Source organism: Saccharothrix xinjiangensis (genome assembly GCF_039527585.1).
GTDB classification, from domain to species: Bacteria; Actinomycetota; Actinomycetes; order Mycobacteriales; family Pseudonocardiaceae; genus Actinosynnema; species Actinosynnema xinjiangensis.
Genome location: NZ_BAAAKE010000020.1, coordinates 115344 through 173014, shown reverse-complemented (window position 1 = coordinate 173014; position 57671 = coordinate 115344). Strand labels below are relative to the sequence as shown.

The 57671-nt window shown below is 75.2% G+C and carries 33 protein-coding genes (2 of these 33 cut by a window edge); 17 read left to right on the top strand and 16 right to left on the bottom strand.

The window, feature by feature from the left end; all coding sequences use genetic code 11:
• The 13 genes from ABD223_RS30700 to ABD223_RS30640 form a co-directional block, all read right to left on the bottom strand.
• A protein-coding gene (locus ABD223_RS30700) for a glycoside hydrolase family 43 protein (protein WP_344040107.1) crosses the window boundary here: on the bottom strand, window positions 1-157 show its 5' portion. It extends 962 nt beyond the left edge of the window; the window shows 157 of its 1119 coding nt (coding positions 1-157); it begins with the start codon at window positions 155-157; its stop codon lies beyond the left edge, outside the window.
• Between the two features lie 140 nt (window positions 158-297).
• A complete protein-coding gene (locus ABD223_RS30695; RefSeq protein ID WP_344040106.1) occupies window positions 298-789 on the bottom strand; it encodes a TIR domain-containing protein in 492 nt (163 codons plus the stop codon).
• A gap of 181 nt (window positions 790-970) precedes the next feature.
• Window positions 971-1897 carry an OmpA family protein gene (locus ABD223_RS30690; protein ID WP_344040105.1) on the bottom strand — a complete coding sequence of 309 codons (927 nt, stop codon included), beginning with the start codon at window positions 1895-1897 and terminating at the stop codon, window positions 971-973.
• Window positions 1894-4425: an Hsp70 family protein gene (locus ABD223_RS30685; protein ID WP_344040104.1), complete on the bottom strand. Its 2532-nt coding sequence runs from the start codon at window positions 4423-4425 to the stop codon at window positions 1894-1896. The genes ABD223_RS30690 and ABD223_RS30685 overlap by 4 nt, the downstream gene beginning before the upstream one ends.
• A complete protein-coding gene (locus tag ABD223_RS30680; protein WP_344040102.1) occupies window positions 4406-4978 on the bottom strand; it encodes a hypothetical protein in 573 nt (190 codons plus the stop codon). The genes ABD223_RS30685 and ABD223_RS30680 overlap by 20 nt, the downstream gene beginning before the upstream one ends.
• Window positions 4979-6559, bottom strand: a complete 1581-nt coding sequence (locus ABD223_RS30675; RefSeq protein WP_344040101.1) for a hypothetical protein — start codon at window positions 6557-6559, stop codon at window positions 4979-4981.
• Window positions 6559-7656 carry a serine/threonine-protein kinase gene (locus ABD223_RS30670; RefSeq protein WP_344040100.1) on the bottom strand — a complete coding sequence of 366 codons (1098 nt, stop codon included), beginning with the start codon at window positions 7654-7656 and terminating at the stop codon, window positions 6559-6561. The genes ABD223_RS30675 and ABD223_RS30670 overlap by 1 nt, the downstream gene beginning before the upstream one ends.
• Window positions 7653-8426, bottom strand: coding sequence for an FHA domain-containing protein (locus ABD223_RS30665; protein ID WP_344040099.1), 774 nt, complete (start codon window positions 8424-8426; stop codon window positions 7653-7655). Before ABD223_RS30665 ends, ABD223_RS30670 begins: the two co-directional genes overlap by 4 nt.
• Before the next feature lie 745 nt (window positions 8427-9171).
• Complete coding sequence (locus tag ABD223_RS30660) at window positions 9172-10422, bottom strand: cation:proton antiporter domain-containing protein (RefSeq protein ID WP_344040098.1); 1251 nt, start codon at window positions 10420-10422, stop codon at window positions 9172-9174.
• A gap of 97 nt (window positions 10423-10519) precedes the next feature.
• Window positions 10520-10756, bottom strand: a complete 237-nt coding sequence (locus ABD223_RS30655) for a hypothetical protein (RefSeq protein ID WP_344040097.1) — start codon at window positions 10754-10756, stop codon at window positions 10520-10522.
• Window positions 10757-10834: 78 nt separating this feature from the next.
• Window positions 10835-11356, bottom strand: a complete 522-nt coding sequence (locus tag ABD223_RS30650; protein ID WP_344040096.1) for a flavin reductase family protein — start codon at window positions 11354-11356, stop codon at window positions 10835-10837.
• A 36-nt stretch (window positions 11357-11392) separates the two neighbouring features.
• Window positions 11393-12943 carry a tryptophan halogenase family protein gene (locus tag ABD223_RS30645; protein ID WP_344040094.1) on the bottom strand — a complete coding sequence of 517 codons (1551 nt, stop codon included), beginning with the start codon at window positions 12941-12943 and terminating at the stop codon, window positions 11393-11395.
• A 165-nt stretch (window positions 12944-13108) separates the two neighbouring features.
• A complete protein-coding gene (locus ABD223_RS30640; RefSeq protein ID WP_344040093.1) occupies window positions 13109-13630 on the bottom strand; it encodes a hypothetical protein in 522 nt (173 codons plus the stop codon).
• Between the two features lie 289 nt (window positions 13631-13919).
• Between ABD223_RS30640 and ABD223_RS30635 the strand changes: the two genes are divergently transcribed.
• From ABD223_RS30635 to ABD223_RS30580, 12 genes are all read left to right on the top strand, one after another.
• Window positions 13920-20978, top strand: a complete 7059-nt coding sequence (locus ABD223_RS30635) for an amino acid adenylation domain-containing protein (RefSeq protein WP_344040092.1) — start codon at window positions 13920-13922, stop codon at window positions 20976-20978.
• Between the two features lie 5 nt (window positions 20979-20983).
• Entirely contained in the window at window positions 20984-21205 is a 222-nt protein-coding gene (locus ABD223_RS30630) for an MbtH family protein (RefSeq protein ID WP_344040091.1), read from the top strand.
• A 177-nt stretch (window positions 21206-21382) separates the two neighbouring features.
• Entirely contained in the window at window positions 21383-22327 is a 945-nt protein-coding gene (locus tag ABD223_RS30625) for an ABC transporter ATP-binding protein (protein ID WP_344040090.1), read from the top strand.
• Window positions 22328-22329: 2 nt separating this feature from the next.
• Window positions 22330-23163, top strand: coding sequence for a hypothetical protein (locus tag ABD223_RS30620; protein WP_344040089.1), 834 nt, complete (start codon window positions 22330-22332; stop codon window positions 23161-23163).
• Window positions 23164-25754: 2591 nt separating this feature from the next.
• Window positions 25755-27218 carry an FAD-dependent oxidoreductase gene (locus ABD223_RS30615; RefSeq protein WP_344040088.1) on the top strand — a complete coding sequence of 488 codons (1464 nt, stop codon included), beginning with the start codon at window positions 25755-25757 and terminating at the stop codon, window positions 27216-27218.
• Between the two features lie 73 nt (window positions 27219-27291).
• Window positions 27292-28212 carry an ArsR/SmtB family transcription factor gene (locus tag ABD223_RS30610; protein WP_344040087.1) on the top strand — a complete coding sequence of 307 codons (921 nt, stop codon included), beginning with the start codon at window positions 27292-27294 and terminating at the stop codon, window positions 28210-28212.
• 100 nt (window positions 28213-28312) lie between these two features.
• On the top strand, window positions 28313-29497 hold the full coding sequence (locus ABD223_RS30605; protein WP_344040086.1) for a LeuA family protein: 1185 nt from the start codon (window positions 28313-28315) through the stop codon (window positions 29495-29497).
• 11 nt (window positions 29498-29508) lie between these two features.
• Complete coding sequence (leuC, locus tag ABD223_RS30600) at window positions 29509-30906, top strand: 3-isopropylmalate dehydratase large subunit (protein WP_344040114.1); 1398 nt, start codon at window positions 29509-29511, stop codon at window positions 30904-30906.
• The gene (gene leuD, locus ABD223_RS30595) at window positions 30894-31493 is read left to right on the top strand and encodes a 3-isopropylmalate dehydratase small subunit (protein WP_344040085.1); all 600 of its coding nucleotides are present in this window, start codon (window positions 30894-30896) and stop codon (window positions 31491-31493) included. Before leuC ends, leuD begins: the two co-directional genes overlap by 13 nt.
• Complete coding sequence (locus tag ABD223_RS30590; RefSeq protein WP_344040084.1) at window positions 31490-32518, top strand: isocitrate/isopropylmalate dehydrogenase family protein; 1029 nt, start codon at window positions 31490-31492, stop codon at window positions 32516-32518. Before leuD ends, ABD223_RS30590 begins: the two co-directional genes overlap by 4 nt.
• A gap of 108 nt (window positions 32519-32626) precedes the next feature.
• The gene (locus ABD223_RS30585) at window positions 32627-33724 is read left to right on the top strand and encodes an SAM-dependent methyltransferase (protein ID WP_344040083.1); all 1098 of its coding nucleotides are present in this window, start codon (window positions 32627-32629) and stop codon (window positions 33722-33724) included.
• Window positions 33721-34866 carry a pyridoxal phosphate-dependent aminotransferase gene (locus ABD223_RS30580; RefSeq protein WP_344040082.1) on the top strand — a complete coding sequence of 382 codons (1146 nt, stop codon included), beginning with the start codon at window positions 33721-33723 and terminating at the stop codon, window positions 34864-34866. The genes ABD223_RS30585 and ABD223_RS30580 overlap by 4 nt, the downstream gene beginning before the upstream one ends.
• Window positions 34867-34874: 8 nt before the next feature.
• Here ABD223_RS30580 and ABD223_RS30575 read toward each other — a convergent pair whose 3' ends face one another.
• A complete protein-coding gene (locus ABD223_RS30575; RefSeq protein WP_344040081.1) occupies window positions 34875-35534 on the bottom strand; it encodes a response regulator in 660 nt (219 codons plus the stop codon).
• Between the two features lie 93 nt (window positions 35535-35627).
• Here ABD223_RS30575 and ABD223_RS30570 point away from each other — a divergent pair, with 93 nt between their 5' ends.
• Window positions 35628-37160: a sensor histidine kinase gene (locus ABD223_RS30570; RefSeq protein WP_344040080.1), complete on the top strand. Its 1533-nt coding sequence runs from the start codon at window positions 35628-35630 to the stop codon at window positions 37158-37160.
• 28 nt (window positions 37161-37188) lie between these two features.
• The gene (locus ABD223_RS30565; protein ID WP_344040079.1) at window positions 37189-37884 is read left to right on the top strand and encodes a tryptophan 2,3-dioxygenase family protein; all 696 of its coding nucleotides are present in this window, start codon (window positions 37189-37191) and stop codon (window positions 37882-37884) included.
• 77 nt (window positions 37885-37961) lie between these two features.
• On the opposite strand, the gene gntA is transcribed toward ABD223_RS30565, so the two are convergent.
• Together gntA and ABD223_RS30555 are read right to left on the bottom strand one after the other, a co-directional pair.
• A complete protein-coding gene (gene gntA / locus ABD223_RS30560; RefSeq protein ID WP_344040078.1) occupies window positions 37962-38630 on the bottom strand; it encodes a guanitoxin biosynthesis heme-dependent pre-guanitoxin N-hydroxylase GntA in 669 nt (222 codons plus the stop codon).
• Window positions 38608-39861: a cytochrome P450 gene (locus ABD223_RS30555; RefSeq protein WP_344040077.1), complete on the bottom strand. Its 1254-nt coding sequence runs from the start codon at window positions 39859-39861 to the stop codon at window positions 38608-38610. The genes gntA and ABD223_RS30555 overlap by 23 nt, the downstream gene beginning before the upstream one ends.
• Before the next feature lie 237 nt (window positions 39862-40098).
• Between ABD223_RS30555 and ABD223_RS30550 the strand changes: the two genes are divergently transcribed.
• The 3 genes in view from ABD223_RS30550 to ABD223_RS30540 are tightly spaced (at most 14 nt apart) and all read left to right on the top strand, a layout consistent with a single transcriptional unit that may run on beyond the window.
• Complete coding sequence (locus ABD223_RS30550) at window positions 40099-41832, top strand: fatty acyl-AMP ligase (protein ID WP_344040076.1); 1734 nt, start codon at window positions 40099-40101, stop codon at window positions 41830-41832.
• The gene (locus ABD223_RS30545) at window positions 41829-42119 is read left to right on the top strand and encodes an acyl carrier protein (protein ID WP_344040075.1); all 291 of its coding nucleotides are present in this window, start codon (window positions 41829-41831) and stop codon (window positions 42117-42119) included. Before ABD223_RS30550 ends, ABD223_RS30545 begins: the two co-directional genes overlap by 4 nt.
• A gap of 14 nt (window positions 42120-42133) precedes the next feature.
• Window positions 42134-57671, top strand: partial view of a non-ribosomal peptide synthase/polyketide synthase gene (locus tag ABD223_RS30540; protein WP_344040074.1) — the 5' portion only. 5894 nt of this gene lie beyond the right edge of the window; only the first 15538 of its 21432 coding nucleotides appear in the window; the start codon lies at window positions 42134-42136; its stop codon lies off the right edge, out of view.

Below are 57671 nucleotides of genomic sequence, written 5' to 3'. Positions count from 1 at the left end.
TGGTCCGACCCAGCGCCGAGAGCCCGCAGGCGTCGGGTCCGGCGGGTTCGGCGGGTTCGGCGAACGCCTGCTGCCCGGAGAGGAGGAACGCGACCACGGCCACGATCGCGGTGAGCCGTTCGGGTAAGACGCGTGTGGTGCCGGAGGAGGGGTTCACGTGACTCCTTAGCGGTGCAGGGGATCACTCGCGCGATCACACGCCCTCCGGCGGCTGTGGATCGTGTCGACGCACGCAGTGTGAAAATAACACGCAGAACCGGCTTCGGCAGTGGAGTTCCCCCTGCGGCACCACCCGGGTCACAGGGCCCGGTAGCGGTTGAGGTTCAGCGCGCGGCGGCGGATGGAGGCGGCCAGTTCGATGCCGAAGCGCGTGCGCCGCGGGCCGGTGGTCTCGGTGTAGGCGCGGCCGTCGAGGGAGAACATGGTCAGCTCCGACAGACCGCCGAGGTCGATCTCCGACCCGAACGGCGGCAGCGGGGCGAGCCTGACCGGCAACGCGTCCCGGTCCGCGCCCGGTCCGGCGAACCGCGACAGCTCGTGCTCGCGGATGAACGGGCTGACCAGGTAGTCGGTGGTCACCAGCAGCAACCCGAAGTCGGCCTCGGCCACGCGGTCGAGGATCGCCGGGGCGAACTTCTCACCACAGGTCAGGTGGCTGTCCTCCCACCACTCCACCCGCAGGTCCGTGAACAGCCCCAACGCGGGCAGCAACCGGGTCAGCAGCGCGGTCTTGGCGTCGGCGTCGCGGTGGCACCAGCTCAGAAAGACCCGGACCGTGGTGGCTGCCATCCCTGCTCCCTGAATCATCCCGGACCCACTGTGCGCTCCGGATCGTCAACCGTGTTCGAACTGCGCGCGCCCGGCGCGATCACCGCGTCGTGCGTGGCAGGCGGCGCCATCTGCGCAGGGCGACCCCGCCGGCTGCCTGCCCGAGGTGGCAGCCGGGCGAGGAACCCCTCAGGGAAACCCCTCAGCGGGGGCTCACCACCACCGTCACGGTCCGGTTCCGCGCCCGGCCCTCCGTCGTCGCGTTGCTGAACGGCGGGTTCGCCGCGCCCGAGCTGGACAGCGAGAAGGTCGTCAGCGGCAGCCCGCTCGCCTCCGACATCCGCTCGGCGGCGAGCGTCGCACGAGCCGTGCCGAGTTCCGCGTTGGTCGTGTAGCCGGTGCTGCCGGACACCTGCGCGTCCTCGGTGTGGCCCACCACGGTGATCGACACGTCCGCGGCGAAGGGGCGAAGTCGCCGGGCGAGGTCGGACAGCGCCACGCCGCCGTCGTCGGCGAACCGGACGCCCGCGCTGAACACGCCGGTCGGGAACGCGACGACCACCGCGCCCGACTCCACTCCCGTGGTCAGCGCGGGGTTGCCCGCGAGGGCGGTGAGGAGGTCGTCGAGCACCCGCTGCTGCCGCAACGCGGTCTGTCCGAGGCGATCGTCGATGCCGTCGAGGCGTTCCGCCTGCGCGCGCTGGTCGTCCTGGACCTCGTCCAGCTCCGCGAGCACGACCGGGTCGGGGCCGGGCGGTTCCGCGGACCGCGAACCGACGGCCACGCCGGCGCCGGCGACCGCCACCGCGACCCAGGCCACGGCGAGCAGGACCCGGCCGGTGCGCGGGCGCAGCCGACGGGCCAGCAGCGCCGCGATCCGCCGGCGGCCCGCACGGGCCGGGGCGAAGCCGGCGTCGAGCCGCAGTGCCAGCGCCCAGCACTCGTCCGCGTCGAACAGCTCACCGCGCTGGGCGTGGATGCGCGCGAGCAGGTCCAGGACCGCGGGATCGGCGCTGTCGCGGCCGCCCAACTCCCGCAGCACCTCTTCCGCCTCGCCGAACTCGCCGCTCCTGGCCAGGTCCGCGGCGCGGGCGACGGACGGGGACGTGGTCACCAGTTCCCCGCTCACAGGTCACCCGCCCGGACCGTGCTGCCGAGCCCGCCCGAGGCGTCGGCGTGCCCGACGGCGTCCGGCGCGGCCCTCTCCAGCTGGGCGTTGACCGCGGTGAGCCGGGCGACGTCACCTTCGTCCAGTGCGCGCCTGCCGTTCTGGAGCAGCTCCTGCACGTGGGGGTCCGGGTTGTCGCGCAGGCGCGGCTCGCGCCCGGCGAAGATCACCGCGGCGAGTTGCCCGCTGTCCCGCAGCACCTCCCGGATGATGTCGCGCACGACGTCGATCTGGCGTTTCAGCACCGTGCGGTCCTGGGAGGCGATGGCGGCCTCCATGGCCCGCTCGGCGTTGTGGAGAGCGGTCCGGTGCCGGGAGGCGCCGAAGTCCGCGATGAGCTCCTGGGTCTGCGCCACGGCCGTCCGCCCGCTCGTGACCAGCTCCGGGAACACCAGCGCCGCCTCGACGTCGTCCAGCGCCGCCTGCGCGTCCCGCAACCGGTTCTCGCACGTCGACGCGGCATCCGGGTCGACGGCGGCCGCGTCCGCCAGGCGCCGGACGTCGGCCAGGACGTCGTCGGCGCGGAACCGGTCGACCAACTCGGCCGCCTCGCCCGGGTGGACGTCGCCGAACCGCAGTGCGTCGAGCCGGTCGGCCAGCTCGGTGAACCGGTCGGCGAGGTCTTCGACGGCTCCGCCGAAGTCGGTGCCCGCACCGGTCCGGCCCAGCTCCACCTGGATCTGGAACTCCTCGTCGACCAGCGGCACGTACGCGTCGGCGCGCGGGGTGAAGCTGGTGTCGATCTTGAGCGTGACCTCGACCTCGCTGCCGGCGGGCACGTCGCGGTCGACCTGGTTCGGCACGATGTCCAGCCGGCCGATCAGCATGTTGCGATCGGCCTTCGACCGCTCGCCTTCCACGATGGGCACCCGGATCAGCCCCGTGCGCTCGTTGCGCCGCACGGTCAGCGTCGAGTACAGGATGGCCCTGGCCGTGGCGGGGAGCTCGGCCCCCTTGCGGACCAGCCACAGCACCTCGTTGTTGTCCAGCGCGACGCCGATGGAGTGGCTGAGCGTCGGCGCGGTGCCCATCTTCGACGTGTGCCGGTAGGAGATGCGTTCCGGGTCCGTCGGCGTCACGGTGCCCTGCGCGTCGCGCAGCTCGATGTCGTAGGTGTTGACGGTGTGCTCGTCGGCGCGCAGCCGGGTGGAGAACGTGCCCTCCGGCGTGAGCGGGATCTGCCCGCTGCGCCACGGCGGCGTGCCGTCCGGGTGCGCGAACTCGATGGTCGAGCCGGTCCAGTCCCGCTGCTGGGCGGTGCGCGGCGGCAGGCCGCCGACCAGCGGCTCGGTGTCCGAACCCGCGGCCGGGTACTTGAGGTTCAGCACCACCTTGCCCTCGCCCAGCGCCTGCTCGGCGCGTTCCGGTCGACTCGGCATCCGCTGGGTGCCCGCGAAGATCGCCGCGCCCCTGGCGACCACCGTGACGGGGTCGAGGCTGTAGTCGAGCGGGATGCCGAGGCCCTCCGCGGGGTCGGCCAGCAGCTCGCGCAGCGCCGGCGCGATCGTGGTGCCGCCGACGAGGAGCACCCGCTCGATGTCGCCGCCGCCCAGGCCGGCGTCGGCGACCGCCTTGCGGCACAACGTCACCGACCGCTGGTAGAGCGGCATCGCGACCCGCTCGACGTCCGCCCTGGTCAGCTCGAAGTCGAAGTCGAACACCGGTGTGCCGTCGGCGTCGTTGAGCCGCAGGTTGATCTCGGCGCTGTCCGCGCGCGACAGCTCGATCTTGGCGTACTCCGCCGCCGCCTTGAGCTTCGCGATGTTGCCGGCCGACTTCCGGTGGCCACGGGCCAGGTCCGGCAGGGGGAACTCCTTGCGCGCCGCGGGGATCAGGAGCCCTTCCACCAACGCCCAGTCGATCAGCTTGCCGCCGAGGAAGTTGTCGCCGGCGTGGTTGATGGTGCTGAACTCGCCGTCGGCCACCTTCACGATGGCGGCGTCGAAGGTGCCGCCGCCGAAGTCGTACACGAGCCAGAACCCGCGGTCGGTCGCGAGGTGCGTGCTGTAGGCCCACGCGGCCGCGCTCGGCTCCTGGATCAGCGGCGCGAAGTCGAGCCCGGCCAGCTCGGCGGCCTTGCGGGTGGCGTCGCACTGGTCGAGCTCGAAGGCGGCCGGCACGGTGATGACCGCGGCGCCGATGCTCTCGCGCACCGCCTGCTGGACGTCACCGCGCAGGGACTTGAGCACCTCGGCCGACAGTTCCTCCGGGGACATGGACCGGCCGGACGCCTTGAAGTGCTTGTGCGCGTCCCGCTTGCCCATCTGGAGCTTGAACTCCGCGGTGGCGTTGTCGTGGTCCTCGACCAGCCTGCCCTTCGCGGACTCGCCGACGAGGACCTTGTTCGAGCCGCTGACGTACACCGCGGAAGGCGTGTACTCCGCTTGCCGGTTGTTGCGGACCACGGTCGCGTCGTCGGCGGTGGCCACGGCGATGATGCTGGTCGTGGTACCGAGGTCGATACCGAAGTCAATGTTCTCCCGTGCCACTGTCCTGTCCCTTCTCCGGTACTCCGACGATCACGTGGCCGAACTGGATGCACCGCCCACCGCGGTAGACGGTCGGCCGCACGGTCTCCACCACGGTTTCCCGCTCGACGTTCGGCCGGGGCTCGTAGGCGATGGCCTTCAGCGACATGCCGGGGTCCCACGGGGCGCCGTCGTGGTCCTGCACGCGGATCCCGGCCTCGCGCAGCCGTTCCGACATGGCGGTGAGGTTCCTCGTGGCCATGCGTTGCGCCTTCGGCACCTCGCCGTCGCCGTCGTCGCCGAACCTCTTCAGCACGCGCCACATGTTGGTGGCGACGTCCGCGACGGTCCGGTCGTCCAGGTCGGCGCGCGCCGGTCCGGGTGGCGGCTCCGGCGACGGGTCCGGTCCGGGTGGCGGCTCCGGCAGCGGATCCGGTTCGGGTGGTGGCTTCGGCAAGGGATCCGGTTCGGGTGGTGGCTCGTGCGCGGCTGCGGCAGGCGGGGCCTGCGGCGCCGGGATGCGGAACTCCGGCGGAAAACGCCGCTGCCTGACCCGCTGGCGGAAGCTGGACAACTACTCGTTCCTTTCCGGGCCGGAGTGCGCCTGCGCGGCTGCCCACTTGTCCAGCCGGTACCGGCGCAACCCGAGGGCGACGGCCAACCCGGCCGCGATGGTGAGGAAGGTGATCAACTGGTTCGAGCCCTGGAACGGGTTCGCGACGAACGCGACGGCCAGCAGGAGCACGACCAGCCGCCATCGCCTGGCCGCCACGCTCAACGGCACCTTCCCGTAGATGTACTCCTGATCCCGGAGGTAGTTGGCCATCGGGATGACGGGGATGAAGAACGCGGTGAAGTAGTGGGTCGCGACGAACTTCTGCGGGTCGCCGGTCGCCCTCCAGCCCCACAGGTAGGCGCCCCAGCCGAAGAACGAACTCCTGGTCGGCACGCCGTTCGGCGGGGTGATCAACGCCGTCGGGTCGTTCAGCACCACCTCGATCGCCGCGCGCACCCGCTCGTCGTCGGTGTGCCGGTGCCACGCGAGGAGCCGGTCGGACGCCTTGTTCACCCTCCCGGCCTTGCGGAGGTCCTCGACCCGGCTCAGCACCGACTGCCTGGTGATGGCCACCGTGTTCCGGCTGATCAGGTCGATCGTCGTGGACTCCCTCGCGAGCCGCCGCGCCGCGGGGAGCAGCCCCAGCGCCGGACCGCCGGCTTCGGTCTCGTTGTCGTGGGCCACCGCGCACAGGTTCACCGACCTGGCCACCTCGTCGTGGATGGCGGCGGTGACCGGGTCGGACGCGCCGAGCATCCCCGCGATCACCCGCAGCGGCGCCGCGGTCTGCTCCACCAGCGCGTGGCCGGCGTCGATCGCGTCCAGCGGCGCGGTCGCCGCCACCCGGTCGGCCGCCTCGCAGGCGACGTGCACCCGGTCCTCCGCGGGGCGCACCGCGTCCCGCAGCGCCGCGTCGACCAGGTCGTCGTCGAACGACGACTCGTCCAGCACCCACAGGTGTCGGTCCGCGGCCTCCGGGCCGAGTTCCTCGGCCGCCTTCGCCGCGAGCGCGAGGTGCACGTCGACGATGTGCCTCGGCAGCCGGTCCTGGAGGCGCCGGACGGTGCCGGTGGTCAGGCGCGGGTCGGCCACCTCCTTCACCCGCCGCCGCGCCCAGTCCCAGATCCGGTCGCCGGACAGCACCTCCGCCCACGCCTGGACCGCCGCGCACCACTGCTGCCCGAGCGGGTCGTCCGCGATGGCCGGCCGGTTCGGCGCGGTGAGCGACGAGCCCTCGATGACGCCGCAGTGCTGCCGCACGGCGCGGTCGTGGTCGTCGTCCTGACCGGCGCCCCACAGCCACAACAGCTCGTGCACCAGCCGCAGCACGGGGTTGCGCATCGCCTCGAAGGCGGCGTTGACCACGTCCCAGTCGGGCGCGGGGGTGAGCGGCAGTTCGCCCGCAGTCGGCGGCGGCGTGCCCAGTTGCGCCATCAGCGCGGCCTCCTCCCGGCGTCGGCGGACCTGCGTCACGGACGCGGTGACCGGCAGCCCGGTCAGCCGGAACACGTTGTTGCGGTACAACCGGGCGCCGGTCAGGTCGCGCAGGACCCCCTCCAGCTCCTCGTCCCTCGGCCGCACCGGGCTTCGGCTCTCCATCAGGTCACCACCCCCTTGCGCCACAACCGAAGCCGGTGCTCGTGCGCGGCGCGCAGCTTCGGTGACTTGTTGAACGCCTCCTCCATCAGGTCGGCGGCCTCCGGGAGCGTGACGGCCTGCTTCGCCAGCGCCCTCGCCTGCTCGACCAGCCGCGCCGCTTCCTTCTCGTCGGCGGAGGAGGCGTTGCCCAGCACGCGCTTCGACGTCTGCGGCAGGTTGACCGCCTGCTTGGCGCGCTGCCGGCGCCGTTGCGCCCGCCACCGCCCCAGCTCGGCGGCGAGCGCCCCGGCGTCCGGCGTCCTGGTGACGGGGTCCGGGTCCAGCGCGCGCAGCACGATCCGCTCCAGTTCCTCGTCGACCTCGGCGTTGAACTCGTGCGGCGGGCGCGGCGGCGTCCGGCGGTCCGTGCCGAAGTACGACGTCGGCCCGCCCTCCTCGTAGGGCAGCGTGTCCGTTAGCAGCAGGTAGGCGATGGTCCCGAGCGCCCACACGTCACTCGCCCGCGAGTCGCCCTGCTGGTTGAGCAGCGACTCCGGCGCCTTGAACGCCAGCGTCCCCTTCGTGCTGGCCAGCATGGTCATCGGGTTGACGCTCTTGGCCAGGCCGAAGTCGGAGAGCTTCGCCCGCAGCCCGTCGGTGTCGTAGCCGATCAGGATGTTCTGCGGCGTGATGTCCCGGTGGATGATGGCGGGCTGGGCCCAGTGGGCGACCGTGAGGCCTTCGGAGACCTGGTGCAGGATGCGCGCGGAGTCCTCGACCGGGACGAACCGCTCGCGGTGCGAGGCCCAGAACCTCTGGAGGTTGCCGCCCGCGACGTACTCCATCGTGAAGTAGCCGCTCATGCCGTGCGGGGTGGACACCGTGGCCGCGTGGAACACCCGGATGATGTTCGGGTGGCCGATGCGCGACAACATGATGGCCTCGCCGAGCATGGTCTTGGTCTCCTCGGCGGTGCCGGTGCGCTTGAACACCTTCATCGCCTGGCGCCCGAAGATGTCGTGGCGGACGCGGTAGACCTCCGCGAACGCGCCCTCGCCGAGGTAGCGCTCGACCTCGTAGGTGTCGCCGACGCGTCGGCCTTCCTCCAGCAGCTTCATCGGCCGGCCGCCGGGTCCACCCGGATCAGCAGCCGGTAGCCGATGTTGCGCTCGGTCTGCAACAACACCGGGTTCGCCGGGTCGCGCTCGATCCGCTTGCGGACCGCCGTGACGACGTTGCGCAGGTTGGTCTCGTCGTAGCTCCGGCTCGGCGGCCACTCCTCCGGCCGTCCCCACAGCATGTGGATCAACTCCGCGTGCGTGCAGGCCACCGGCGAGCCGTTGTTGACGCGGCTCAGCTCGGCGAGGTACCGGATCAGGCGGTGGGACTGCGGCGAGAGCCCGGTGATCTCCGACCGGGCGCCGCCCTCGACCCTGAACACCTTCATCTGGAGCCAGTCGTAGGTCAGGTGCGCCCTCGCGTCGTCGGTCGCGGGCGGGGGCGCCACCGGCGCCACCTCGGTGCGGAACGGGTCGTCGAAGGTCAACTTCCAGTACCGCGGGTCGCCGGCGGGGGTGATGTCGCCGATGACGAGGAGGGCGTCGCCGTGGCGCAGCCCGGTCATGCCCAGGACCCGGGTCAGCTCGCCACCGCGCCGCAGGACGGTCCCGTTGTCCGAGCCGTTGTCGGTGACCGTCCACACCCCGTCGGCGTGCTCGACGATGCAGTGCACCCGGCTGACCAGGCGGTGCGGGTCGGGATCGAGCACGAGCTCCGGCGCCCCGTCGAGCGTCGCCCGACCGATCCTGGTCCGTCCGGGGCCCAGTTCGTGCGTCGACCGGTACCCGTCTGGTGAGGTGACGCGGAAGCAGGTGACCCGTGATTTCACCGTTGCGCCTCGCTCTCCGAAACCGGCCTTCGTCGTCATACCCAGATCATCGGGGTCGACAGCGCGCGGTTCCATCATGGATGCATATCGTTCGCGTACTCTAGGAGACCGCCGTCGGGACCGTTCCCGGATTGAACTTCTTACCAGCTCCGGTTCTGCTCGCCCGGGTCCGCGAAGTCCAAGCGACGTGGCATCACCGGCCGTTGTCGAATGGCGGAATCTCGGGCGAATCCACGGACTCGCCGCGCCCGACCTGGTGGAACGGGCCCGACGGCCCATCGGTTCCGAAGTGAACCAGCCCCGTCGATATGCACCGCAAAAATGCGGCCGCACGGCAAGCAAAAGTGAGCACAACTCGACACCGGTCGCCTCGGTTCCACCGAGCACCCCCGACTCGGTGGCGCGCGGTGGCACGGGCACAGGGCGAAAACCCGGTCGGTGGGAAATCGAGTGCCACCGCTCGACCGGCCACGTCCGATCCTCGCGGGCCGCGCCCCAACCTGTCGCGGATTCCGTCGGATCGGTCTGTTCCGAGAGCGGCAGTTGGGCGACGACGGGTCGCCTCGACCCTCCGGCAGATCGGAAGACCATCCGCCCACCGTAGAGCCGGGAGGCGCACCGGCGGCTCCGGTGACCTGATGCTGCCAGGTCCGGCCGGCGGAACGACCGGCACAACCGTCACCACGGGCCGTGGAGCCGGGGTGTTCCAACCGGGCGGTGAGCGCGCGCCGGCGTCGGGCGGTCGCTACCGCGCACCCTTCGCCGCCGGCGAGTCGGGGCGGAGCAGGAAGTTCCGCAGCTCCTCGTCCCTGGCGCGTTGCGGGTACAGCAGGGACAGCAGGGGCGCGGCCATGGCGGTGGTGACCAGGGCCATGATCACCATCAGGGTGTAGACCTGCTGGTTCAGCAGTCCCAGCTGGAGGCCGATGCTCAGCACGACCAGTTCGGTCAGGCCCCTGGTGTTCATCAGCGTGCCGAGCACCGCCGCTTGGCGCGGAGGGGCGCCGCAGCAGCGGGCGGCGGTGTAGGCGCCGATGAACTTGCCCGCGATGGCGGCGGCGAGGATCAGGGCGAGTGCGCCGAGCCCGCCCGCGCCGAGCGTGGAGAGGTCGATGTCCAAGCCCGCGACGATGAAGAAGACGGGCAGCAGCAGGACCGAGTTCAGCTCGGCGACCCGGTCGTGCACGAGCTCGCGGACGCCGTTGCGCGGCATCACCGCGCCGAGGAGGAACGCGCCGAAGACGAGGTGCAGGCCGATCCACTCGGTCGCCGCGGCGGACAGCAGCAGGCTCGCCATGACGACGGCCAGCCGGCCGGGGCTCAGCGCGCGGTCGTGGGGCATGATCCTGGCCAGCAGCGGCCGGACCACCCACCACATGACCGCCAGGTAGGGGATCGACAGCGCGAGCAGCCACGGTGACTGGCCGCCCCGGTCGCTGAGCGCCACCGCCACGGCGAGCAGCACCCAGGCCAGCACGTCGTTGATCGCGGCGGAGACGAGCGCCAGCGACCCCACCGGGGTCCGGTGCATGTCCCGGTCGGTCAGGATGCGCGCCAGCACCGGGAACGCCGTGATCGCCATGGCGACGGCCAGGAACACCAGGAACCCGGCCCGCATCCCGGGTGGCGCGTGCCGGTCCGCCAGGGCGGTCGCGACCAGCAGGCCGAGGCCGAAGGGCAGGGCGACCGACGCCAGCGCCACCCACGTCGCCATGCGGCCGCCTCGGCGCGCGGTGCCGGTGTCCAACTCCATGCCGACCAGGAACATGAACAGCGCCACGCCGATGTTGGCCAGCACCGACAGGTCGGCGCGGACGGCGGACGGGAACAGCGCCGCGCCCGGGGCCGTGGTGATGATCAGCGGCAGGACCAGCACGCCCGCGACGACCTCGCCGATGACGGGGGGTTGCCCGAGGCGCAGCGCGGCCGCGCCGAGCAACCTCGCGAGTGCGATGATCAGCGACAGGTCGACGAGCAGGGTCACGATGTGCGTCATCTGCGGTCCTTCCGCTCGCTTCCTGGTCCGCCTGCCGCCGTGGGCGGCGCCGGCGCGGGAGGGTGGTCCGGAGGAGCCGCGCCGGTGGTCGCCGCGCTCAGCAGTAGACCGTCTTCAGCTGGCCCGACGGCAGTCGCCACACCTCGTAGGGCAGGCCCAGCGGTGGTTGCACCCGCTTGACGAACACGGCGCCCTCGGGCGCCTTCTCCGGGCACTGCGAACCGCCCGGCGCGGAACCGGACGCCGCCCGGCCCTCGGACGGCGCGGCCAACGCCACCGGGGCGGCCAACGCCAGCGCCGAGCCCAGTGCCGCGGCGACGAGCGACTTCACCATGTGCAACGTCCCTCCGCCTTTTTCGGTGAGGTTTCACGAGGTCGGGGATCCCGCGTCCCGGAGGGGGCGCGGACCCGGCTACTCCGCGCCGCGCCCGGCGCCGCTCCCCGACGCGAGCTGCGGCCACGGGTGGTAGTCCCGCAGGCCGTAGAGCAGCGGGGGCGCGGTGGAGCGCCGGACGATGGCCAGCGGGCGCCCGAGGACGATGAGGTGCCCGCCGGTCGGGATGGTCCGCGAGACGGCGCAGTCGGCCACCGTGTGCGCGTGGTCGACCAGGTGCGGGCCCGCCTCCGACGCCGGGCGGTCCCAGGGCACCCGGCTGAACCGCTGGGGGAAGCCCGAGGCGAACAGCTCCGCCGCGGCACGACCCCGGGAGTGCAGGAGGTTGACCGCGAACATGCCGCTCCCCGACACCGCCGCCGCCGTCGGGCTGCCGGTCCGCAGGCAGACGAGCAGCGTCGGGGGGTCGAGCGTGGCGCTGCACAGCGAGGAGCACGTCATGCCGCGCGGCGTGCCGTCCGGGTCGAAGGCGGTGATCACGGCGACCCCGCTCGGGAAGCGGGACATCATCTCCCGCAGCTCCACGTCCGGCCCTGTCATCCGACCTCCGTCTCCGGTTCCCGGCGGGACCGGGCCTCAGCGGAACTGGGCGAAGTACTCGTACTGGTTCGGCAGCGTGCGGGCGAGTTCGTCGGCGCGGTCGCGGATCTGCTCGAACTGCTTGCGCGCGGCCGTGTCGTCGATGAGGTCCAGGGCGGGGGAGTGCCGCAGCGGCAGGCCGCCCATGCCGAGCAGGACGCACGCGTACGAGTACGGCGGCAGCCCGTGGTAGTACGGGTAGATCGTCTCCGAGTCCGGCAGGTGCGTGAGCCACCGCTCCAGGCGCTCCTCCATGCCGTCCGGCAGCGCCCGCACCTTGGCGTCGCGCCAGTACTGGGTGTCGTTCCGCGCGGCGGCCCGGTAGTGCAGCGCCAGGAACTCGCGCACCCCGTCCATGACGTGCCCGACCGCTTCGTTGTAGAGGTCGCGCAGCGAGAGGTCCCAGTCGTCGCCGGGGAAGAACTTGACCAGCTGCTCGATGGCGTGGTGGATGAAGAAGATCCCGGTGGATTCGAGCGGTTCGACGAAGCCGCTCGACAGGCCGACCGCGACGCAGTTGTTCACCCAGGACCGCCTGCTGCGGCCGATGCGCATCCTGATGTGGTTCGCCTCGACGTGCTCGGCCTCGAGGCCGACGAACTCGCGCAGCGCCCGTTCGGCGTCCTCGGGCGACAGGTAGTCCCTGGCGTAGACGTACCCCGTGCCGATCCGGCCGAACAGCGGGATCGTCCAGATCCAGCCCGCCTCGCGCGCGGTCGCCGTGGTGCACGGCCGGATGCCGCGGGCCTCCATGTCCAGCGGCACCTGGAGGGCGACGGCGCTGTCGTTGGGCAGGGTGTCCTGGAAGGACTGGAACGGCTCGCCCAGCGCCTGGTTGATCAGCACCCCGCGGAAGCCGGTGCAGTCGACGAACAGGTCGCCGTGCAGCTCGCCGTGCTCCTTCGTCACCACGTGGTCGACCCAGCCCCGGGAGTCGAGCGCCACGTGGACGACGTCGTCGACGACGTGGCGCACGCCGCGGTCGACCGCGTACCCGCAGAGGTACTGGGCCAGCTTGGCGGCCTCGAAGTGGTAGGCGTAGGGGAACTGCGTCTTGCCCTGGTGCTCGGACATCGTGAGCGCGTTCGACTCCGCCACGCCCTCCGGCACGTCCCGGCCGAGCAGGCTGCCGTCGAGCCGGCGCGGGCTGCGCTCGGCGTCGCACAGGGAGGCCATGAGGAAGCAGTCGCGGTCGAACCGGTCCGTCGGTCCGCCGCGCAGCCACCAGTCCGTGAGCGGGAAGCCCTCGACCGAGCGCATCTGCTCGAACGGGTGGTAGAAGTGGTGGCCCGGCTCGCGCCAGTCCTGGAACCGCACGGCGAGCTTGTAGGTGGCGTTGCACGCCGGCATCCAGTCCGACTCCTCAAGGCCCAGGTAGGCGAAGAAGTGCCGGATGTCGCTGAACGTCGCCTCCCCGACGCCGATGGTGCCGATGCGGTCGGACTCGACGACCGTGACCTGCACGCGATCGTCGAAGGCGGCCTTGAGGTAGGAGGCAGTCATCCACCCCGCGGTGCCGCCGCCGACGATGACGATCCTGTCTGGCATGGGCGCTCCATCACGTGTCCGTCGCGGGGGGAGCGGCGTGCGCCGGAAGGCGCGGGACGTCCTGCGCGTACGCCGCGGCGGGCCGCTTTCCCTGTCGTGGTCCCGATACTAGGAACGGCGCGACAGCGCGTGCCAGGTGCTTAAGCACAGCGCGAAAGACCGCTCCTAGCCCAACCACCCCGGGAGGAGACCGGGAGCGGTGGCCAGCACGGCGAAGCGCGCCAACCGCAGCGGCAGGCAGATCGCGAGGTAGGTGACCAGCCGCACGCCGGCCAACCCCGCCAGCACGGTGGTCAGCATGATCGGCGGCAGCCCGGCCAGCGCGCTCACCGCGAGCGTCGCGAGCAGCACGCGGCGGTTGTCCTCGCACCGGGTCCGCAGCCGCTGCCACCGGCCCGCGAGCGCGGTCCTGGGCGTGGCCCCGGGTTCGGTCGGCCCGAGCGCGCCGCCGATCCGCTCGCGCAGCGCCCGCGGCAGCCGGATCCTCGAACCGGCGGCGAGGAGGTACAGGGACTTGCCGGCGACCTGGCCCACGGCGGCGGCGGCGACCGCGGCCCACACGTGGTCGGGCAGCTTCGCCGACACGGCGACGACCACCAGCTCGATGCTCACCAGCGGCACCACGGCAGAGCCGAACGCGATCCCCGCGACCGCCAGCAGCGTCCCCAGCACGAGTCCTCCGACCACCGGGGCGCCCCGCGGCCCCGGTCCTCCCAGCCTGCTCGGGGTCGGGTGGTCCACGCCTCTGCGGAACGTCGTCCTCCGACCACGTCGGAAGTCGTCCACCACCCGGGCCGGACCCTGACCTTCGACAGAGGCCATTCGGCGAACGGGCAGGTGGCGGTGTGAACGGGCGGACGTTCAGCCGCAGCTTAAACGCCGGGGGAAGCGTTGACCCCCCGATGCGCCCGCTTGTTTCATCGCTGCACCGGGGGCGGTCCGGACCCCGGGTCCTGAACGACTGGAGGACGTCACGGTGACCGTGGTCGGGCTTGCTGATGTGCTGCCGCTGACACCGCTGCAGGAAGGCCTCCTGTTCCACAACCTCTACGCCCCCGAGGCCGAGGACGTCTACCTGTCGCAGCTCGTGCTGGAGGGCGAGGGGCCGCTGTCACCGGACGCGCTGCGCGCCGCGCTCGACGCGTTGCTGGCCCGGCACGGCACGCTGCGCATCGGCATCCGGCACGAGGGGCTGAGCCGGCCGGTCCAGGTCGTGCCCGCCGAGGCCGCGGGCCGGTTGCGCGAGGTCGACCTCGCCGGCGAGCCGGACGCGGACGGCGCGCTGGACCGCCTGCTGGACGAGGACCGGGCCGAGGGCGTCGACCTGGCCGACCCCCCCTTGCTGCGGCTCCTCGTCGTGCGCATGCCCGGGTCGGGGTGGCGCCTGGTGCTGACCTACCACCACCTGCTGCTGGACGGCTGGTCGGTGCCCGTGCTGCTCAACGAGCTGTTCACCCTCTACACCCGCGGACCCCGCCACCCGCTGCCGCCGGTCACCCCGTACCGCGCCTACCTGGGCTGGTTGGCGGGGCGCGACCAGGAGGCGGCGCGCGCGGCGTGGCGGACCGCGCTCGGGGACGTCACCCGCCCGACGCTGCTCGCCGCGCCGGGCGTGACGAGGGTCCCGGTGCGCCCCCGGCGCGTGGAGTTCGCCCTCGACGAGGACCGGACCGAGGCGTTGCGCGGCTTGGCGCGGGCGCGGGGGCTGACCGCGGCCACCGTCGTGCGGGCCGCGTGGGCCGTGGTGCTGGGAGGCCTGCTGGACCGCGACGACGTCGTGTTCGGCACGACGGTGTCCGGCCGCCCGCCCGAGGTGCCCGGCGTGGACCGGATGATCGGGCTGTTCATCAACTCGGTGCCGGTGCGCGTGCGCCTCGACCCCGCCGAGCCGGTGGGCGCGCTGCTCGACCGCGTGCACCGGGAGCACGGCGCGCTGATCCCGCACGAGCACCTCGGGCTCGCCGAGGTGCAGCGGGTCGTCGGCGCGGGCGAGCTGTTCGACACCATGACCGTCTTCGAGAACTACCCGCACGACGGCGGCGGCGCGGTCGTGCCGGGCGGCTCGGGGACGCGGGTCCTCGGGATCAGCGGGCGCGACAGCACCCACTACCCGCTCGGGCTCGTCGCCGTGCCCGGCCCGCGCCTGCGCCTGCGGCTCGACCACCGCCCCGACGTCGTCGACGAGGCCACCGCGGACTCCGTGGCCAGGCGGCTGGCGCGGGTCCTGGAGGGGCTGCTCGACGACCCGGGGCGGCCGGTCGGCGACCTCGACCTGGCCGACCGCGAGGTGGTCGCCCACGACGCGGCGGGCGCGCCCGCCGCGAGCGTGCCCGCGGTGTTCGCCCGGGTCGCCGCCACCGCGCCGGACGCGATCGCGCTGCGCGCCGACGGCCTCGACCTGACCTACGCCGAGCTCGACGCCAGGGCGGACCGGCTGGCGCGCAGGCTGGTCGCGGCGGGTGTGGGGCCGGAGGACCCGGTGGCGCTGCTCATGCGGCGCGGGCCGGACGTCGTCGTGGCCGAACTCGCCGTGCTCAAGGCCGGCGGCGCGTACCTGCCGCTGCACCAGGCCCACCCCGACGACCGGCTCCGCCACGTGCTCGCCGGGGCCGGCGTGCGCCTGGTCCTGTCCGACGACGCCTCCGCCGGGCGCGCGGGCGCGCTCGGCGTCGCCGTCCTGGGCCCCGACGACGGCGCGCCGCTGCCCGAGCCGGACGCCCGTCCGCTGCCCGACCAGCTCGCCTGCCTCATGCAGACCTCCGGATCGTCCGGCGGACCCAAGGGCGTGGCCGTCACCCACCGCGCCGTCGTCGACCTGGCGCGCGACCACTCGTGGGTCGACGGCGCCCGCGAGCGCGTCCTGGCGCAGTCGCCGCACGCCTTCGACGCCGCCACCAACGAGGTGTGGCCCACCCTGCTCACCGGCGGCGCCGTCGTGTTCGCGCCGCCCGACGAGCTGTCGCCGGCCGCGCTGGTGCGCCTCCTGGAGACCGAGCGCGTCACCGGCGCGTGCCTGACCGCGGCCATGCTGCCGGTGCTGGTCGAGGCGGGCCCGGCCCTGCCGCGCTCCCTGCGGCAGCTGTGGGTCGGAGGGGAGCAGGTGGCGCGCCCGGCGGTGCTGGCCGTGCTCGACGCGTGCCCCGGCCTGGTGCTCACCAACGCTTACGGCCCCACCGAGGCCACGTCGTACGCCACGACCTACACCGCGCGCGCCGGCACGGCCGTGCCCGAGGTCGTGCCGATCGGCAAGCCCGCGGCGCACGCCCGCGCGTACACGCTCGACTCGGCGCTGCGCCCGGTGCCGCCCGGCGGGACCGGGCACCTGTACCTCGCGGGCACCGGGCTCGCGCGCGGGTACCCGGGCCGACCGGGGCTGAGCGCCGAGCGGTTCGTCGCCGACCCGTTCGGCCCGCCCGGTGGGCGGATGTACCGCACCGGGGACGTGGTGCGGGTGGCCGGCGACGGCGAGCTGACCTGGGTCGGCCGGGCCGACGACCAGGTCAAGGTGCGGGGGTTCCGGGTGGAGCCGGGCGAGGTCGAGGCCGCGCTGGCCGCGCGGCCCGGTGTCGCCGCGGCCGTGGTGGTCGCCGTCCGGGACACCGGCGGCGTGCGCCTGGTCGGCCACGTGCTGCCCGCCCCGGGCGCGGCGCCCGCGCCGCGGGAGCTGCGGGACGCGCTGGCCGCCGTGCTGCCGGACTACATGATCCCCGCGACGATCGAGCTCGTCGACGCGTTCCCGCTGACCCCGAACGGGAAGGTCGACCGCCGCGCCCTGGCGGAGGCCCGGCCCGGCGGACACGCGCCGGTGACGGGCCGGTCGCCCCGCGGGCCTCGCGAGGAGGTCCTGTGCGGGCTGTTCGCCGACCTGCTCAACCTGCCCGCGGTCGGCGTGGACGACAGCTTCTTCGACCTCGGCGGGCACTCCCTGTCCGCCACCAGGCTGATCAGCCGGATCCGGTCGGTGCTCGGCGTCGAGGTCGAGCTCCGCCGCCTCTTCGACTCGCCGACGCCCGCCGGCCTGGCGGCGGCCCTGGACACCGCGGCCGGGCACAGGCCGGAGGTCCGGCCGCGGGGCCACGACCGGCCCGTCCCGCTGTCGTCGACGCAGCGCAGGCTGTGGTTCCTCGACCGGATGGAAGGACCCTCGTCCACCTACAACATCCCGGTCGCCCTGCGCCTGCGCGGCGAACCGGACCTCGCGGCGCTCCGCTCCGCGCTGGCGGACCTGGTCGAGCGGCACGAGTCGCTGCGCACCACCCTGGTCGGCGACGGCGGCGAACCGCGGCAGGTGGTCCTGGCGCCCCACGAGGCCGTGCCGCGGCTGCCCGTCACCGCCACGTCGGCCGAGCGGCTGGCCGAGGACCTCGCCACCGCCGCGGCCGTCCCCTTCGACCTGGCCGCCGAACCACCGCTGCGCGCCGGCCTGTTCTCCCTCGGCCCGGCGGACGGCGTCCTGCTGCTCGTGGTGCACCACACCGCGGCCGACGGGTGGTCCCGCAGGCCGCTGCTGACCGACCTCGGCCGGGCCTACGCGGCCAGGCGGGCGGGCCGGGCCCCGGACTGGGCGCCGCTGCCCGTCCAGTACGCGGACTGGGCGCAGTGGCAGCACGACCTGCTCCACGGCGCGGACGACCCCGCCGGCCCCCTCGCCCGCCAGCTCGACCACTGGCGCACGGCCCTGCGGGACCTGCCCGAGCACCTCGACCTGCCGCTGGACCACGCACGGCCGGCCATCGGGTCGCCGCGCGGCGACGCGGTCGGCTTCACCGTGCCCGCCGAGCTGCACGCGCGGATCGCGGCCGTGGCCCGCGACCACCGGGCGACCACCTTCATGGTGCTCCAGGCCGCGCTGGCCGTCGTGCTCCGCCGGATGGGCGCGGGCGAGGACATCCCGCTCGGGACGCCGATCGCCGGCCGCACCGACGACGCCCTCGACGACCTGATCGGGTTCTTCGCCAACACGCTCGTGCTGCGCACGGACCTGCGGGGCGACCCCACCTTCGCCGAGCTGCTGGCCAGGGTCCGGGCGGTCGACCTCGCCGCCTACGACAACCAGGACGTGCCCTTCGAACGGCTGGTGGAGCTGCTCAACCCGACCCGCTCGACCGCCGCGCACCCGCTGTTCCAGGTGCTGCTCACGCTCGACAACACCACCGGGCCCGACGCGGGCGCCGAGTTCCTCGACGGGCTCTCCGCCGAGGCCGTGCCGGTGGACACCGGGGTGTCCAAGTTCGACCTCGCGTTCGGCTTCTCCCCGCACCGGGGCACCGGCGCCCAGCACCCGCCGTTGCACGGCGTCGTCGAGTACCGCGCGGACCTGTTCCGGCCGGACACCGCCGAGCTGCTCGGCCGCCGCCTGCTGCTGGCGCTCGACCGGCTCACCCGCTCGCCCGGACTGCGCGTCGGCGAGGTCGACCTGCTCAAACCCGGTGAGGCGGACGTCATCCTCACCACCTGGAACCCGGTCGACCCGACCACCTCGCCCGCCACCGTCCCCGCGCTGTTCGCCGCCACCGCCTCCCGCGTGCCCGACCGGGTCGCCCTGGTCCACGACGACGGCGAGGGCGGCGACCCGGTGGAGCTGACCTACCGGGAGCTGTCCGGCGCGGTCAACCGGCTGGCCCGGCTGCTGGTGGAGCGCGGCGCCGAGCCGGAACGACCCGTCGCGGTGGCCCTGCCGCACTCCCCGGACTGGGTGGTGGCGCTGCTCGCGGTGTTCGCCTCCGGGGCCACCTACCTGCCCGTCGACCCGGGCTACCCGCCCGACCGGGTGGCCTTCATGCTCGCCGACGCGGACCCCGTGCTCGTGCTGACCACCACCGGGTGGGCCCGGGGCGGGGCGCACGGCGCCGTGCCCGTCGTGGCGCTCGACGACCCCGCGGTCGTCGCGGACCTGGCCGGGCGGTCCGGTGAGCCGCTGACCGACGCGGACGTGCCGGCGCCGCCGCGGGTGGACAACGCGGCGTACACCATCTACACGTCGGGGTCCACGGGCAGGCCCAAGGGCGTGGTGCTGACCCACACCGGCGTGGTCGACCTGGTCAAGGAGCAGACCGAGCACTTCGGCGTGTCCGAGCGCAGCCGGTTGCTCCAACTGGTGTCCTCCAGCTTCGACGCCTCGCTGTGGAACGTCTTCGGTGGCCTGCTCAGCGGCGCCGCGGTCGTGCTGGCGCCCGACGAGCGCCCGACCGGGGCCGCGCTGGCCGCGTTCGCGGCGCGGCACCGGGTCACGCAGGTCGCGCTGCCGACCGCGGTGGTGGCCGGGTTGCCCGACGGCGGGCTCGCGCCCGGGGTCACGCTCATCGTCAGCGGTGACGTGTGCCCGCCCGAGCTGGTCTCCCGCTGGGCCGCGGACCGGCGGATGGTCAACGGCTACGGCCCCACCGAGGCCACCATCGGCGTCACCTGGTGGCGGTGCGACCCCGCCGACACCGGCCGGGTGCCGATCGGCAGGCCGTTCCGCAACTCCCGCCTCTACGTGCTGGACCCGGCGCTGCGGCCGGCGCCGCCCGGCGTCACGGGCGAGCTGTTCATCGCGGGACCCGCGCTGGCCCGCGGCTACCACGGCGCGCGTGCGCTCACCGCCGAGCGGTTCGTCCCCGACCCGCACGGCGCGCCCGGGACCCGGATGTACCGCACCGGCGACCTGGCCCGGTGGCGGCCCGACGGGGTGCTGGAGTTCGTCGGCAGGGTGGACGAGCAGGTCAAGATCCGCGGCTTCCGGGTCGAACCGGCCGAGGTCGAGGCGGCGCTGGCGGCGCACCCGGACGTCGCCGAGGCGGCGGTCGCGGTGTGGCAGCGCACGCCCACCGACCGGCGGCTGGCCGCGTACGCGGTGCCGGCACCGGGTTCCGCCGCCACCGCGCCCGCCCTGCGGGCCCACCTGCTCGCCACGCTGCCCCGCTACCTGGTCCCGGACCGGGTCGTGCTGGTGGACGGCCTCCCGCTGACCCCCAACGGGAAGGTCGACCGGGCGGCGCTGCCCGCACCCGCGCCCGCGCCGCGGGCGGACCGGCGGAGCCGCACCCCGGTGGAGGAGGCGCTGTGCGCGTGCTTCGCCGCCGTGCTCGACCTGCCCGACGTCGGCGTGCACGACGACTTCTTCGAGCTGGGCGGCCACTCGCTGCTGGTCACCGACCTGGTGGGCCGGGTGCGCGAGGCGCTGGGGCGCGAGGTGTCCATCCGCGACCTGTTCGTCGCGCCGACACCGGCGGCGCTCGCCGAGCGCGCGGGCGGCCCGGCCGACCCGCTGGAGGTCCTGCTGCCGCTGCGCGCCGAGGGCGCCGGGCCGCCGCTGTTCTGCCTGCACCCGGGCCTGGGGCTCGGCTGGTGCTACGGCCCGCTGGCCCGCCGGTCGACCGGCCCGGTGCACGCCGTGCAGGCGAGGGGGCTGCGCGTCGGCGAGGAACCCGCCACCACCGTCGAGGAAATGGTGGCCGACTACGTCGAGGTGATCCGCTCCGCCCACCCGAGCGGGCCGTACCGCCTGCTCGGCTGGTCGTCCGGCGGCCTCCTGGCGCACCGCGTCGCGACCGCGCTGCGCGCCGCCGGGGCGCGGGTCGAGCTGCTCGCCCTCGTCGACGCCTACCCGCCCGACCCGGGCGGGGCGGGGGAGTGGTCGGAGGACGAGGCGTACGCGCAGCTCGCCGGCGACCTGGGCGTGGACCCCCGGACCCTCGACGACCGCGGCGCGGCGGACCTCGCCGCCCGGTTGGCCGACCTCGGGCACCCGATGGGGCACCTGCCCGGCGGGGATCCCCGGACCGCGTCCGCGGTGTTCGTCAACACCAGCCGGCTCACCCGCGACGTGCGGCTCGACCCGTTCGACGGCGACGTCGTGGTGTTCACCGCCGAGGGCACCGCCCGACGCGGCGACCCGAGGTGGTCGGCGGCGGCGTGGCGCGGCCTCACGGGCGGGCGGCTCGCCGAGCACGTCGTGCCCGGCGGGCACGAGGACCTGATGACCGTCGAACGGGCGGTCGACGAGATCAGCCGTGTCCTGGCCGCCGGGGCCGGGACGGACAGGGAGGGATGACAGCGGTGAGCAACCCGTTCGAGGACCCCGATGGCCGGTACGCCGTGCTCGTCAACGACGAGGGGCAGTACTCGCTGTGGCCGACCTTCGCCGAGGTGCCCGCAGGGTGGTCGGTGGCGCTCCAGGAAACCGACCGGCAGACCTGCCTGGACTTCGTCGAGCGCACCTGGACCGACATGCGCCCGCGCAGCCTGGTCGAGGCGATGGAGAAGACGGCGGCCGACTGAACGCCCCGCTCAGGAGGCCGCGACGGCCCCGACGGCACCGCGCCGTCGGGGCCGTCGGCGTTGTTGATCACCCGAACGGTCTCTGTCGAAAGTGCCGGTCGCCTGCTGCTTACGACCGATGGACCGGCCGTCGGCAGTCCCTAACCTCGATCACGACACCACCGACGGAGGGCTTCCTTGATCACGCTGAGCGGGCTGACGAAGCGCTACGGGGACACCGTGGCAGTAGACGACCTGAACCTGGAGATCGCCCCGGGACGGGTCACCGGCTTCCTGGGACCCAACGGTTCCGGCAAGTCCACCACCATGCGCATGATCCTCGGGCTCGACAGCCCGTCCGGGGGCCGGGCGTTGATCGACGGGAAGCCCTACGCGGCGCTGAGCCACCCGCTGCGGCGCGTGGGCGCCCTGCTCGACGCGAAGTCGCTGCACCCCGGCCGCCGGGCCCGCAGCCACCTGATCGCGATGGCCCGCAGCAACGGCATCCCCCTGTCCCGGGTCGACGAGGTGCTGGAGATCGTCGGCCTGGAGAAGGTGGCGCGCAAGAGGGCGGGCGCGTTCTCCCTCGGCATGGGGCAGCGGCTGGGCATCGCCGGCGCGCTGCTGGGCGACCCGGACATCCTCATCCTCGACGAGCCGGTCAACGGCCTCGACCCGGACGGCGTGCGCTGGGTCCGCGAGCTGGTGCGCGAGCTGGCCGGCGAGGGCCGGACGGTCTTCGTGTCCAGCCACCTGATGAGCGAGATGCAGCTGACCGCCGACCACCTGGTCGTCATCGGCAAGGGCAAGCTCATCGCCGAGGGGCCGATCGAGTCGATCATCGGCAACAGCTCCGCCACCGCCGTGCGGGTGCGGGTGCCCGATCCCGCCCACCTCGACCGGCTGCGCGAGCAGCTGCTGCGCCACTCGTTCACCGTCACCGCAGAGACCGCCGACAGCGTCACCGTCGCGGGCAGCGCCGTCGCCGAGATCGGCGACCTCGCCTTCCAGGAGGGCGTGCGGCTGCACGAGCTGCGGGTCGTCGAAGCCTCGTTGGAGGAGGCCTACATGGAGATCACCGGCGCCAGCGTCGAGTACGGCGCGCCGTCCAGGGGCGCCGCGAACACGGAAGCGCAGGTCTGAACATGACGGACAACCTCGTTCCCCTGGCGGGGCGCGCGCGGCCCAGGGCGTCGAACGCCGAGCTGCCCACCCCGCGCGGCGGTGGGTTCCCCGGCGCGGTGTCGTCGGAGTGGAGCAAGTTCTGGACGCTGCGGTCGACGTGGTGGACCCTGATCGCCTCCACGCTGCTGCTGGCGGCCTTCACCGCCGTGATCGCGCTGGCCACCCGGCTCCAGGTCCAGGCCGAGAACGGCCAACCCGGCTCGGTCCCGGTGGGCAGCGTGGGCGTCTCCGGGTTGCAGCTGGTGCAGTTCGCCATCATCGCGCTGGCGATCATCGCCGTGTGCTCGGAGTACCAGACCGGCAGCATCCGCTCGACCCTCCAGTGGGTGCCGAAGCGGGTTCGGATGATCGCGGCCAAGACGACGGTGGTCACCGTCGTGTGCGCGGCGACCGGGATCGTGTTCGGCCTGCTCGGGGACGGCATCGCCTGGATCGCGCTCGGCCCGTACCGCAGCGGCGGCGTCGACGACGTCGTGCGCGACGTCCTCGCGGTCACCGTCTACCTGACCTCGCTCGGCGTGTTCAGCATGGGGCTCGGCTTCATGATCCGCAGCACCGCGGGCACCTTCGCGATCGCCCTGCTGGCGGTGTTCGGCCTGCCCGCCGCGTTCCAGGCCGTGGACAGCGCCATCCTCAACACCATGGGCCAGTACCTGCCGCTGTCGGCGGGCGGGTACCTGATCGACCGGGCCGTGGAACCGTACGGACCGGGCACCGCGGTCGCGGTGCTCGTGGCGTGGGCGGTCGTCGCCGTAGTCGCGGGCGGGGTGCTCCTCAAGCGCCGCGACGCCTGACCGGGATCCGGGGCGGCCGGTGAACCCGGGCGGCGGTCGGGACGCCCGGGAAATGCCCGCGCCCGATCGGGGTCTTCCCCTGCCGGGCACCGGCGGCAGGGGAAGAACTCCGCGCCTTCGGGGATCGCATCGGCCGATTCGGCGCGGGTCCGCCCGCGCCGACCGTTCCGGGACGCGGTCGCACCCGGAATGCGCCTCCCGACCGGTTCCCGTCGTCCCGGTGGCCGATTCGCGGGTGGGTGACCAGGGCCTCGTTCTCCGGAATTCGCGTCGACCCGGTCGGGGGAACGGCGCCGGTTCGTGATCGACCGGTGGTCACCACGGCGGTCTCGGTCGATCCGCTCATCCGCTCGGCGGAGTCGTGATCCGCGCCCGGTGCGATGTGCCGGCGGCACGGCCTTTCCGCTCATGGGCGGGTGTTGTGACGGCTGCTGCCGTTGTGCGGCGATCCGGGTCCGGATCCCTCCGGTTCTCGCGGGGAAGAAGACCTGGTTCCCCGGTCCGCACGCGACCGAACGGGACGATCCGGGGCGGGGTGTTCCACCATCGCCCGAACGAGGGATCCGCCTTGTCGGCGGTCCTGCGCGGGAGCGGATCACAGGATGGCCGGGAGTTCGAATCGGCGCCGTGGTCGAGTGGAATACGGTCTTGCCGGAAAGGCGGCCGCGGCTCGTCCGCGGAGCAATCGGGTGCGGCACCCGGCGTCGACCGGCTCCGCTAAAGGACGTGAGACCGCGGCGCGTTCGCACGTGATCGGCGACCGCGCCGAGGAGTTCGCGAGCGGCTGTCGCCACCGATCCGGCGAACACCGCCCTCCGGGTCGACTCCACCGCCGTTTCGTCGTCGCGCGGGAGGCACGCGCGCACCCTCCCGCCCTCCCCGTTCCGCCACTCCGCCCGACTGCTCCGGGCCGCTGGGAAAAAGCCCCTCGGAATTCCGCCGGCGGTCGCCGGGCCCACCGCCTCGTCGGTCGACCCGGGAAGTGCGGTCCGGACGCCGGGGTCGCGATTCGAACGGCTGCGGGTCCGGCGGTTGTCGACGATGCCGGGGCGAACGCGGTCGTCCACCGCGCCGGCCGCGACCGCAAAGATCAAGATTCAGCCCACCAACCGCGGTCAAGTCGCCCATTCGCGTCAGAAGATGGCTCGACAGTGGTGTTGACGGGGCAAGGTGACGCGGAAGAACCCCAATTGGGGTAGTGCGACGAGACCTGCGGTCAACTCAACGTGAGCGTCGCCGACCCTACGTCCGGGGGTTGACTCCGAAGGCGGCCCGTGTGGTCGAGGTCGAGGGGGCGGTGTCGACCCCTGCCCGCTGCGCCCCGGCCGGACCGGAGTCGCGGTCGGAGCGGTGAACGGGGCGCCCGTCGACGGCGCTGCGCCCCGGTCGATCGGGTCCGGGCCGCGGTGCGGCGGATCCGGTCCCGTCCGCGCTCGTGTGCCGGCGAGCGGATTCGCCGGCCGGCGGGGAGCGTGAACGCGAAACGGAACGAGGATCCCGGGAGGCAGTTCCGAGCCGACCACGTTCCTGTGTCGAATGGCGGTGAGGGGGCGTGGGTCGACTTGCGCGCGTGGTGACCCGGTCCGGGATCGGTGTATCACCGCGGTGGTGGGAATGGGCCCCCGGGTTCCGTGATCCCGTGATGTGCCGGCCGGGGACCACGAGTGCGGCGGCGGGCCGCGGGCGGCAGCGCGCCCCGATGGCGAGAATCGGCGTTCACCCTGGCGGTCGGGTTCCGGGGTGAGGTCGGTGTTTCTTCCCCTGGTCGTCGTGCCGCACGTAGTTCACGTTCTCCCGATTCCGGTCTTTCGGCGGGATCAGGGGAACGCGTCGACGGGGCGAGGCCGGGATTCGCCGGTGCGGAAAACGGCCGGCCGTCGCTCCGGGATCGCGCCGCCGGGGTGCGGGGCCGCGTTCGGCGGGCATTCGCTTCCTCCCGGGGAAGGCGAAGACCCGTGATCCGCTCGACTGCGGGGCTTCGCCTTTCCGGTGGTGCGACTACCGGTGCCAGGGTGTCCTGGCTCTTGTGCGTGGATCGCACGCGCTTTCGCCGGAATCCCACCCGGTGTCTCGACGTGCCGACCGCCGCGGTGTCGGCCGGGTGCCCGGGGCGCAACGCGTTGCATTGGTGTCCGATGTTCTCCTCTGGTCCTTTTTCCGGGGCCGGGTGACCGCCTTCGCTTTATTGAGTCCCTGGGTCCGGAGGAGGTGGGAGCGGTCGGAGCCGATTCGAGGGGCACTTCGGCCGGTGCGCGGCAAACTCGGTCGGTAGACGGTGGTTTCCCGCCTCCTCCGCTTGTCGGAGGCGTTGGACGTCCCTGGGCGACTTCACGGGCGAGGTGCCGGTTGAACCACCTCGGATACGCCATACGGCCGATACTTCGGGTTGCTTGACACCTTCGCGGAAGCTCTTGCAAGATGGGCCCGGTCAATGGAGGCCAGGTCGTGGTTCGCACCGGTCGGGAAGCCGGCGTGTGAGGGCCATTAACATTCTTGTGGTCGGTGATTGTCGATCCTCTTCGGCCCGCTCGTGGGGCAAGGCCGCGATGTGGCTAATGCCTGTGATTGCGGATACCGGGAATTGAGGGAGCATGGCGGGCGGAGACCGGGAAGAGAATTTCGACGTCGTCGTCGTGGGCGGTGGGCCCAGCGGGTCGACGACCGCCGCGCTGGTCGCGAGGCAGGGCCACCGGGTGCTGCTCCTGGAACGGGACCACCACCCCCGGTACCAGATCGGGGAGTCCCTCCTGCCCGCCACGGTGCACGGCGTCTGCCGCATCCTCGGCGTCGCCGACGAACTGGCGGACGCGGGTTTCCCGCGCAAGCGCGGCGGCACGTTCAAGTGGGGCGCCTCCCCGGAACCCTGGGACTTCTCGTTCGCCCTCTCCCCGCGCATGGCGGGCCCCACCTCCTACGCCTACCAGGTCGAGCGCGCGCGGTTCGACGAAATCCTGCTGCGCAACGCCGCGGCGGAAGGCGCCGAGGTCCGCGAGGGGTGCGCGGTCCGCCGCGTGCTGACCGAGGGCGACCGGGTGGTGGGTGTCGAGTACACCGATCCGGGCGGCGCCGACGTCGTGGTGCGCGCGCGGCACACGATCGACGCCTCCGGGAACACGAGCAGGCTGCACCGCGAAGTCGGGGGACCGCGGCAGTACTCGCCGCACTTCCGCAACATCGCCGTGTTCGGCTACTTCGCGGGTGGGCGACGGCTGCCCAGCCCCAACAGCGGCAACATCTTCTCCGTCGCCTTCGACGAGGGCTGGATCTGGTACATCCCGCTGCGCGACGACCTGACCAGCGTCGGCGTCGTGCTCGCCGCCGACCGCGCGGGCGACGTCCAGGCCGACCCGGAGCGCGGCTGGCTGGCGGCCATCGACCGCTGCCCGATCGTCGCCGAGATGCTCGCCGGGACGCCGCGCGCCACCGAGGCGCCCTATGACCGGATCCGCGTGCGGAAGGACTACTCCTACGACAAGGAGGCGTTCTGGCGACCGGGCATGGCCCTGGTCGGCGACGCGGCGTGCTTCATCGACCCGGTGTTCTCCTCCGGCGTCCACCTCGCGACCTACAGCGGTCTGCTCGCCGCCCGGTCCCTCAACAGCGCGCTCGCGGGCGACCTGCCCGAGGACCTCGCGTTCGGCGAGTTCGAGGCCCGCTACCGCCGCGAGTTCGGCCTGTTCCACGAGTTCCTGGTGGCCTTCTACGACCTGCACCAGGAACGCGACTCCTACTTCTGGAACGCCAAGCGGATCACCGGGGCCCAGGCGTCCGAGAGCGAGGCGTTCGTCGAGCTGGTCGGGGGGATCGCCTCCGGCGACAGCGGGGTCCGCGTCCCGGCCGGCGGCCTGGCCGAGGCGGTCGCCGCCGCGGCCGACGGCGGCGAGGACGCCAACCCGCTGCTGCGCGCCAAGGTCGTGAGCGCGTCCCTCCAGGAAGGCGCCCAGTTGCAGGCGCTGGCCGAACTCGGGGAGGACAGCGGTCCGCAGACCCCGTTGTTCCAGGGGGGCCTGGTGCCCTCGGCGGACGGCCTCCGCTGGGCGCGGCCCGCCGGCTGACGCCCCCGACAACCCTCCGGTGACGCGCCGTGCGGCGCCACCGCCCATCGCTGTGCCGGATCGGGGAGGTAACGTGCAGCGGATCCACTTCAACGCCGAGGACCTGGCCAGGATCCACGTCGTCAGCACCCTCGGGCACGAGGCCGAGGCGGTCTTCGCGCTGGGCATGATCGCCAGGGGGGCTGCCGCCCACTTCGGGCCGTGGCACCACCGGCTCGCCGTGCACCTGGGCGCGCACCACGACGCCGTGCAGGGCGCGGCCAGGTCGGTGCGCATCGCCGACCTGGTGCGGCTGGTGGGCGACGCCGCGGGCACCGCCCGCACCGGCGCGGCCCGCGACGTGCTGCCCGCCGTGGTGCGCGAACTCGACCGGCGGGCGATCCAGCCGTACTGGCCGGGCATCAGCGCCTACCTCGCGGGCGAGCGCGACGCGCACGGGCGCACGCTCCTCGCGGGGGGCGTGGCGAGCCTGCTCGCCACGCTGCACCCGGCGATCCGCTGGTGCCCGCCGGTGCTGGAGGTGCCCTCCGACGACGACGAGGACGTCGAACTCGGGGGCGCGGGCATCGTGCTCGCGCCGTCGCTGTTCCTCACCGGCAGGCCCGCCGTGCTGGTCGGCCCCCTGTCCTGCGACGGGCAGGTGGCGCTCGCGTTCTCCGCGACGCCCACCGCCGACGCCGCCGCGGGCCTGTGGGGCACCCGCGCGCTCGTGCGCGAGTCCCTGGGGCCGCTGGTCGGCCGCACCAGGGCGCGCCTGCTGCGCGAGACCAGGACCGGCTGCACGACCGGCGAGCTGGCCCAGCTCCTCGGCATCTCACCGGCCTGCGTCAGCCAGCACACCGGTGTGCTGCGCGAGGCCCGGCTGATCACCACCCGCAGGCACCGCAACACCGTCGTGCACTGCATCACCACGCTCGGCATCGCGCTGCTGGGGGAGGACTTCGCGTCACCCCCGCCGGTGCCGGTCGGGCAGCGAGTTTCGCAGCTGCCTTAAAGGCGTGGTGCGCGACCGCGGGGTGCGCTGGGATGAGACCGGCGGGGGCAGACACCGAGCACTGCTGGCGGTTCGGCGAACCGCCGGGACGGAGGGCCGAGTGAGCGGCAACAACGAGTGCCAGCCCAGGAGGATCGCGGTCTTCGACGCCACCCTGCGCGACGGCGAACAGGCGCCGGGCAACGCGATGTCCCCGGAGGACAAGCTGCGCTACGCGTTGGAGTCCGAGGCCTTCGGCGCGGACGTGATCGAGGTGGGGTTCCCCGCGTCGTCCCCGGCGGACTTCGTGGCCGCGGGACTGGTCGCCAACGCCTTGACCACCGCCCGGTTCTCCACCTTCAACCGGTGCTCGCGCCAGGACATCGACGCGTCGGCGGCCGCCGCGGGCATCCACCCCCGCCACCAGGTCGCCGTCTGCGGCACCGGCAGCGACCTGCACCTGGAGCACAAGCGCGGCATCACCCGCGAGCAGGCGCGCGCCGAGGGCCGCGACGCCGTGGGGTACGCGAAGTCGCTGGGCGCGACCGACATCGCCTTCTGCGTGGAGGACGCCAGCCGCGCCGACCGCGACTTCGTCAAGGCCCTGGTCTGCGACGCGGTCGAGGCGGGGGCCACCACCATCGGCATGGCGGACACGACCGGGTCGGCGACCCCCGACGAGTACGCGTCGCTCTTCGCCGCGGCGCGCCGGTGGCTGCCCGCCGACATCACGCTCTCCACGCACTGCCACGACGACCTCGGCCTGTCGCTGGCCAACGCCCTGGCGGCCGTGCTCGCGGGCGCGGACGAGGTGCAGACCACCCTCGCGGGCATCGGCGAGCGCTCCGGCAACACCCCGCTGGAGGAGGTGGCGGCGGTGCTCGCGGTCAAGGGCGACGGCCTCGGTCTCTCCACCGGCATCGCCCTCGACCGGCTCTACGACTCGTACCTGCGGCTCGCGGAGACCATCGGCCTCCGGACGCCGAGGAACAAGGCCGTCTTCGGGGACAACGCCTTCGCCACCCAGGCGGGCATCCACCAGCACGGCATCCTCCAGAACCCGGCCACCTACGAACTCGTCGACCCGGCCCGGTTCGGCAGGCGGCGGCGGCTGCTGGTCGGCAGGCACTCCGGCCGCGCGATCGTGCGCCACCTCCTCGTCGACCTCGGCCGGGCCGACGACGACGAGCTGGTCGAACGGCTGTACCAGGAGCTGGTCGCGGCCCGCGCGGGCGCCGAGTGCGACGAACTCGACGCGCTGCGCGCGCGGGTGGCCGCCGAGCTGGAGGCGGTGACGCGCTCGTGACGCCGCGGACGATGGCGCAGAAGGTCTGGGACGCCCACGTCGTCACGACCGCGGGCGACGGCGCCGACCTGATCTACATCGACCTGCACCTGGTGCACGAGGCCAGTTCCTCGCAGGCCTTCGACGGGCTGCGGACCGCGGGGCGCCGGGTGCGCGCGCCGGGGCTGACCCTGGCCGTCGAGGACCACAACGTCCCCACGCACACCCTGCGGATCACCGACCCGATCAGCGTCGAGCAGCTGGAGACCCTGCGCCGCAACTGCGCCGAGCACGGCATCGAGCTCTTCCGCCACGGCGACCGCGCCCAGGGCGTGGTGCACGTGATCGCCCCGGAGCTGGGGGTGGTGCACCCCGGCATGACCGTGGTGTGCGGCGACAGCCACACCTCCACGCACGGCGCGTTCGGCGCGCTCGCCTTCGGCATCGGCACCACCGACCTCGAACACGTGCTGGCCACCCAGACGCTGGCGCTGCGCAGGCCGAGGACGATGGCCGTCGAGTTCACCGGGCGGGCGCCCGCCGGCGTCACCGCGAAGGACATGATGCTGGCGCTGCTGGCCGAGGTCGGCGCCAACGACGCGGCGGGGCACGTCATCGAGTACCGCGGCGACCCGGTGCGCGAGCTGTCCATGGAAGCCCGCATGACCATGTGCAACCTCAGCGTCGAGGCGGGCGCGCGGGCCGGGATGATCGCCCCGGACGACACGACCTTCGCCTACCTGGAGCGCGCCGAACGCGCGCCGACCGGGACCGCCTGGGAGGACGCGCTGGCGCACTGGCGCGCGCACACCACCGACGAGGGCGCGGTGTTCGACCGCACCGTCCGCCTGGACGTCTCCGGGCTGACCCCGTTCGTCACCTGGGGCACCAACCCGGGTCAGGCCGTCCCTCTGTCCGAGGTGGTGCCCGAGCCGGACTCGTTCTCCTCCGAACCCGAGCGCGACAGCGCCCGGCGCGCCCTGCGCTACATGGACCTGCGCCCCGGGACGCCCATGCGCGACATCCCCATCGACATGGTGTTCCTGGGTTCCTGCACCAACGGCAGGGTCGAGGACCTGCGCGCGGCGGCCGACGTCCTGCGGGGCCGCAAGCTCGCGCCCGGCACCGAGATGCTGGTGGTGCCCGGCTCGATGGCGGTGCGCGCGCAGGCGGAGGCCGAGGGCCTGCACGAGGTGTTCACCGCCGCGGGCGCCTCCTGGCGGTTCTCCGGGTGCTCGATGTGCCTGGGCATGAACGCCGACCGGGTGCGCGGCGAACGGCGGTGCGCGTCGACGTCCAACCGCAACTACGAGGGCAGGCAGGGACCCCGGGCGCGCACGCACCTGGTGTCGCCCGCCACGGCGGCGGCCACCGCCGTGCTCGGCCGCCTGGCCGCGCCCGCCGACCTGGAGGAACCGTGCTCCCGCTGACCGAGCACACCGGCACCGCCGTCCCGCTGGCCCGCAGCGACGTCGACACCGACCAGATCATCCCCAGCGACTACTGCCGGAGGCTGACCAAGACCGGGTTCGCGCCCGGGTTGTTCGCGCAGTGGCGGCAGGACGAGGACTTCGTCCTGAACCAGTCCCGCTACGCCGGGGCCACCGTCCTGGTCGCCGAGCGCAACTTCGGCACCGGCAGCTCGCGCGAGCCCGCGGTGTGGGCCTTGCGCGACTGGGGTTTCGCCGTGGTCGTCGCCGAGGGGTTCGGCGACATCTTCGAGCGCAACGCCCTCAAGAACGGCCTGCTCACGGTCCGACTGCCCACCGCAGCGGTCACCGAGGTGCGCTCGGCCGTCGAGGCCGACCCGGCGCTGTTGGTCACCGTCGACCTCGTCGGGCTGGAGGTCCGGCTGGGCGAGCGGCGGTGGTCGTTCGACGTGGACGGGCACGCCCGGTGGCTGCTGCTCAACGGCCTCGACGAGATCGACCTGACGCTGTCCCACGAGGACGCCATCGCCGCGTACGAGCGAGGACGGCCCCACTGGCTGGCGCCGGGCACGGCAGGGGTCCGGTGACGACCGTCGCGGTCGTCCCCGGCGACGGCATCGGACCCGAGGTCGTCGCCGAGGCGGTGGCCGCCGTCGACGAGCTCGGGTTGGGGATCGACTTCGACGTGCTGGACGGGATCAACGCGCGGACCTACCGCGAGCGCGGCGCCGCGATGACCGACGCCGACTTCGACCGGGTGCGCGCGGCCGACGGCGTGCTGGTGGGCGCGATCGGCCACCCGTCGGTGCCCGACCCGGCGTACGGGCGCGGTGTCCTGCTGCGGATGCGCTTCGAACTCGACCTCTACGCCAACTACCGCCCGGTGCGGCTGCTGCACGACAGGCTCAGCCCGCTGCGCGACCCGACCCGCCGGGGCATCGACTGCGCGATCGTGCGGGAGAACACCGAGGGCCTCTACGCCGGGATCGGCGGCGCCCTGCGCCCCGGGACCGACGCCGAGGTCGCGGTCGACACCGAGGTCAGCACGCACTCGGGCGTCACGCGGGTGCTGAGGTTCGCGCTGTCGGCGGCGACCCGCTCGGTGTGCATGGTGGACAAGGCCAACGCCGTGGAGAGCGGGGGAGGCCTCTGGCAGCGCTGCTGGGACAGGGAGCGGCGGACCCGGCCCGACCTGGAGACCCGCCACCTGTACGTGGACGTGGCGGCGATGCGGCTGGTGCGCGACCCCGACTCGTTCGACGTGATCGTCACCAACAACTCCTACGGCGACATCCTCAGCGACCTCGCCGCCGAGGTCGGCGGGGGACTGGGCTGCGCCGCGTCCGCCAACCTCAACCCCGAGACCGGCGCCGGCCTGTACGAGCCGGTGCACGGCAGCGCGCCGGACATCGCGGGCACCGGGCTGGCCAACCCGGTGGGCGCGGTGCTCAGCGCGGCGCTGCTGCTCGACCGGCTCGGGCACGCCGGGCCCGCGCGGTCGCTGCGCGCGGCGGTCCGGGAGACCGTGGAGGCGGCGCGCTGCACCCCGGACCTCGGGGGCGACCTCGACACCCGGGCGGCGGGCGCGGCCATCCGCGCCGCGTGCCGGTGAACCACCCGCTCGACCCGATGCCACCCGCTCGACCCGCTTGACCCGATTCACCCGCTCGACCCGCTCGACCCGCTCGACCCGCTCGACCCGAGACTTGGAGGGGCGCACGTGACGATCCCGGAAGCTGTGCTGGTCGAGGACCCGGCCGTGCAGGCGGTGTGGAAGCCCGTCGTCGGCGAGGGCGTCCCGGACCTGGCGGCCCAGCACGTGCTCGCCTCGACCCTGGTCGGCCTGGGCCGGGCCGGCATCGCGCAGCGGCTGTCCGAAGAGGACTGGACCGGGCTGGCCGACCTGGTGCCGGCCGGCGGGGTGCCGCACCTGGTGCGCAACGTCCTGCGCTACCTGGAGATCCGCGGCGTCGTCGAGTCCGACGGGATCCGGTGGGTGGGCGCCGAACCCGCGCCGGGGTGCGAGGACGGCGGCCGGTGGAGGCTCACCGGCCGCGGGGCGGTGCTGCTGTCGCGGGTGGGCGAATCACTGCTCGGCTTCTACGTGGAGGCCTACGGCCCGGTCCTGGCGCGGATCGGCGGGCTGCTGGACGGCACGGTCGACTACGGCGTCGACGTCGAGCGCGACACCGAGGCCCTCGGCCGCCGCTGCGAGCCGATGACGATCAGCTTCCTGGCCCGGCTGCTCGGGGACCTGATGGCTCGCCGAGGCGCGCGCTCGGTGCTCGAACTCGGCTGCGGCACCGGCGGCCTCGCCCTGCACATGGCGCGGACCGACCCGGAGTTCCGCGCCATCGGCCTGGACATCGCCGAGGACGCCATCGCGCTGGCCGAGCGCCGCCTCGCCGAGGTCGACCTCGGCGGTCGCGTCCGGTTCGTCGTCGGGGACGCCTTCCAGCCCGACACCTGGCCCGCCGCCGCGGCCGACTGCGACTTCTACCTGGCCGTGGGCGCGCTGCACGAGCAGTTCCGCGACGGCGAGGACGCGGTGGTCGAACTGCTGTCGCGGTACCGGTCATTGCTGGCGGCCAAACCCGGCCGCGTGCTCCTGCTGGCCGAACCCGAGCTCCAGATCAACGCGGGCGACGCCGAGTACTACCTGGCGCACGTGCTCACCAAGCAGGGCTTCCCGCAGGGCAGGCAGGCCTGGCTGGACGTCATCGCCGCCGCGGGCCTGCGCTGCGAGCGGGTGTACGCCCAGCCCAACGTGGAGTTCCGCTTCGCCTTCTACGAGGTCACCGCCGGGGACCCGGCATGATCTCCCGGCGGGCGGCGGTCCTGCCCGCCCCCGTCCTGCCCGACCTGCTGGCCAGGGCCGCCGGCGCCGACGTGGTCGACCTGGCCCTCGGCATCCCGCCCAGCGGCCCCGCGCCCGACCTGTCGGACGCGGCCCACGAGGCGCTGCGCTCGGGCGCCCACCAGTACACCGACCCGGCGGGCCTGCCCGCGCTGCGCGAGGTGGTCGCGGCCGAACTCGCGCGCGAGCGCGGCGTGCCGGTCGACCCGGACCGCGAGGTGACGATCACCTGCGGCGCGACCGAGGGCGTGCTGGCCGCGCTGCTGGCGGTGACCGACGCCGGCGACGAGGTGCTGGTGCCGGACCCCGCCTTCGAGAACCACCCCGGCGCCGTGGTGCTGGCGGGCGCGGTGGTCCGGCCGGTGCCGCTGGTCGGTCGCCGCTGGGCGCTCGACCCGGACGCGCTGGCCGCCGCGTGCACCGCGCGCACCCGGGCGGTCCTGCTGAACACGCCGCACAACCCCACGGGGCGCTCGTTCACCCGGGCCGAGGTCGAGGGCGTGCTGCGGCTGTGCGAGGAACGGGACCTGGTGTGCGTGACGGACGAGGTCTACCACCGGTACACGTTCGACGGCAGGGAGCACGTCTCACCGCTGGGGCTGACCGGCCCGGGTGAGCGCGCCGTCGTGGTCGGCAGCTTCTCGAAGGTGCGCGGTGTCCCGGGGTGGCGGCTGGGGTACGCGGTCGCGGGCGAGCGGCTGACGGCCGCCCTGCGCGGCGTCCACGCCAGGCTCACCCTGGGCGCCGCCACGCCGCTCCAGCAGGCGCTCGCCACCGCCGGACCGGGCGGCGAGCCGTGCGGGACCGCGGAGTCCCGGGCGCGGCGGGCGCAGCTGGTCGCCGGGTTGGGCGAACTCGGGCTCCGGGTGGTCGAACCCGAGGGCGGCTGGTTCCTGCTCGCGGGTGTCGACGGGCTCGGCTGGGCCTCCGACGAGCTGGCGGGGAAGCTCGCGGCCGAAGCGGGCCTGCTCGTCGCGCCCGGCACGGTGTTCTTCGCCGACCCCGCGGAGGGCAGGCGGTGGCTGCGCTTCAACCTGGTGCGCGACGAGGCCACGACGGCCGAGGGGCTGCGCAGGCTCCGGCGATTCCTGAACGGGTCGTGATGCGCGCGTCACCGGTCCCCGTCGACCAGCTGGGCCTCGTAGCCCAGGATCGCGGCCTCCACCCGGTTGCGCACCCCCAGCCGGTTCAGGATGGAACTCACGTGCGTCTTCACCGTGCCCTCGACCAGGGACAGCGCCTTGGCGATCTCGGCGTTGGACCGGCCGGCGGCCAGCAGCGCCAGCACCTCCCGCTCCCGGGCGGTGAGCTGGTCGGTGAGCTTGCGGGCGACGACCGACCTGGAGAGCCGGTCACCGCTGAGCCTGGTGATGACCCGCCTCGCCACGCGGGGCGACAGGAACGCCGCGCCGTCGGCGACCGCGCGCACCGCGGCCAGCAGCTCGCGCGGGTCGCCCGCCTTGAGCAGGAAACCGCTGGCGCCGTCGCCGAGGGCGCGGGAGATGTAGTCGTCCTCGCCGAAGGTGGTGAGGATGACGACGGCGGTGGCGGAGGCGCTGCGGCGGATCTCCGCCGCGGCCGACAGCCCGTCCAGCTCGGGCATCCGCACGTCGAGCAGCACCACGTCGGGCCGGTGGCGCAGCACGAGGTCCACCGCGGCGCGGCCGTCGGCCGCCTCGGCCAGCACCTCGACACCGGGGTCCGTCTCCAGGATCGCCCGCACGGTGGCGCGCACGCTCGCCTCGTCGTCCGCCAGGACCACCCTGATCACGGCCACCCCCCGATTCCCCGCACTGACCCGGTGCGCCTGCATGGTCGCACAGCGTGCGCGGATCCCGGACCGGGGGCCGGTAGGGTCGGGCCCGTGATCGGAGTCGCCGCGCGGTACCGGGATCGACGGGCAGTGGTCGCCGACCTGGTGCTCTGGGCGCTGCTGTCGGCCCTCGTGCTGCTCGGCTCGCCGATCGGCCCCGTGGCGCTGCCCTGGGAGTGGCGGGTCGCGGCCCTGGCGCCGTTGGCCGCCGCCGTCGTGCTGGCCCGCGCGCTGCCGCCGGTGGCGCTGGGCGCGGTCGCCGCGCTGAGCGTGCTCGACGCCTGGTTCTTCCCCGCCCTGTTCGCACTGTCCTACCTGGTCGGCAGGAACGACGCCCGTGAGCGGCAGGCGCTCTACACCTTCGCCGGGATCGTCGTGGCGGGCACCGCGACGCTGATCGTCCTGCCCGACGCCGGGACCGCGCTGCGCACCGTGCCGCTGCTGACGCTGTCGATCACCCCCTGGCTGATCGGCCGCCACCGGCGGGTGCAGGGCGACCTGGCCGCCGCGGGCTGGCAGCGGGCGATGGACCTGGAGCGCAGGCAGCGCGAGGTCGCCGAGCGCGCCCGGCTGCGCGAGCGGTGGCGCATCGCCCAGGACATGCACGACCAGCTCGGCCACGACCTGAGCCTGCTCGCCATGCGCGTGGGCCTGCTGGAGGTGGCGGGTTCCCAGGACGACCGGGTGCGCGAGCTGGCGCGCGAACTGCGCGAGGTGGCGCAGGGCGCGGTCGAGCGCCTGCACGACGTGATCGGCGTGCTGCGCGCCGACGGCGGGACCGACGACGTGACGGCTCGCGCGCCGGTGCCCGACGACGCGGCGGCCATGGTCGACGCCGCGCGCCGGGCGGGCATGGCGGTCGAGCTGCGCCGGGACGGCGCGGAGGACCTGCCCGAACCGGTGGAGCAGGCCGTGCGCCTGGTGGTCCGCGAAGCGCTCACCAACGCCGGCAAGCACGCGCCCGGCGCCCGGGTGCGGGTGCGCCTGCGCACCGCGGCCGACGGCACGGACGTCACCGTCCACACCGGCGCGCCGCCCGCGGGGCGACCGGACCGCGTGCGCGGCAGCGGCAGCGGGTTGACCGCGCTCGCCGAGCACACCGCCGAACTCGGCGGCGTCTTCGACTCCGGCGCCCGGGACGGCGGGTTCGTCGTGCACGCCTGGTTCCCCCGCACCGGGGGGACCAGGCGCGACCTGCCGAAGGCGCCGCCGGTGAGCGACGTCCCGGCCCGCCGGAGCCGTGGTCTGACGGCGGCCATGGCGCCGCCGCTGGCCGCCGTCGTGGTGCTGCTCAGCCTGATGATGGCCTACTTCGCCGACACCACCGACGACACGGTCCTCGGCCCGGGCGCCTTCAACAGCCTCGCGCTCGGCCAGTCGCGCGCGGACGTCGCCGGGCTCCTGCCCGCGCGCCAGGTGGCCGTGACCGAGGTGGCCGGTCCCGCCGCGCCACCCGGTTCCCGGTGCGAGCACTACCGCACGCGCAACGGCGACCTCTTCGAGTCGGACATCCCGGTGCACCGGCTCTGCTTCACGGACGGGCGGCTCGTCCTGAAGGACGCTGTCTCGGCCCGCCTGACCTGACTCTTCACACGGACGGGGATAGGCAGACATGTCCGACGCACCGCACACCGACCAGGCGTACGGCGACATCCTCCGGCTGGAGCCGTTGCTGGCGTCCGCGCACGTGCACGAGGGCTCGCCGGAACGGATGTTCTTCCTGGTGACCCACCAGGCCTGCGAGCTGTGGTTCGCCCTGGTGCTGGGCCACCTCGACGCCGCGGCGCGCGCCCTGCGCGACGACGAGGCGGACGCGGCGGCCGGGTGGCTGGAGCGGCTGCCCTCGGTGGTGCGGGTCCTGGTGGCGCAGTTCGACGCGCTCACCACGCTCGCGCCCGCCGACTTCGAGGGCATCCGCACCGCGCTCGGCTCGGCCAGCGGCATCCAGTCCGCGCAGTTCCGCGAGATCGAGTACGCCTGCGGCCTGCGCGACACCCGGGCCCTGTCCACCCGGGGCTTCAGCGAGGCCGAGCGCGACCGGTTGCGGCGGCGGCTGACGGAGCAGTCGGTCGCCGACGCCTACGAGCGGTTGGTGAAGCGCCGCGGGCACGCGGACGCCGGCGTCATCCGGGTCCGCGCGGCGCTGCTGGACTTCGACGAGGCCTTCGTGGTGTGGCGGGCCAGGCACGCCGGGCTCGCCGAGCGCTTCCTGGGCGGGCGGCGGGGCACCGGCGGGTCCGAAGGCCCCGCCTACCTGTGGCGCGCCGCGGGGAAGCGGCTGTTCCCCGACGTGTGGGGCGCGGCCTGACGCCGGGCCGGCGGTCGGCTCGGCCGCCCTGGCGCCGGGCGGGCGGCTCAGCCGCCCCTGATGCCGGGGCCGTCGGCTCAGTCGTCGGACCGGAACGGGCAGCGCCAGTCCGGTCCGACGGCGCGGCCGGAGTACTGCCCGGCCTCGGAGGCCGTGCCGTGCTCGCTCAGCATGGGGTTGACCCCGCCCTGCAACGCGGTCTCCAGCGCGCGGATGCGCCGCTGGAAACCCGCATACGCGCCGGTCTCCCTGAGCCTGCGGAACTGCCGGTGCGAGTTGAACACCAGGGCCGGGTAGGCGAAGCGGCGGGAGATCCGGGACGCGCCGGGGTGCAGGCCCGCGACGAAGAACGGGTGCCCGGCGACGCTGAAGCCGAAGTGCGGCGAGCCCGGGTCGGAGGACACGTCGCCCGCCCAGGCGAACTCGCGCGCGTCGACCCGCCGCAGGGCGGTCAGCCGGTCCCACAGGTCCCGCTCGAACGCCTCCTCCGAGCCGCGCCCCGGCGCGCGGAACACCGCGCAGAACGCGGCCAGGGCCGTCCGCTCGTCCGGGATGACCGCGGCGAAGTCGACCAGGTCGGCGTGCAGCCGCTCGTCGTCGGCCGCCGACGTCAGGTCCCGGTACACCCGCAGGGTCAGGGTGCCGCGGCGCAGCGCGGACCTGGCGGCCAGGCAGGTGAAACCGGGGCCCGAGACCCAGGTGGCGAACTGCCGCCCGATGTCGTCAGCCGGCTCTTCGACTCGCACGGCCCACTCCCGGCTCGGGGCGCGCGGGGCGGATGGCGTCGAACTCCACGTCGAGCGCGCGCGGCCCGCGGAGGGTGACGTTCGGCTTGTACTCCACCGTGTCGCGGGCCGGCCGGGGACCCACGACGCGGTCCGCGAACAGCTCGAACGCGATCGCCGCCTCCAGCCGGGCCAGGCCCGCGCCCAGGCAGAAGTGCGGGCCCGCGGCGAACGCGAGGGACGGCGTTGACCGGTCCCGGTGGAGGTCGAACCGGTCCGGGTCCGGGTACGCCGCCGGGTCCCGGTTGGCCGCGGCGAGGAGCACCAGCACCAGGTCGCCGGTCTCGACGGGGGCGCCGCCGACCGACAGCGGCGCGGTCGCGACCCTGGTGACCAGCTGCACCGGCGCGTCGTGCCGCAGCACCTCCTCCACCGCGGCCCAGGCCAGCTCCGGGTCCTCGCGCACCTCGGCCAGCTGCGCGGGGTGGCGCAGCAGGGCCAGGACGCCGTTGGCGATGAGGTTGACGGTCGTCTCGTGGCCCGCGTTGACCAGCATCACGCAGGTGGCCAGCAGCTCGCTCTCGCTGAGGCGGTCGCTCTCCTGCTCCACCCGCAGCAGGCCGGACACCAGGTCGTCGCCCGGGTCGTCGCGGCGGCGGCGCAGCAGGTCGCGGAAGTAGGCCACGAACGCCGCCCGCGCCCGAGCCGCCTCCGCGCCGACCTCAGGTGTGCGCAGGCCGGGCAGCGGCGGTTCCAGCGCGGCGGACAGGTGGGCCGACCACCGGAGGAAGTCGCGGCGGTCGGCGTAGGGCACGCCCAGCAGCTCGCAGATCACCCGCACCGGCAACGGGTGCGCGAAATCGGCCACCACGTCGAAGCTGCCGCGGTCGGCGGCCTCGTCGAGCAGGCCGTGGGCCAGTTCCCTGATCCGCGGCCCCAGGGCCTGCACGACCCTGGGGGAGAACGCCTTGGCGACCAGCCCGCGCAACCGGGTGTGGTCCGGCGGGTCCAGGTGGAGGAAGTTGCGCGTGCGCGGGCCGCGGCGCGTGGGCGACTGGCGGGCGCGCTCGCGCTCGCTGCTCATGGCCGGGTGGCGCAGCAGCGTCCGGCAGTCGTGGTAGCCGCTGACGGGGACCACACCGTCACCGGTGGTGAACGGACCCGCTTCCCGCAGGCGTCGCAGCACCGGGTACGGATCCGGCCTGCTCTCCCAGCTGACCAACCGGGCCAAGTCCTGCGATGGACTGGACATGGGTGCCACTGTCGGGTCGTGGCATTGTGGCGGTCAAGCGCGCCAGCGGATTTTCAGCGACGGCTTAATGTTCGAACTAATGTGCGCCGGTCTTTTTATCGCATGGACGTTGAGCTGCGGGTTCGCTGTTTTCCTGGCTTGTTAAGCCCTCCTCGAAAGGCCTGGGCCGGCACTTTTCCGGGTGGGTTTTCCGCCTAAGCTCGGCAACTCTGGGTCCGGCTGGAAGGCGGTGCGCGGGTGCGCGAGTGGATCAGGGGAGGCACCGGGGTGGCGGAGGTGGTGCTCGGGCACGTCGAGCGCACCCCCGAGGCCCTCGCCGTGGTGGACGTGCTCGGCAGCGGCCCCGACGGGCCGTCCGCCTCGTGGACTTACGGGGACCTGCACCGGCGGGCCGCCACCGTCGCGGCCCACCTGCGCGAGCGGTGCGCGCCCGGCGACCGGGTGATGCTGCTGTACCCGGTCAACCGGCACTTCGTCGCGGCGTTCCTCGGCTGCCTCTACGCCGGCGTCGCCGCGGTGGTCGTCCCCCCGCCCGGGGGCTCGCAGGTCCAACGCCGCCGGGCCGGGGCCGTGGTGGCCGACGCCGGGGTCCGCCTCGCGCTGACCGACTCGGAGAGCTCCCGTGCGGTGCGCGACTGGGTCGCCGAGCTGCGACTGTCCGAAGTGGACGTCACGGTCACGGACGCCCGGGACTACGCGGATCCCGCGGACTGGCGGTTGGTGCGCACGGACGAGGACTCCCTGGCGCTGCTCCAGTACACCTCCGGCTCGACCGGCTCGCCCAAGGGCGTCGTGGTGCGCCACGGCCACCTGGCGGCGAACGCGCGCGCGTTCGGCGCCGCGCTGGGCTGGAGCACCCCGCCCCGCTTCGGCGGCTGGATTCCCATGTTCCACGACATGGGCCTGATCATGCAGCTCGTCCCGGCCCTGCTGGCGGGGACCGCGGACGTGCTGATGACCCCGACCGCGTTCATCCGGGACCCGTGGTCCTGGCTCGACGCCATCGGCCGCTACGGCATCACCTGCTCCGCGGCGCCGAACTTCGCCTACGACCTGTGCGTGCGCCGCGTGGACCCGGAGCGGGTGGCCGAACTGGACCTGTCCGGCTGGGAGTACGCGATCAACGCCTCCGAGCCGGTGCGCATGGCCACCATGACCGACTTCGCCAAGCGCTTCGCCGCCGCCGGCTTCCGCGAGCGGTCGTTCGTCCCGCTCTACGGCCTGGCCGAGTCGACGGTGTTCACCTCGGCGACCGCCGACCGCGCGCCGCAGGTCGTCCGCGTGGACGACGTCGCCCTGGGCCGGGGCGAGTTCACCGCCGCCCGGCCCGGCGCGCCCGCGCGGTCCGTGGTCAGCTGCGGCGCCCCGGTCTCCGCGGCCGAGGTGCGCGTGGTCGACCCCGACACCGGCGCGCCGCTCCCGCCGAACCGGGTGGGCGAGATCTGGCTGCGCGGCGACAGCGTCGCGGGCGGCTACTGGCTCAACGAGGCGGAGACCGCCCGCGTCTTCCGCGCCAGCAGCCCGGGCGACCCGACCGAGTTCCTGCGGACCGGGGACCTCGGCGTGCACCACGACGGCGAGCTGTACGTCATCGGGCGGCTCAAGGAGGTGCTGATCGTGCGTGGCCGCAACCTCTACCCGCAGGACGTCGAGCACGAGCTGCGGGCGCGCCACCCCGAGCTGGGCAACGTGGGCGCGGCGTTCTGCGTGCCGGCGGGCGGGACCACCGAGGGCGAACCGGGGCCGGACGAGCTGGTCGTCGCCCACGAGGTCCGGGAGACGGACCCGGAGCGGCTGGCCGCGCTCGCCGTCGCCATGAAGGTGACGGTCGCGCGGGAGTTCGGGGTGTCCGCCGCGGACGTCGTGCTGGTGCCGCCCGGCGGCGTCCCGCGCACCAGCAGCGGCAAGATCCAGCGCTCGCTCATGCGGGAGCGGTACCTGGCCCGCGGGAACGCCGGGGAGGGGGAATGACGACCACCGGCGCCCGACGGCCGTCCGACGCGACCTCGGCGGAGCAGCTGCTGGACCGGCTCACCGCCGTCGTGTCCCCCCACGTGAAGGTCCCCCCCACCGGGCTCGACCCGGCCGTGCCGCTGGCCGAGTACGGCCTGGACTCGGTGACCGCCATCGCCCTGGCCGCCGAGGTGGAGGACGAGCTGGGCGTCGTGCTCGCGGACGACGCGCTGTGGGAGCACCCCACCCTCGACGAACTGGCCGCACTGCTGGAGCGGGAGCTGTCCGGCCCCGCGTCCGACTGAGCGACGGGAGCGGGATGACCGGCACCGGCACGCCTCGGCACGCCCTGACCGCGGCCCAGTCGGAGGTGTGGGCCGCCCAGCAGTTGGCGCCCGCCGACACCGCCTACACCATCGGCTTCTACCTCGACATCGACGGCCCGGTCGACCCGGAGCTGTTCCGGCGGGCGGTCACCGCGACCGTCGCGGAGTGCCCGGCGCTGCGCGCCAGGTTCGTCGCCGACGCCGACGGCGTGTGGCAGGAGGAGGCGCCCGCGGGACCGGTGCCCGTCCCGGTCGTCCACGCCGCCGACGAGGCCGCGGCCGTCGCGCACATGCGGGCCGACCTGGACCGGGTGGTGGACCTGGCGCGCGGGCCGGTCGCCGCGCACGCGCTGCTGCGCCTCACCGCCGACCGGCACCTGTACTACTTCCGCTGCCACCACATCGCCGTCGACGGCTTCGGGCAGGCCCTGTACTGGCGCAGGCTCGCCGAGGTCTACACCGCGCTGGTCGGGAAGACCTCGCCGCCGCCCGCGCCGTTCCCCTCGCCCGCCGCCCTCGTGGCGGAGGAGCGGGCCTACCGCGAGTCGGCCCGCGCCGAGCGCGACCGGCGGTACTGGGCGACGGCCCTGGCGGGCGAACTCGCGCCCACGGGTCTCAGTGGCCGCACCGCCGCGCCGTCGTCGCGCCCGGTGCGCCATCGCGCCCGGCTCGCCGCCGAGGAGGAGTCGCGGCTGGCGGAGGTGGCGGCGCGGCACGGCGCCCGCGCCTCCGCCGTGCTCACCGCCGCCGTGGCCGCCTACGTCCACCGCCTCACCGGCGCGCACGACGTCTCCCTGGCCGTGCCGTTCACCGGCAGGCTCACCCGGACCGCGCTGAGCACGCCCGGCATGCTGGCCAACGAGCTGCCGGTGCGAACCGCGGTGCACCCGTCCGACCCGTTCGCCGACGTCGTCACCCGCACCGCCGCGGCCCTCGCCTCGGCCGCGCGCCACCAGCGCCACCGCGGTGAGGACCTGCGGCGCGAGCTCGGCGGCGGCTCGTCGGCCCGGGTGCTCGTCAACATCCTGTCGTTCGACCTGGCGCCCCGGTTCGCCGGGCACGAGGCCCGGCCGGTGCAGCTGTCCGCACCGCCGGTCGCGGACGTCGCCCTCACCTTCTTCGGCTCTCCCGGCGCGCCCGGCGGCGTGCGGGTCGTGCTCGACGCCAACCACCGGCTCCACAGCCCCGCCGAGGCCGCCGCCCACCTGGACCGCTTCCTCGCGTTCCTACGCGCGCTGCTCGCGGCGCCCACCGCCCCGGTCGGCCGGGTGGAACCACTCCTCCCCGGTGAGCGGGAACGCCTGCTCGCACTCGGCAGCGGCCCGCCGGCGCCGTCCGGGCGCGCGGACCTGCCGGACCACTTCCGCGCGGTGGCCCGCCGCCTGCCGGGCGCGACCGCGGTCGCCTGGTCGGGCGGGTCGCTGACCTACGCCGAACTCGACGCCGCCTCCGACCGCCTCGCCGCCCGGCTGCGCGCCGCGGGCGCGGGCCCGGAGCGCTCGGTGGCGCTGCTGGTCGACCGGTCGGCCCACCTGGTCGTCGCGACCCTCGCGGTGGCCAAGTCGGGCGCGGCGTACCTGCCGCTGCGCGCGGGCAGCCCGGCCGCGTACCAGCGGCGGCTCGCCGGGGACGTCGTGGCGGTGGTCGCCGACGCGACCACCGCGGCGGAGGCCGCGGACCTCGGCGCGCCGGTGATCGCCGCGGACGACCCGCGCGAGGACGCCGGAGACCCGGTTCCCCGCTCCGCCGGCGGTCATCCCGACCGGCTCGCCTACGTCATCCACACCTCCGGGTCGACCGGCGAGCCCAAGGGCGTCGCCGTCACCCACGCCGACGTGGTCGCCCTGGCCCTGGACGGCGCGTTCCGCGGTGGCGCGCACGACCGCGTCCTGCTGCACTCCCCGCACACCTTCGACGCGGCCACCTACGAGCTGTGGGTCCCGCTGCTCAACGGCGGCCGGGTCGTGCTCGCCCCGCCGGGGCAGCTCACGGCCGCGGGTCTGGCCGGGGCCGTCGCCGAGCACCGGGTGACCGGGATGTTCCTCACCAGCTCCCTGTTCCAGCTGATCGCCGAGCAGGACCCGGCCGCGTTCGCCGGCGCCCGCGAGGTGTGGGCGGGCGGCGAGGCGGTCCCGGTCCAGGCGGTCCGGCGCGTCCAACTGGCCTGTCCGGGCTTGACCGTCGTCAACGGCTACGGCCCGACCGAGGCCACGACGTTCGCGCTGAAGCACACCGCGCCCGCCGGCGGGCCCTCGGACACCGTCCCCATCGGCCTGCCCCTGGACGGCGTGCGCGTCCGCGTCCTCGACCGCCGGCTGGGGCTGGTCCCGCCCGGCGCGCCCGGCGAGCTGTACCTCGCGGGGGAGGGCCTCGCGCGCGGCTACCGGGGACGGCCGGGGCGCACCGCCGAGCGCTTCGTCCCGGATCCGCACGGCCCCGCCGGGAGCCGGGCGTACCGGACCGGCGACCTGGTGCGGTGGACCGACGCGGGAGTGCTGGAGTTCCTCGGCCGCATCGACGACCAGGTCAAGCTGCGCGGCTTCCGCATCGAGCCGGGCGAGGTGGCCGCCGTGCTGGCCGGGCACCCCGCCGTGGGCGCCGCGCACGTGGTGGTGCGCGAGGACCGGCCCGGCGACCGGCGCCTGGTCGGCTACTTCACCACGACCGCGCCGGTGTCCGCCGCGGAGGTGCGCGCGCACGTCGCCGCCGCCCTGCCGGACTACCTGGTGCCCACCGCGCTGGTGGTGCTCGACGCGTTCCCCCTCACCCCCAACGGGAAGGTGGACCGGGCCGCGCTGCCCGCGCCCGAGCGCGCCACGGGGGCGGGCCGCGTGCCGGGCACACCGCGCGAGGAGGCGCTGGCCGGCCTGTTCCGCGAGGTGCTCGGCGTGCCCTCGGTGTCCGCGGACGACGACTTCTTCGCCGCCGGCGGGCACTCCCTGCTGGCCCTGCGGCTCGTCGGCCGGGTGCGCGCGGTGTTCGGGGCGGAGCTGGGGCTGCGGGAGGTGTTCGACGCGCCGACGGTGGCCGCGCTGGCCGCGCGCCTCGCACCGGCCGCCGCCGCCAGGCCGCCGATCACCCCGCGCGGCCCGGGGGCACGGGTGCCGCTGTCCTCGGCACAACGCAGGTTGTGGGTCCTCGACCGCCTCGTCGCCGACCGGGCCGCCTACCACGTCCCGGTGGCCGTGCGGCTGGTCGGCGACCTCGACCGCGCCGCGCTGGACACCGCCCTGCGGCTGGTCCTCGACCGCCACGAGGCGCTGCGCACCGTCATCGCGGAAGACGCCGACGGGCCGCACCAGGTGGTGCTCGCGGAGCCCCGGTTCGCCGTGGCGGCGGCGGGGCCGGGAGAAGCGCCCGCCGACCTGGTCCGGCGACCGTTCGACCTCGCCGCGGACCTGCCGCTGCGCGCCTGGCTGCTGCCCGAGCCCGGTGGCGCGCACGTGCTCCTGCTGGTCCTGCACCACATCGCGGGCGACGAGCGGTCGCTGGCCGTGCTGACCCGGGAACTGGTGGCCGCCTACACCGCGACCACCGAGGGGCGGGCGCCCGACTGGCGACCCCTGCCCGTGCAGTACGCCGACTACGCGCTCTGGCAGCACGAGGTGGCGGCGCGGGGCTCGGACGGCGGCCTGGAGTGGTGGCGGGACCGCCTCGCCGGACTGCCCGCCGAACTCGCCCTGCCCGCCGACCGGGCCCGCCCGGCCGTGGCCTCGCACCGCGGTGGCGAGGTCACCGCCACCGTGCCCGCCCCGCTGCGGGACGGGCTGGCCGCGCTCGCGTCGGACCGGGGCGCGACGCTGTTCATGGTCCTGCACGCGGCGCTGGCCGCGGTGCTGGGCCGGACCGGCGCCGGCGACGACATCCCGATCGGGTCGCCGATGGAGGGCAGGCCCGACCCCGCGGTCGACGACGTCGTCGGGGTCTTCCTCACCATGCTGGTGCTGCGCCTGGACACCTCGGGCGACCCGACGTTCGCCGAGCTGGTGGACCGCGCCAGGGCCGTGGACCTCGACGCCTACGACCACGCGGACGTGCCGTTCGAGCGCGTCGTGGAGGAGGTGGCCCCGGAGCGGTCGCCGGCCAGGCACCCGCTGTTCCAGGTGATGCTCGCCCTCAACGCCGAGCAGGACGCCGCGCTGCGCGCCTTCGACGCGCTGCCCGGCCTGTCCGCCTCGGCCGCCACCGTCGGCACGGGCACCGCCAAGTTCGACCTGACCGCGACCTTCGTGGACCGGGGCGAGGAGGGGATGGCGCTCACCCTGGAGTTCGCGCGCGACCTCTTCGACGACGGGACCGCCCGGCGCCTGGCGCGGTGGCTGGTGCGCGTGCTGGAGCAGGGCGCCGCCCACCCGGACCGGCCGATCGGCGAGCTGGACCTGCTCGACGCCGACGAGGCCCACCTCGTGCGGGTGGCGTGGAACGACACCGCCGTCCCCGGCACGCCGCCCGACGTCCTGGACTCGGTGTTCGCGCAGGACCCCGCCGCCGTGGCCGTGGTGTGCGGTGGAGCGGAGGTCACGTACGGGGACCTGCGCGGACGGGTGGAGCGGGTGGCGTCCGGGCTGCGGGCCCGGGGCGTCGGCGCCGAGTCCGTGGTCGGGGTGGTGCTGCCCCGGTCGGTGGACCTCGTCGTGGCGCTCCTCGCGGTCTGGCGGGCCGGTGGCGCCTACCTGCCGCTCGACGCGGGGTTGCCCGCGGAACGCCTGTCGTTCCTGCGCTCCGACGCCGCCCCCGCGCTCGTGGTCACCGAGGGCGTCATGGCGGAGCTGTCCCGGGGGAGCGGTGCGCCGGCCGCCGGTGGCGCCGCGCTGCCGGACCAGGCCGCGTACGTGATCTACACGTCGGGGTCGACGGGTCGGCCCAAGGGTGTGGTGGTGTCGCGGGGCAATGTGGCGAACCTGTTGGGGGACATGCGGGTTCGGTTGGGGTTGTCGTCGTCGGACCGGTGGTTGGCGGTGACGACGGTGGGGTTCGACATCTCGGTGCTGGAGCTGTTCGGTCCGCTGACCTCCGGCGGCCGGGTCGTGCTCGCGGAGGAGCGCGACGTCCGCGACCCGGCGGCCCTGCGCGCCCTCGTCGAGCGCCGGGGTGTCACGGTCGCGCAGGCGACGCCCACCCTGTGGGACGTGGTGCTGGCGAGCGAGCCCACGGCGGTCGACGGGCTGCGCGTGCTCGTGGGCGGCGAGGCGCTGCCCGCCGGCGTCGCGGACGGGCTGGCCGCGCGGGCCGCGTCGGTGCTCAACGTGTACGGGCCCACCGAGACCACCGTGTGGTCCACCAGCGCACCCGTGCGCGGCGGGGAGCTGCCCTCCATCGGCGGCCCGGTGGCGCGGACCCGGGTGCACGTGCTCGACGAGCGGTTGCGCCCGGTGCCGGTCGGCGTGCCCGGTGAGCTGTACGTCGCCGGGGCCGGCGTCACCCGCGGCTACCTGGCGCGCGGCGCGCTGACGTCGACGAGGTTCGTCGCGGACCCGTTCGACCGGTCCGGGCGGCGGATGTACCGCACGGGCGACCGGGTGCGGTGGCTGCCGACCGGTGAGCTGGCCTTCCTCGGCCGGGTCGACGACCAGGTGAAGCTGCGCGGGTTCCGCATCGAGCCGGGCGAGGTCGAGGCGGTCCTGCGGGCGCACCCGGCGGTCGGCGCGGCGGCCGTCATCGTCCGCGAGGACGCACCCGGCGCGCCCCGGCTCGTCGCCTACACCACCGGCGCCGCCGAGCCCGCGGACCTGGCGGCCCACGCCGCCGCCCGGCTGCCCGGCCACGCGGTGCCCGCCGCGTTCGTCGTGCTCGACACCCTGCCCACCACGCCGAACGGCAAGCTGGACCGGCGGGCACTGCCCGCGCCGGACCTGCCCGCCCCCGGTCCCGGCCGCGCACCGGCCACGCCGCGGGAGGCGCGGCTGCTCGCCCTGGTCGCGGAGGTCCTGGGCGTGCCGGACGCGGGCGTGGACGACGGCTTCTTCGCCCTGGGCGGCGACAGCGTCCTGGCCATGCGCCTGGTCGCCGCGGCCCGGGACCGCGGGCTGGTCCTGTCCGAGCGGGACGTGTTCAGCCGCGCGACCGTCGCCGACCTGGCGCAGCCGACCATCGCCGAGATCGCCGCCGCCGACACCGCCGCCGACACCGCCGGGTCGACCGGGCGCGACGACTCGGCGCTGCGGGCCGAACCCGGTGTCGAGGACGTCCTGCCCCTCACGCCGTTGCAGGAGGGGTTGCTGTTCCACCACCTCTACGAGGGCGCGGGCGCCGACGTCTACACCGTGCAGGTCCACGTCGACGTCGAAGGCGCGGTGGACGCCGCCCGGCTGCGCTCCGCGCTGGACGGGCTGTCGCGCCGGCACCCGGCCCTGCGGGCGGAGTTCCGCCACGTCGGGCGCGGCGAGCCCGTGCAGGTGATCCGCGACGACGTCCGGATCCCGCTGCGGGAGGTCGTCTCCGCCGGGTTCGACCGGGTCGCCGAGCGGGAGCGCGCCACCGGGTTCGCGGCGGACACCGCGCCGCTGGTCCGCTGCGCCCTGGTGCGCGGCGACGGCGACCGGTGCCGGCTGCTGCTCACCCTGCACCACCTCCTCGTGGACGGCTGGTCGCTGTCGGTCCTGCTGCGGGACCTGCTCGCCGCCTACGCGGGCCGCGCGCTGCCGCCCGCCCGGACCCACGCCGACCACCTGCGCTGGCTGGGCGCCCGCGACCACGCCGCCGCGCTCGCCGCGTGGCGGCCGGTGCTGGCCGCCGCGGGCGAACCCGCGCTGCTGGCGGCGCCCGGGGGCCGGTCCGCCGAGCCGCCCCGCGCCGTCCGCTTCGGCCTGACCGAGGCCGAGTCCGCCGAGGTGGCGGCCTTCGCCCGCGCCCGCGGGTTCACCGTGAACACCGTCGTGCAGGGCGCCTGGGCGCTCGCGCTCGGGCACCTGCTGGGCCGGGTGGACGTGGCGTTCGGCGTCACGGTGGCGGGGCGGCCGCCGGAGCTGGCCGGCGTCGAGGACGTCGTGGGCCTGCTCGCGAACACCGTCCCGGTGCCCGTCCACGCGCACCCGGCGCGCACCGCCGCCGACCTGCTCACCACCCTCCAGCGGCAGCAGGCGGACCGCTCGTCGGCCACCCACGTCGGGCTGGCCGACCTCCAGCGCCTGTCCGGCGGCGACCTGTTCGACACCGTGCTCGTGTTCGAGAACTACCCGTACGACCGCGGGGCGCTCGACGACCTGGCCGCCGCCTCGGGCCTGGCGATCACCGGTGTGGGCGGGCACGACGCCACGCACTACCCGGCCGCCCTGGTCGTCGTGCCCGGCCCGGCGATGTCGTTCCGCCTCGACCACCGCCCGGACCTGGTGCCGCCGGCGCGCGCCGGCGAACTGGCCGCCCTGCTGCTGCGGGCGTTGCGCCTGGTCCTCTCCGCGCCCGACCGCCCGCTGGCCCGCGGCGACCTCCTCGCCCCCGAGGACAGGCGGCGCCTCGCCGCGCTGGACGGCCCGACCGCGCCGCTCCCGCCGACGACGCTCACCGCGCTCCTGGACGACCGGTGCGCCCGGACACCGGACGCGCCCGCCGTCCGCTACGCCGGCGCCACCCTGACCTACCGCGAGCTGCACGACCGCGCCGCGGTCGTCGCGGCCCGGGTGGTCGCGGCGGGCGGCGGCCCCGGCCGGTTCGTCGCCGTGGCGCTGCCGCGCGGGCTGGACCTCGTGGTCGCCCTCGTCGGCGTGCTCAAGGCCGGCGCCGCCTACGTGCCGGTCGACCCGGAACTCCCGGCCGAGCGCGTGGCGCTCCTGCTCGACGACGCCCGGCCGGCGGTGGTGGTCACGACGCCGGCGGTCGCCCTGCCGCCGGCGCCCGCGCCGGTGGTCGGACCGGGCGGCGGCGAACCGGCGCCGGACGTGGCCCTGCCCGTCCCCGCGCCGGGCGACCCGGCGTACATGATCTACACCTCCGGGTCGACCGGCCGCCCGAAGGGCGTGGTCGTCCCGCACTCGGCCATCGTCAACCGGCTCCTGTGGATGCAGGACGAGTACCGGCTGGAGGCCGACGACCGGGTCCTCCAGAAGACGCCCGCGAGCTTCGACGTGTCGGTCTGGGAGTTCTTCTGGCCGCTGGTCCAGGGCGCCCTGCTCGTCGTGGCCCGGCCCGGCGGTCACCGGGACCCGGACCACCTGGCGGAGCTGATCCGCGCCGAGGGGATCACGACCGCGCACTTCGTGCCGTCGATGCTGCGCGCCTTCCTCGACGCGCCCGGCGCGCGGCGCTGCGCCGGCCTGCGCCGGGTCGTGTGCAGCGGCGAGGAGCTGACCGCCGACCTGCGCGCGCGGTGGCACGCCCTGCTGCCCGTGCCGCTGCACAACCTCTACGGCCCCACCGAGGCCGCGGTGGACGTCACCGCGCACACCTGCGACCCGGCCGACACCGGGCCGGTGCCGATCGGGCGCCCCATCCGGAACACCACCGCGCGCGTCCTCGACGCCGCCCTGCGGCCCGTGCCCGTCGGGACGCCCGGTGAGCTGTACCTGGCGGGCGCCTGCCTGGCCACGGGGTACCACGGCCGCGCCGCGCTCACCGCGCAGCGGTTCGTCGCCGACCCGGCGGGCCCGCCCGGGTCCCGGCTCTACCGCACCGGCGACATCGCCCGCCTGCGCCCGGACGGGGAACTGGACTTCCTCGGGCGCGCGGACGACCAGGTCAAGATCCGCGGCGTCCGCGTCGAACCGGGCGAGGCCCAGGCGGTGCTCGCCGCGCACCCCGACGTCGCCGCCTGCGCGGTGGTGGTCCGCGAGGACCACCCGGGCAGCCCGCGCCTGGTCGGGTACGTCGTGCCGGCCCCGGGCGCCGCTCCCGATCCCGCCGACCTGGTCGCGCACGCCGCCGCACGGCTGCCCGAGCACGCCGCGCCGACGGCGGTGGTGCTGCTCGACGCGCTGCCCACCACCCCGAACGGCAAGCTCGACCGGCGTGCGCTCCCCGCGCCCGTCGCGTCCCGCGCGTCGGGCCGGGCGCCCGCCACGCCGGTCGAGGCGACGATCGCCGACCTGTTCTCCGAGGTGCTCCGGGTGCCGGGGGTGTCGGCCGAGGACAGCTTCTTCGCGCTCGGCGGCGACAGCATCCTGTCGCTGCAACTGGTCGGCCTGGCCCGCGGCGCCGGGCTGGCGCTGACCCCGCGCGAGGTCTTCGAGGCGCGCACCGTGGAGGCGCTCGCGGCGCTGGCCAGGACCGCGGAGCCCGCACCGCGCGCCGCCCCGGCCCCGTCCGGCCCGCTCGCGCCGTTCCCCATGCAGCGCTGGCTGTCGGCGCTCGGCGGTCCGGTGGACGGGTTCGCCCAGGTCCTGGTGGTCCGGGCGCCCGCGGGGACCCGGACCGCCGACCTGGCCGGCGCGGTGCAGCGCCTGGCCGACCACCACGAGGCGCTGCGCCTGGCGGGCTCGCCCGAAGAGCTGCACGTGCGACCGCCGGGCGTGCCCGTCCCCTCGCCGGTCACCGTGGACAGCTCCGCCCTCACCGGCGCCGCGTTCGCCGACGCGGTCGAGGAGCAGGCGGACCGGGCCCGACGCGCGCTGGACCCGTCCGAGGGGCGCGTGGTCGCGGCGGTCCACTTCGACCGCGGCCCCGACCGGCCCGGCGCCCTCCTGCTCGCGATCCACCACTACGCCGTGGACGGGGTGTCCTGGCGCATCCTGCTGCCCGACCTGGCCGCCACCCTCGACCGCCCGGGTGAACCGCTGCCCCCGGCCCGGACGGCGCTGCGCCAGTGGGCCGAGCACCTGCGCGACGGGGCCGCCGCCCACCGGGCGGAACTGGCCCACTGGGTCGACGCGCTCCGCGACGCGCCCCCGCGACGCCTCGACCCCGCGCTCGACCGGCACGCCACCGCGGGGCGCAGGCGCGACCGGCTGCCCACCGCCACCACGGCCGCGGTGGTGGGTGACGTCGCCACCGCTTTCCACGCGGGCGTCGACGAGGTGCTGCTCACCGCGTTCGCCGTCGCGGTGCGGCTCTGGCGCGGCGCCCCCGACCCGGTGCTGGTCGACGTCGAGGGGCACGGCAGGCACGACGGCGACCTGGACCGCACCGTCGGCTGGCTGACCTCGCTGCACCCGGTGCGGCTGGACGCCGGACCGGTGCGCGCCGGCGACCTCGCGGGCGGGCACGCGCTCGACCGCGCGCTCAAGCGCGTCAAGGAGCAACTGCGCGCGGTGCCCGGCCGGGGCCTCGGCCACGGCGTGCTGCGCCACCTCGACGACGAGGGGCGGGCGGCGCTGGCGCCGCTGGGCGCACCTCCGCTGGGCGTGAACTACCTCGGCAGGCTGGCGGCCGACGGCGGCCGGGACTGGGACGTGCTGCCCGAGCTGGCGGGCGTCGGCGGCCGCGCGCACGAGGACCTGCCGCTCGCGCACGAGATCGACCTCGACGTGGTGGTCTTCGACGGACCGGGCGGCCCCGAGCTGGACAGCACGTGGACCTGGGCCGCGCGGCTGGTGACCGAAGCCGACGTCGCCGCGCTCTCCGCGCTGTTCCACGCGGTGCTCGACGGGTTCGCCGCCCTGGTGCGGCTGCCCGGCGCGGGCGGGCGCACCCCGTCCGACCTGCCGCTGGTCCGGCTGACCCAGGCCGACGTCGACCGGCTCGCCGACGCGCAGGACGTGCTGCCCCTGACCCCGATGCAGGAGGGGCTGCTGTTCCACCGCGCGTCCGTGGGCGCCGACGCCGACGTCTACACGACCCAGGTCCACCTGGACCTGGTCGGGGAGCTGGACGCCGGGCGGCCGGGCGCCGCGCTCGCCCGCCTGCTCGACCAGCACCCCAACCTGCGGGCGGGACTGCGGCACGCCGACCTGTCCACGCCCGTGGCCGCCGTGCCCGCGGCGGTCGGGGCGAGGTGGCGGGTGGTCGACCTGACCGCGACGCCCGAACCCCGCCGCGCGAGCGCCGTGGAGGCGGTGACCGAGGAGGAGCGGACCGTGCCGTTCGACCTGGCCGACCCGCCGCTGCTGCGCGGCGCCCTGATCAGGTCGGGCGCCGACCGGCACCGGCTGGTGCTCACCGCCCACCACGCCGTGCTCGACGGCTGGTCCACGGCGCTGGTCGTGCGGGCGCTGCTCGCCGCGTGCGCCGGGCGGGAACCCGATCCCGCGCCGCCCTACCGGGCCTACCTGCGGTGGCGGGCCGGGCAGGACGCCGAGGCCGCCACCGCCGCGTGGCGGCACGCGCTCGCGGACCTCGACGGGCCGACGCTCGTCGGCGAGCCGGGCGTGGTCGGCGCGGAACCGCCCCGGCCCCTGCGGTTCGCGCTCGACGAGGGGACGACCGCCGCGCTGACCGACCTCGCGCGCGCCGAGGGCGTCACCGTCAGCACCGCGGTCCAGCTCGCCTGGGCGCTGGTGCTCGGCGCGCTCACCGGCCGGACCGACGTCGTGTTCGGCGCCGTCGTGTCCGGCAGGCCCGCCGACGTGCCCGGCGTGCGGGACATGATCGGCCTGTTCGTCGAGACCGTGCCGGTGAGGTTCCGGTTGCGCCCCGGCGCCCGCGCCGCCGACCTGCTCGCCGAGGCGCACCGCGACCAGGCCGCGCTGCTGGACCACCACCACCTGGGCACGGCCGGGATCCAGCGGATCGCGGGCCTCGGCGAGCTGTTCGACACGTCCGTGGTGTTCGAGAACTACCCGGTCGACGCCGAGGGCGCCGCCGGGGCCGCCGGGTTGCGGGTCGAAGCGGTCGGCGGGCACGACGCGACGCACCACGCGCTGGGCCTCGCGGTCACGCCCGGTCCCCGGTTGCGGTTCCGCCTCGACGCCCGGCCGGACGCCGTCGACGACGAGCGGGCGCACGCCGTGGCCGGGCTGCTGCTGCGGACCCTGCGCGCGATCGCCGGGCGGGCGCGCGTCCGGCCGTCCGAGCTCGTGCTCGTGCCGGCGGCGGCCCCCGTGCCGTCCCCGCCCCGCGCCGGCGGCACCGTGCTCGACCTGTTCGCGGAGCGGGTGGCCGTCGCGCCCCGCGCCCCGGCGGTGTTCTCCGACTCCGGCGTCCTCTCCTACGCGGACCTCGACGGGCGCGCCAACCACCTCGCGGTCGAGCTGGCGCGACGGGGCGTGGGCGCGGAAGACGTCGTCGCGCTCGTCCTCCCGCGCGGCGAGCTGTTCCCCGTCGCGGTGCTGGCGGTCCTCAAGGCGGGCGCCGCCTACCTGCCCGTCGATCCCGACCACCCCACCGCGCGCGTCGTCCAGTCGCTCGCCGACGCCGAGCCCGCGCTCGTGCTCAGCACCACCGGGCTCGCGACCGGGCTGCCCGACGACCGGCTCGTCCTGCTCGACGCCGAACCGCCGGGGCGCCGCGACCGCGGTCCCGCCGTGGAGGTCCGGCCGGACGCGGCGGCCTACGTCATCCGCACCTCCGGGTCGACCGGCGCGCCCAAGGGCGTGGTGGTACCGCACCGGGGCGTCCCGAACCTGGCGCTGGCGCAGGCCGACCGGCTCGGGATCGGGCCGTCGTCGCGGGTGCTCCAGGTGGCGTCCCCCGGGTTCGACGCGGCGGTGGCCGAGCTGTGGACCACCCTGGCGACCGGGGCCGCGGCGGTGTTCCTCGACCGGGACCAGGTGGCGCCCGGCGCGCCGCTGGCCCGCGCGCTGGCCGGGTTCGCCGTCACCCACGTCACGCTGACCCCGTCGGTGCTCGCCGCGGTGTCCGAGGGCGAGGTGCCCGCCGGGGTCGTGCTGGTGGTCGCGGGTGAGGAGTGCCCGGCGGCGCTGGTCGAGCGGTGGTCGGCCGACCACGTGGTGGTCAACGCGTACGGCCCCGCCGAGGCCACCGTGTGCGCCACCATGAGCGAGCCGTTGCGCGGCGCGCTCGTGCCACCGCTGGGCGAGCCGATCGACGGTGTCGGTGTGCGGGTCCTGGACGCCTGGCTGCGCCCGGTGCCGCCCGGCGCCGCGGGCGAGCTGTACGTGTCGGGAGCGGGCCTGGCCCGCGGCTACTCGCGTCGCCCGGACCTGACCGCGCAGCGCTTCGTCGCCTGCCCCGACGGACCGCCCGGCGCCCGCATGTACCGCACGGGCGACGTGGTCCGGGTCGGGCGCGACGGCGCGCTGCGCTACGTCGGCCGCGCCGACCGCCAGGTCAAGGTCCGCGGCGCGCGGGTGGAGCCCGCCGAGGTCGAAGCCGCGCTCGCCGCGCTGCCCGGTGTGCGGCGGGCCGTCGTGGTGGTGCGACCCGACCGCGCCGGCGCGCCCTCGCTGGTGGGGTACGTCGTGCGCGACGCCGACGCGGTCGGCGACCCCCGCGGCGCGCTGGCGGCGGCGCTGCCCGCCCACCTCGTGCCCGCGGCGGTGGTCGACGTGGCCGCGTTCCCGGTCACGCCGAACGGCAAGCTCGACACCGCCGCGCTGCCGGTCCCGGCCGAGCACGTCCCGACGGGCAGGGCGCCGCGCACCCCCGGCGAGGCGGCGCTCTGCGACCTGTTCGCCGAGGTGCTCGGGGTTCCCGGCGTCGGCCCGGACGACGGGTTCTTCGCCCTGGGCGGCCACTCGCTGCTCGCCACCCGGCTGGTCGGCCGCGTGCGCACCGTGCTCGGGGTCGACCTGGGCGTGCGGCAGCTGTTCGACGCGCCGACACCGGCGGCGCTCGCGGCGCTCCTGCCCGGGGCGGCGGACGCGCGACCCCCGCTCACCCGTCGACCCCGCCCCGATCGCGTCCCCGCCTCGCCCGCGCAGCAGCGCCTGTGGTTCCTCGACCGCCTCGACGCGGGCGGCGCGTACCACCTGTCCGCCGCGCTGCGGCTGTCCGGTGCGCTCGACGCCACCGCGGTGGAGGCCGCGCTCGCCGACGTGGCCGGTCGCCACGAGGCGCTGCGCACGCTCCTCGACCACGACGTCGACGGCCCGCGCCAGAGGGTGCTCGCCGAGGCCCGACCGGAACTCGCGGTGCGGGCGTGCGACCCGGAGGGCCTCGGCGACCTGCTCGCGGACCTGGTGGCCAGGCCGTTCGACCTGGCCGCGGACCTCCCGCTGCGCGCCGCCCTCGTCGACGCGGGCGACGGGGACCACGTCCTGCTGCTGGTGCTCCACCACGCCGCCGCCGACGGGTGGTCGCTGCGCCCCCTGCTGCGCGACCTCGACACCGCCTACACCGCCCGCCTCGCCGGGCGGGCCCCCGGCTGGGCGCCGCTGCCGGTGCAGTACGCCGACCACACCCTGTGGCAGCTCGACGCGCTCGGGGACGAGGACGACCCCGGCAGCCCGATCGCGGTCCAGCTCGCGCACTGGCGCTCGGTGCTGGCCGGGCTGCCGCCCGAGCTGCCGCTGCCGACCGACCGCCCCCGGCCCGCCACCCCGTCCCACCGCGGCGGCGTCGTCCCGTTCTCCCTGGACCGCGCGGACCACGAGGCGATGCGCGCGGTGGCCCGCGACCACGGCGCCACCGTGTTCATGGTCGCGCACGCCGCCCTGGCCGCCCTGCTCACCAGGGTCGGCGCGGGCGCGGACATCCCCGTCGGGACCCCGGTGGCCGGGCGCGCGGACCCCGCTGTCGAAGACCTGGTCGGGTTCTTCGTCAACACCCTGGTGCTGCGCGTCGACACCGGCGGCGACCCGACGTTCGCGGACCTCCTGGCCCGCGTGCGGGAGACCGACCTGGACGCCTACGCCCACCAGGACGTGCCCTTCGAGCGGCTGGTCGAGGTGCTGAACCCGCCGAGGTCCACCGCCCGCCACCCCCTGTGCCAGGTGGTGCTGACCGTCAACGACCCCGCGCACGTCGGCCCGCCCGCCCGCTTCGGCGGGCACGCGGCGGTGGCCGAACCGGTCCGGTCCGACTCGGCGAAGTTCGACCTGGTGCTCACCCTGGCCGAGCGGCCCGGCGGCGGGGTCGACGGCGAGCTGGAGTTCGCCCACGACCTGTTCGACCCGGGCTCGGCGCGGCGGCTCGTGGAGCGCTTCCTCCTGCTGCTGCGGGATGTTTGCGCCGACCCGCACCGCCGCATCGGCGCCGTGGACCTGCTGTCCGCGGCCGAGCGCCGTGCCCTGCTCGCCCCGCCCGCGCGGATCGCCGAGCCCGACGTGCTGCCCGCGCTGTTCGCCCGGCAGGCCGCCCGCCGCGGCGACGCCACCTCGATCACCGACGGCGCCGCCCGGCTGTCCTACGCCGAGCTGGACCGCCGCTCCGACCGGTTGGCCCGGCGGCTCGCGGCCCGCGGCGCCCGCCCGGAGGCCGTGGTGGCGGTGGCCCTGCCCCGGTCGGCCGACCTGGTGGTGGCGCTGCTCGCGGTGCTCAAGGCGGGCGCGGCCTACCTGCCGCTCGACCTGGACCACCCGCCCGCCCGGCTGGCGGCCGTGCTCGACCAGGCCGACCCGCTCCTGGTGGTCACCGACGCGGCGTCCCGCCCCCTGCTGCCGGGCGACCTGCCGGCGCTGCTGGTCGACGAGCCGGGAGGGGCGGAGCGGGAGCCGGTGCGCCCCCACCCCGACCACCCCGCCTACGTGATCTTCACCTCCGGCTCGACCGGGACGCCCAAGGGCGTCGTCGTGCCGCACGCCAACGTGGTCCGGCTGCTCCGCG

Coding starts and splice junctions, on each gene's coding strand:
- ABD223_RS30695 (WP_344040106.1), bottom strand. CDS start 789: ATGGCAGCCACCACGGTCCGGGTCTTTCTGAGCTGGTGCCACCGCGAC.
- ABD223_RS30675 (WP_344040101.1), bottom strand. CDS start 6,559: ATGGAGAGCCGAAGCCCGGTGCGGCCGAGGGACGAGGAGCTGGAGGGG.
- ABD223_RS30670 (WP_344040100.1), bottom strand. CDS start 7,656: ATGAAGCTGCTGGAGGAAGGCCGACGCGTCGGCGACACCTACGAGGTC.
- ABD223_RS30660 (WP_344040098.1), bottom strand. CDS start 10,422: ATGACGCACATCGTGACCCTGCTCGTCGACCTGTCGCTGATCATCGCA.
- ABD223_RS30655 (WP_344040097.1), bottom strand. CDS start 10,756: ATGGTGAAGTCGCTCGTCGCCGCGGCACTGGGCTCGGCGCTGGCGTTG.
- ABD223_RS30650 (WP_344040096.1), bottom strand. CDS start 11,356: ATGACAGGGCCGGACGTGGAGCTGCGGGAGATGATGTCCCGCTTCCCG.
- ABD223_RS30645 (WP_344040094.1), bottom strand. CDS start 12,943: ATGCCAGACAGGATCGTCATCGTCGGCGGCGGCACCGCGGGGTGGATG.
- ABD223_RS30620 (WP_344040089.1), top strand. CDS start 22,330: ATGACGGACAACCTCGTTCCCCTGGCGGGGCGCGCGCGGCCCAGGGCG.
- ABD223_RS30615 (WP_344040088.1), top strand. CDS start 25,755: ATGGCGGGCGGAGACCGGGAAGAGAATTTCGACGTCGTCGTCGTGGGC.
- leuC (WP_344040114.1), top strand. CDS start 29,509: ATGGCGCAGAAGGTCTGGGACGCCCACGTCGTCACGACCGCGGGCGAC.
- ABD223_RS30580 (WP_344040082.1), top strand. CDS start 33,721: ATGATCTCCCGGCGGGCGGCGGTCCTGCCCGCCCCCGTCCTGCCCGAC.
- ABD223_RS30565 (WP_344040079.1), top strand. CDS start 37,189: ATGTCCGACGCACCGCACACCGACCAGGCGTACGGCGACATCCTCCGG.
- ABD223_RS30555 (WP_344040077.1), bottom strand. CDS start 39,861: ATGTCCAGTCCATCGCAGGACTTGGCCCGGTTGGTCAGCTGGGAGAGC.
- ABD223_RS30545 (WP_344040075.1), top strand. CDS start 41,829: ATGACGACCACCGGCGCCCGACGGCCGTCCGACGCGACCTCGGCGGAG.